Below are 55,305 nucleotides of genomic sequence, written 5' to 3'. Positions count from 1 at the left end.
CGCTGGCGGCGCTGACCGGCCCGGCCGGCCGCGAGGATCAGCGGAGCGAGCCGCACGGCGGCGCCGGGCAGCGCGTCGAGCAGCCGGACCTGAGCGCCGCGCCAGCGGGGGACGCTGACCACCGGGCGGGGCCGCCGGGCCAGCCGCGCGGCCCGCCGGGCCACCCGCTCGGGGGTCAGCAGCGTCCCGGTGAAGGAGGCCGCGGCGCCCGGGTCGTCGAGCCTGTCGTGCAGCATCGGCGTCCAGATCCCGTCCGGGCACAGGCACGACACGTGTACGCGCCGGTGCCCGGCCAGCCGCAGGTCGGCGAGGGTGCCGATGCTGAAGGCGACCAGGGCGTGCTTGCTGGCCGCGTAGACGGTCTCGCCGGGCGCGGCCACCAGGCCCGCCAGGGAGACGACGTTGACCACGTGCCCGTGCCCCTGGGCCCGCATGACGGCCAGCGCGGCGAGGGTGCCGTTCATCGCGCCGAGGGCGTTGACCTCGACCACCCGGCGGCGGGTCGCCGCGTCGTGCTCCCACGAGGGGCCGGTGACGAGGATCCCGGCGTTGTTCACCCAGAGGCCGAGCCCGCCCCGGCCGGCGGCCTCGGCGGCGACGGCGGAGCAGGCGTCGGAGTCGCGTACGTCCAGCGGGCGGGACCAGCCGCCCAGCGGCGCGGCGGCACGGGCCACCGCCTCGGCGTCGTGGTCGGTGAGAAGCACCGGCCAGCCGTCGGCGTGCAGCGCGGCGGCGATGGCGCGGCCGAGGCCGCCGGCCGCGCCGGTGACCACGGCCGTTCCCGGGGCTGGCTTCGTCATCGGCGCACGCTATCGCCGCCCGGCGACCCGCGCCAGGGCCGCTCGGCCGGGGTGGCGGGTCAGGCGGCGGGAGGCACCGGGGCCTGTGGCCGGTTCTCCCACTTGGTGGAGAGGGCGATGCCGGTCCGGGTGGAGGCGACGCCCGGGGTGCGGTTCAGCCGCACGATGAGCCGCTCCAGCTCGGCGATGGTGCCGACCCGGGCCTTGAGCAGGAACGACTCGACGCCGGCCATGAAGTAGCAGGACTCGATCTCGGGCATCTGCCGGAACGCCTCCAGCACGTCGTCGGTGTCGCCGCCGGAGTCCTCGACGATCCCGATCAGCGCGGTGACGGCGTAGCCGATCGCCTCGGGCTCCACCTCCGCCCGGTAGGCCCGGATCACGCCGCTGGACTCCAGCTTGCCGACCCGCTCGTGCACGGCCGGCGCGGAGAGGCCCACCTGCCGGGCCAGCTCGGCGTAGGACAGGCGGGCGTTGCTGCGCAGCAGCTCCACGAGGCTCAGGTCGATGGCGTCCACGGACTGTGACCCTAGCGGTCCGGGCGTAACGTCGGGCATCCGGCGCGCGTTGAACATGACAGGGTGTAGTCGTCCTAAAACTCGCAGTCAAGGGAGCCGTGCGCAGGTAATATTTCCTAACTTCCCACTCAGTGCGTTTTTCGCGTTTGGCGGACAGGCCAGGTCGCTGGTGCTGTAATTGCCATACGTCCCTCATGACGGCTCTGGGCTCGCACCGGCCGGGGGCAGTGTGTTCAGCCGGGGGCTTCGTCGACGCGAGGAGGGGGCTGTGGACACTGGAGATCGCCTGCTGACACCGGGTGAAGTTGCCGCGCTGTTTCGGGTTGACCCGAAGACTGTGACGCGATGGGCAGCGGCGGGCCGGATAGGCAGCATCCGGACTCCAGGCGGGCATCGCCGGTTTCGGGAATCCGAGGTGCGGGCCCTGCTTGAGGGGGAGGGCATGTTGGACGAGGCGGAAGACGTCGGCAAACCGCGCAACGCGGGGCCGGCCGCCTCGACCGGGCCGGGCCCGGCCAACGCCGGCATGTACTGAATGGTGCGGATCATCGCGCGGGCCGGACGCAGGCTCCGGTCCGCGTCCCGGTGAGCCGGGCCCGGGTCACTCCCGCGCCACGCCCAGCTCACCCGACCAACGACGGAACAGCGTGTGCGGTACGCCGAGGGCGTCCAGCACCTTGCCGGCCACGAAGTCGACGAGCTGCGGGGCGGAGGCCGCCGCCCCCGCGCCGTAGAAGCCGGGACTGGCCGGCAGCACCACCGCCCCGGCGTCGTGCAGCGCGATCAGGTGCTCCAGGTGGCTGCGGGTCACCGGTGTCTCCCGGGGCACCACCACCACCGGCCGGCGCTCCTTGAGGTTGACCTCGGCGGCCCGCTGCAACAGGTCCTTGGAGAGCCCGATCGCGATGCCGGCGCAGGCCGCCGTGCTCGCCGGGACCACCACCATCCCGCGTACCCGGTAGGAGCCGCTGCTCGGGCCGGCGGCCAGGTCGCCGGCCGGCCAGTGCCGCACGTCGGCTCCCGCGAGGTCGCGGCCCAGCCAGGCGGCGAGGTCCTCGGCCCAGTGACCGTCCCGGAACGGGCGGCCGGTCTCGTCCAGGACGGTCAGCCGGGCGGCCCGGGAGACGATCAGGTCCACCGCCTCCCCGGCGTCGAGCAGCGCCCGCACGACGGCCGCCGCGTACGGCGTGCCGGACGCCCCGGAGACTCCGACCACCCATGGTTCGCGCATGCCCTCCAGCCTGCCTGGTCGCCCCCTCCCGGCGTCGGGCACCCCGCCCGGAGCGTCCGTGATGTCCGCCTCAGGCGCCGGTTGTCCCCCGAAGGGCGCGATGTCGGGCCGGGAGCGCGCCCAGCCCGGCGGCCTGCCATGCTGCCGGTGGCGATTCGCACGAAAGCGATTCGCACCCGGGAGGAATCGGTGATGACCGGCGAGGTCCTGCGGTCGCTACGGTCCGAGTGCCCCATCCCGCCCCGGCTCTCGCCGTACGCCGACCGGGTGCAGGAGTGGCTCGTCGGCGACCTGCTGCCCGGCCTCGGCCTGGCGGCCGACGACGCGTCGTCGCAACGGCTGGCGCATGCCGGCGTCGCCCGGTACGCCGGCCGGCTCTACCCCGGTGCCGCCGAGGCCGACCTGCGGGTGTTGACCGCCCTGTTCACCTGGTTCTTCCTGGTCGACGACGCGTGCGACGGGCCGGGCCGGCTCGGCCCCGACCAGATCCGGGCGTTGCGCGCCGGCGCGCTGACCCTGCTGCACACCGGGCCCCGACTCCGGCACGCCGGCCTGACCGGGCCGCTGCGGCGGCTGCTGGTGCACGGGTGGCGGGAGCCGCGCCGGCGGATGCCGGCCCGCTGGCGGACGCGCTTCGCCCGGGCCGTCGCCGACCACCTCGACGGCACGTGGCGGGAGGCGGCGAACAAGGCGGCCGGCCGCCGCCCCGGCGTCGCTGACTACGTCGCGCTGCGGCGCGCCACCTCCGCCGCCTACGTGTCGTATCCGCTGGTGGAGTTCGTCACCGGCCGCCCGCTGCCCGACCCGGTCCACCACCACCCGCTGCTGCGTGAGATCGCCGACACCGGCAACGACCTGCTCTCCTGGTACAACGACCTCGCCTCGCTGGAGCGCGACGCGGCCACCTCCGGCGGGCACAACCTGGTCCTCGCGACGGCGGCCGAGCAGCGGGTACCGGTGGAGACCGCGATCGTCCTGACGGTCGAGCGCTGGCGGGCGTCGATGCGGCGCTTCGTCGAGCTGCGCGCGGCGGTGCCGTCGTTCGGCCCGGCGCTGGACCGGGCGGTCGCCGACCACCTCGACGGGGTGGCGAACGCCGTCCGGGCCACCGTCGACTGGACCTTGGAGAGCACCCGCTACGGCGGCGGGGAGGGCCGTCTCGTCAACGCCGCCGGTGGCGGAAGGGCCCCTTCCTGAGCACCGGGCACGGCGTCGTGAGGGCTGGACCTGTCGGCACGGCCGGGCCCGGACGCAGGCGACGACGGCCCCGGTCAGGCGCGCAGGCCGAGGCGGATCACCAGGTCGAGCAGGGCGAAGACGAACAGCGCGATGCCGACGAAGCCGTTGGCCGTGAAGAAGGCCCGGTTGACCTTGCTCAGGTCGGTCGGGCTGACCACCAGGTGCTGGTAGCCGAAGGCGAGCGCCGTCAGCGCCAACCCGATCCACCAGAGCCAACCGAAGCCGATCAGCGCCCCGAACCAGACGAACAGCGCGAACGTCGCCACGTGCGCCACGGTCGAGGCGTGCAGCGCGAACCGCAGCCCGTAGCGGGCCGGCACGCTGTGCACGCCGATGCGTCGGTCCACCTCGGCGTCCTGGCAGGCGTAGATCAGGTCGAACCCGCCGATCCAGAGGCCGACGGCCACGCCGAGCAGCCAGGCCGGCCAGGAGCCGTCCAGGGTGCCGGTGACGCCCAGCCAGGCGCCGACCGGCCCGACGGCCTGGGCGACGGCCAGGATGGCGTGCGGCCAGTTGGTGAACCGCTTGCCGTACGGGTAGACGACCAGCGGCACCACGGCGAGCGGCGCGAGCACCAGGCAGAGCGGGTTGAGCAGGGCGGCGGCGGCGAGGAAGACCACGAGCGCGACGGCCGCGCCGGTCCAGGCCGTCCGCACGCTGACCGCCCCGGTGACCAGTTCCCGGGAGGCGGTACGCGGGTTCCGCGCGTCGATCCGGCGGTCCAGGATCCGGTTGGCGGCCATCGCGAACGTCCGCGCGCCGACCATCGCCACGGTGATCAGCAGCAGGTCCAGCCACCGGACCCGCCCCCCGGCGACCTGCATGGCGGTGAGCGCCGACAGGTACGCGAACGGCAACGCGAACACGGAGTGCTCGATCGCCACCAGCTTGAGGAAGGACTTGACCCGGCCCGGTCGCTCCACCGGTTCGACGGCGGTGGCCATCAGATGCCGTACTCCTTCCAGCGCTTGTCGACCAGCGAGACGACCTCGGGCGCCATCCTCATCTCCTCCGGCCAGCCCCGGGTGTAGCCCTCCTCGGGCAGCTTGCGGGTCGCGTCGACGCCCGCCTTGCCGCCCCAGAACTGCTGGTAGGAGGCGTGGTCCAGGTGGTCGACCGGCCCCTCGGTGAGCAGCAGGTCGCGGGCGTAGTCGACGTTGCCGAAGGCGCGGAAGGCGACCTCGTTGTAGTCGTGCACGTCGCAGTCCTCGTCGACGATCACGATCAGCTTGGTCAGCGACATCATGTGCGCGCCCCAGATCGCGTTCATCACCTTCTGCGCGTGCTTCGGGTAGCGCTTGCGGATCGACACGATCGCGCAGTTGTGGAAGACCCCGGCGGCGGGCAGGTCGTAGTCGACGATGTCCGGGATCAGGAAGCGCAGCAGCGGCGCGAAGATCCGCTCGGTGGCCTTGCCGAGGCCGTGGTCCTCCTGCGGCGGCTGCGACGTGACGATCGAGTGGTAGACCGGGTCGCGCTGCATGGTCATGCACTCGATGTGCATCACCGGGAAGGGCTCCACCGGCGTGTAGAAGCCGGTGTGGTCGCCGAACGGGCCCTCCGGGAGCCGCTCACCCGGCTCGATGTAGCCCTCCAGGACGATCTGCGCGTGCGCCGGCACCTGCAACGGGACCGTCAGGCAGTCCACCATCTCGACGCGCTCGCCGCGCAGGTACCCGGCGAACAGGTACTCGTCGATGTCGGCGGGGAGCGGCGCGCTGGCCGCGTAGGCGACCGCGGGGTCGGTGCCGATGGCGATCGCCACCGGCAGCCGCTGCCCGAGCCGCTCGGCGACGGCGTGGTGCGCCGTGGAGTTCTTGTGGATCTGCCAGTGCATGCCGATGCTGTTCCGCGAGTGCTGCTGCAAGCGGTAGAGCCCCAGGTTTCGCTTGCCGGTCTCCGGGTGCTTCGTGTGGGTCAGCCCGAAGTTGTGGAAGATCCCGCCGTCGCCCGGCCAGACCTGCAGGCCCGGCAGCCGGTCCAGGTCGACGTCGTCGCCGCGGTAGACCACCTGCTGGCAGGGGGCGGTCCTGACCTTCTTCGGCGGCATCGACTTGAGCTGCATGACCTTGCCGAGGCCGTCCATCATCCCGGAGAGGCCCATCGGCAGCTCCGGCTTGAGCATGTTGCCGATCCGCTCGCCTACCTCGTCCAGCGACTCGACGCCGAGCGCCATGGCCATCCGCTTCTCGGTGCCGAAGAGGTTGATCGCCACCGGCATCTCGCCCCGGGTCGGCCGCTCGAAGAGCAGCGCCGGGCCGCCCGCGCGGACCGTCCGGGTGACGATCTCGCTGATCTCCAGAGTGGGGTCGACCGGGGCGCTCACCCGCCGCAGTTCGCCCGCGCGCTCCAGCGCCGCGAGGAAGTCCTTGAGATCGGTGTACGGGAAGCCACGAGCCGCCATGCCTGCCAGTCTCCCGCACCGGCTCCTCGGCCGCCCCAGCCGGGTCCGGTGATGTCGACCGCCCCGTGTGCGTTCCCCCACTCCACCGCCCCACGAACCGGGTTCGTCGGTGCCGTGCGGCAGCATGTCAGGTCGGTGGCAGGAGCGTGAAGGGAAGTCGGATGCCGCGTCGCACGTCCGCAGCGTTGAACGTCGTCGAGCGGGGTGCCGGGACCCCGGTGCTGGCGCTGCACGGCTGGACGCCCGACCATCGGCTGATGCTCGGCTGCCTCGAACCGGTGTTCGCCGGCCGCGCCGGCTACCGGCGGCTCTACCCGGACCTGCCCGGTATGGGTGGGTCGCCGTGTCCGCCGGAGATCGCCAGCTCCGACGACGTGCTCGACACCGTCCAGGACCTCGTCGACGACCTGCTCGCCGACGAGCCGTTCCTGCTCGTCGGCGAGTCCTACGGCGGCTACCTCGCCCGCGCTCTGGCCCGGTCCCGCCCCGGGCAGGTGCTGGGCCTGGCGCTGGTCTGTCCCGTCGGCACCGCCGTGGAGAACGCGGAGCGCACGGTGCCGCAGCGGCAGGTGCTGCGTCCCGACCCCGACCTGCTCGCCTCGACCGATGCCCGGACCGCCGCCGCGTTCGCCGACATCTCCGTCGTGCAGACCCCGGAGACCCTGCGCCGGTTCCGCGACGAGATCCTGACCGGCCTCGATCTCGCGGACACTGCGGCGATGGCGCGGATCCGGCAGCGGTGGACCCTCGGCGAGGATCCCGAGGGCGGCGCGCCGTTCGACCGGCCGACGCTGATCCTCACCGGGCGGCAGGACCACGCCACCGGCTACCTCGACCAGTTCGCGCTGCTGCCGCACTACCCGCGGGCCACGTTCGCGGTGCTCGACGTCGCCGGCCACAACCTCCAGATCGAGCAGCCCGGCCTGTTCGACGCACTCGTGGGCGAGTGGCTCGACCGGGTCGCCGCGGAACGCTGACCGCCGGCCGTCAGCCGGCCGGCTCCCAGGCGTACGCGGCCACGGGCGGGTCGAGCGGGGCGCCGGTGAGCCGGTTGGCGAAGGTGGAGATGGTGTACGTGCCGACGCCGAGCACGACGTCCAGGGCGTGCCGGGGCTGGTAGCCGGCCGCCAGGAAGGCGGCGGTCCCGTCCTCGGGCACCGCGCCCCGGTGGTCGAGCACGGCGAGGGTGAAGCGCCGCAGCGCCTCCAGCCGGTCGTCGGGCAGGGGCGTGCCGGCGCGCAGCGCGTCGATCAGGTCGGGCATGGCGCCGTGCCGGGTCAGGGTGGCGGTGTGCATGGCGACGCAGAGGTGGCACTCGTTGCGGGTGGCGACCGTCATGACGACGACCTCCCGCTCGACCGGGTCGAGGGCGCACTTCTCGAAGATGCCGTTGACGGTGAGGAATCCGGTGAGCAGTTCCGGGGACCCGGCCATCAGGCCGACCGCGGCGGGCAGGTGCCCGAGCCTGCGGCGTACCCCCTCGATGGTCGGCCGCGCGGCGGCGGGGGCGGTGTCGACGGTGTGCGCGGTGAACGGGGGCACGGGAAACCTGCTCTCGGCGTCGGTCGGCGCGGCCCGATCGGCGACGCGCCGCACGTGACGTAGGATCGTCAACGTGGTTGTCGAAATCGTAAACCAGGTTGTCGAACGTGGCAACGGCTGAACCCGACCGGCCCGGCTTCCTGCTGCCCCTGCTGCTGCTGGCCGGCTTCCGTACGCTCATCGACGACCTGCACGCGGAGCTGGCCCGGCAGGGGCACCCGGAGCTGCGGCCGCTGCACGGCTTCGTCCTCCAGGCCGTCGGCGGCGAGGGCACCACCGCCACCGAGCTGGGCCAGCGACTCGGCGTCTCCAAGCAGGCGGCCGGCAAGACGGTGGACCGGCTGGTCGCCCTCGGCTACCTGGAGCGCGCCGACGACCCGCGCGACGCCCGGCGCAAGCTGGTCCGGACGACCCCGCGCGGCGTGGACGGCCTGCGCCGCTCGGCGGCCGTCTTCGACCAGCTCCGGCAGCGGTGGAGCGACACCCTCGGCCCCGACCGGGTCGCCGCCCTGGAGGACGACCTGCGGGCGGTCACCCCGGCCAACCCGTTCCGCCTCGACGTGCCCGGCTGGTTCGGCGGCTGACGCGGCCCCGTCCCGTTCCGTCAGGCGCGGCGGCGGGGAATCAGTCGAGGCCGCCGTAGGAGTGCAGGCCCTCGAAGAAGATGTTCACGCCGAACAGGTTCATCAGCATGGTGAGGAAGCCGACGACGGCGAGCCAGGTCGCCACGTTCCGCTTCACGCTCGGGGTGGCCCTGGCGTGCAGGTAGCCCGCGTAGATCACCCAGGAGATGAACGACCAGGTCTCCTTCGGGTCCCAGCCCCACGGCCGCCCCCAGGCCGCCTCGGCCCAGATCGCCCCGGCGATCACCGCGAAGGTGAAGACCGGGAACGCGAAGGCGTGCAGCACGAAGGTCAGCCGCTCCAGCGCCGCCGCCGCCGGCAGCCGCTTCGCCAGCGTGTACGGGAAGCTCCGCCGGCCCTGCTCGTAGCCGGCGCGCATCAGGAACGCCACCGCCGGCACCGCGCCCAGCAGGAAGATGCCGGAGGCGAAGACGATGGTCGAGACGTGGATGACGAACCAGTACGAGTTGAGCGCCGGCACCAGCGGCACGATCGGGGTGTAGAGCACCAGCTCGGCGGTCGCCACCAGCAGCACCATCACCAGCGACAGGAACAGCCCGAGGCGGCGCAGCTGCGGCCGCTTCCAGAGCACCACCAGCCAGGCGGCGGCACCGATCCAGGAGCCCGTGAGCACGAACTCGTACATGTTGCCCCAGGGCATCCGGTCGGCGGCGAGACCGCGCGTGACCAGCGCCCCGAGGTGCAGCAGCGCCCCGAGCGCGGTGGCCGCGACGGCGACCAGGCCCGCCAGCCGAGCACGCCCGGCCGTACGCTCCGCCGCCGACGGCCCGGTCTCGACGGGTACGACCGGGGTGCCGCCCCCCGCCGCGCCGACGCCTGCGCCGACCAGCTCCCGGGCCGCCGCTGCGGGCACCCGGGCGCGGGCGTTGCCGAGCGCGTACTCGACGGCGTGGCTGATCATCGCGACCAGGTACACCAGGATCGCGAACGACACCAGCTGGTCGGAGAGTGCGGACATCACTCGGCTCCTTCTCGCGCTCCGGCCCGGTCGCCGCCCTCGCGGTCGACGCCGGCCTCCTCGTCCGACCGCCCGTCGCCGCCGATCGCGGCCACGAGCTGCGCGAACTCGTCGGCGAACCCGGGATGGTCGGTGCGCGGCAGGCCACCGGCCTCGACCAAACTACTACCGCTCGTCGGAGATCCACTCGTGGGGTCGGCGGCACCGGCCGGCAGCACCCGGAAGAAGACCCGGCGACGCCGCCCGAACAGCGAGCCCATCAGCCCGACCAGCAGGACGGCGGCGCTGACCAGCAGCAGCGTCGAGCCGGGGTCGTAGCGGACCGACAGGGTGATGTACGGCTCGGTGCCCAGGAACTCGACGGTGGTGCCGTCGTCCAGCTTCCAGGTCTCGCCCTTGCGGAGCAGCTTCGTGCCGACCTCCTTGACCTTGCCGGCGCGCACCTGCCGCTGGTCCAGCTCGTAGACCGAGCCGGGGATGCCGGCGTCCATGCCGAGGTTGCCCCGGTACGCGACGAGGTTCAGCGCGGGGTTCCGCTCGGTGGGGTACTCGGAGCGGGCGAACGGCGCGGCGGCCGGCGCGGTCGGCAGGTAGAGGCCGGAGAAGGCCATCTGGAGGTTCGGGTCCCGCTCACCCGTCGCGGGGTCGACGTTGATGTCCGGGAAGGCCGCCAGGCCCTCGCTGGTCAGCCCGACGTCGCCGGTGGTCAGGAACGGAAAGTTGCTGGTCTGACTCTTGCCGAACCGGTCGGTGTAGCGGATCACCGGGGCGTAGCCGTGGCCGAGCAGGTAGACGTTCGCGCCGTCGAGGCGCAGCGGGGCGTTGACCGAGAAGTTGGCCTGCCGCCGCTCGCCGTCGGCCTCGTCGACGGTCACCCTGGCGTCGAAGAACTCCGGCTGGCCGGACTCCAGGAACCGGGCCTCGAAGTCGTCGAGCCGGATGCAGAAGCCCGGCAGGTCGGCGCTGTCGACGCGGGGGCCGAGCTTGCTCTCGGCGTACTGCTGGCGGGTGTTGCAGAACGCGTTGTCCTCGCCGGCCACCAGCAGCTTGTTGCCGCTCCAGCCGTACCAGGAGCCGAGCGCGACGCCGACCAGGACGACCACCAACGAGCTGTGGAAGAGCAGGTTGCCGGTCTCCTTTAGGTAGCCCTTCTCGGCGGAGACCTCGTCGCCGCGCACCACCACCCGCCAGCGCCGCCGGCGCAGCGCCGCCGCGACCGCCGCCGCGCCACCCTCCGGGGCGGGCAGCACGGCGTGCTGCGGCAGCCGGTCCAGCCGCTTCGGCGCGGCCGGGGGCTTCGACCGCAGCGCCCGCGCGTGGTCGCGCAGCCGGGGCGTGATGCAGCCGATCAGCGAGGTGAAGAGCAGCAGGTAGATCGCGGAGAACCAGACCGAGCCGAACGCCTCGAAGGCGCCGATCCGGTCCAGCACCGGGGCCAGCTCGGGGTGCGCGGTGAAGTAGTCCCGCACGTCCTCCGGGTTGACCCCGCGCTGCGGCAGCACCGAGCCGGGGATGGCGGCCACCGCGAGCAGGAAGAGCAGCACCAGGGCCGTACGCATGCTGGTGAGCTGCCGCCACGAGTTGCGCAGCAGGGCCAGCAGGCGGTTGGGCCGGCGCCGGGGAGCCTCGGCCGGCGGTGCCGGCCGCTCGTCGACGGCGGTCATCAGATGCTCACCTCGCCCACCCCGACGGTGGTCTGCAACCAGATCACGAAGTTCGTCCAGCCGCCGGTGACCAGCGCGAGGCCGATCAGGATCAGCAGCGCGCCGCCCAGCCGGGTGACCCAGCGGCTGTTGCGCCGGACGGCGCGGAACACCCCGAGCAGGCGCTCGAAGCCCAGCCCGAAGACGACGAACGGCAGCCCCAGCCCGAGGCAGTACGCCACGGCGAGCACCACGGCCCGGTCGGTCTGCCCGCCGACGGCGGCCATGCCGATCACCGCGCCGAGGGTCGGGCCGACGCAGGGCACCCAGCTGAGCGCGAAGACCGCGCCGAAGACCGGCGCGCCGAGCAGCCCGGCGGCGGGCAGCCGCTGGATCCGGAACTCCCGCTGCAACCCGGGGAGCAGCCCCGCGTAGCTCAGCCCGAGCACCACGATCAGCGCGCCGATGACGATCTCCAGCGTCCGCTCGTACTCGAAGAAGACCCTGCCGACGCCGGCGAAGAGGATCGCGGTGGCGGTGAAGACGACGGTGAAGCCGGCGATGAACAGCAGCGTGCCGGCGAGCACCCGGCCCTTGACCGCGGCCCTCGCCGCCTCGGTGCGCTCCCGCACCGCCACCCCGCCACCGGCGCCGTCGGCGCTGTCGTTCCTCACGCTCGGCCGGCGGGTCTCGAGGTCCGCGCCGGCGAGGCCGGTGACGTACGACAGGTAGCCCGGCACCAGCGGGAGCACGCACGGCGAGAGGAAGCTGACGAGTCCCGCGAGCGCCGCCGCGCCGATGGCGAGCAGCAGCGGACCCGACTGGGCCAGTTCCCGGAACGTCTCGCCCATCAGCGGGAACCGTTGGGAGCCGGCCGCTCGGCCGCGATCCGCTCGACGATGGGCTGGAGGCCCTCCTGCTTCACCGCCGCCCGGATCACCGCGGCGATCCGGCCGTCCCGGTCCAGCACAACGGTGGCCGGGATCGTGTTCGGCGGGATGTCCAGGGCGAGCGCCAGCCGGCTCGGCGGGTCGAAGAGACTCGGGTAGGTGACCTTGAAGCTCTCCTCGAAGGCGAGCGCCTTGTCCCGCTGGTCCTGGATGTTGATGCCCAGGAAGGTCACCCCGGATGCCTTCGTGGCCTGGTACGTGTTCTCCAGGTCGTCCGCCTCGGCCCGGCACGGCGCGCACCACGAGCCCCAGAAGTTGACCACCACGACCTGGCCGCGGTCCTTCGCCACGTCGTGGCTGCCGCCGGTGAGCAGCTCACCGGCGAGCTTCGGAGCGGCCGAACGCTGGTCGGGGGCGCACTCGATGATGCCGTCGGAGTTGTCGCACGCCTTCTCCCCGTCCCGCGACGAGCAGCCGGCCAGCGCCACCGTCGCGACGGCGGCGAGCAGACCCGCGGTCCACCTCCGGGCGTTCATCAGGCCCCCTTGGCCGTCCTGGCTGTCGGTGACATCGCGATCAGGTGGGCGGCCGGCTCGGAGTAGCCGATGCCGACCACCTTGGCGCCGTCGAAGTGGAAGGAGGTGAGGCTGGCCAGCCCGCACTGGCGCTTGCGCGGGTCGTGCCAGAGCCGCTTGCGCTCGACGTACCGGCGCAGCGTCCAGATCGGCAGCTGGTGCGAGACCAGCACGGCCTCGCGCCCCTCGGCGGCCACCCGGGCGGCGTGCACGGCGGCGAACATCCGCTCCGCGATCGCACGGTAGGCCTCGCCCCAGGACGGGGTGACCGGGTCCCGCAGCACCCACCAGTTGCGGGGGTCACGGAACGAGCCGTCGCCGGGAGAGACCTTCTTGCCCTCGAACCAGTTGGCGCTCTCGATGAGCCGCTCGTCCACGCCGACCGGCAGCCCGAACTGCGCGGCGATCGGCTCAGCCGTCTGCTGGGCACGTTCCAGCGGGCTGGCCACCACGTGCACGACCTCCCGCTCGGCCAGCCCCTGCGCGGCGGCCTTGGCCATCTGCACGCCGAGCTCGGAGAGCCGGAAGCCCGGCAGCCGGCCGTAGAGGATGCCCTCCGGGTTGTACACCTCGCCGTGCCGCAGCACGTGGACCACCGTCTTGCTCACCGCTACGCCCCCTTCGTTCGCGACTGCGGGGCTCGCAGACCCGGCTCACTCCTCGCGCTCACCGCTACCCCCCGTGACCCGCCGCCGCCGCAGCGTTGGCCGCCACCGGCAGCGCGGCGGCGATCTGCTCCAGAGCGGCGTCGTCCAGCGCCGCAGACACGAACCACGCCTCGAAGGCGCTCGGCGGCAGGTAGACGCCGCCGGCGAGCATCGCGTGGAAGAACGCCTTGAACGCCGGCACCTGCTGGGTGCGCGCGCTGTCGTAGTCGACCACGTCGGCGTCGGTGAAGAAGATCGAGAACATGTTTCCCGCGTACGACAGCCGGTGCGGGACCCCGGCGGCGGCGAGCGCGTCGGCGGCGAGCCTGCCCACGACGGCGGCCGTGTCGTCGAGCCTGCGGTAGAGCGCGTCGTCGGCCAGCCGCAGCGTGGCCAGGCCGGCGGCGCAGGCCAGCGGGTTACCGGAGAGGGTGCCGGCCTGGTAGACCGGGCCGGCGGGGGCCAGTCGTTCCATGATCTCCGCGCGCCCGCCGAACGCCGCGGCCGGCAGCCCACCCCCCATGACCTTGCCGTACGTCCACAGGTCGGCTTCGGAGGGGTCGAGGCCGTGCCACCCGGCGCGGGAGACCCGGAACCCGGTCATCACCTCGTCGACGATGAGCAGCGCGCCGTGCGCGTGCGCGATCCGGGCAAGCTGCTGGTTGAAGCCGTCGCGCGGGGCGACCACGCCCATGTTGCCGGCGGCGGCCTCGGTGATGATCGCGGCGATGTCCTGGCCCTCGGCGGCGAACGCCTGCTCCACCGCGGCAAGGTCGTTGTACGGCAGCACGATCGTGTCACCCGCCGCCGCGCCGGTCACCCCCGGCGAATCGGGCAGGCCGAGGGTCGCCACCCCCGAGCCGGCGGCGGCCAGCAGGCCGTCGGAGTGCCCGTGGTAGCAGCCGGAGAACTTCACGATCCGGGGGCGGCCGGTGAAGCCGCGGGCCAGCCGGATCGCCGACATGGTGGCCTCGGTGCCGGAGTTGACCAGCCGGACCTGCTCGACCGGGGTGCGGTCGACGATCTCGGCGGCCAGCTCGACCTCGCCCGGAGTGGGGGTGCCGAAGCTGGTGCCCCGGGTCGCGGCCGACCTGATCGCGTCCACGACCTCCGGGTGCGCGTGGCCGAGGATCAGCGGGCCCCAGGAGGAGACCAGGTCGACGTAGCGCCGGTCGTCGGCGTCGTAGAGCCAGGGCCCCTCCCCCCGGACCATGAAGCGCGGCGTGCCGCCGACGGCACGGAACGCGCGCACGGGGGAGTTCACCCCGCCGGGCACGATGGCCTTGGCGCGGTCGAACAGGGCCTCGGAGGCCGGTGCTTCGGCCGGGTAGCGGCCGGATCCGGCGGGAAACATATCGGTCACGATGCCGCCATTGTGTCAGCGCCGGGCGGCGAATCGGCAGGCACCCCGCACCGGGGTTACCAGGCTCACCCGGCCCGGCCTCCCACCGCCCCTCCCGGGTGGCGCCGTTCCCACCCCTCCGGGGTGCTGGGGAGGAGGGCGTTTCCGGTCTCGGGAGCAGGGCCGGCGCGCTCGACGGGCTCGGTCGTCACCGCTCGACAGGCCGGGTGGTCCGGATCGCGCTAGGCTGACCCGGTGGATCGCGCCGAACTGTCCATCACGCTACACCGGACGGGCGACGAAGCTGTGCTTCGCCTGGCCGGTGAGATCGACATGCTCACGGCCGCCCAGCTGTCGACCGTCGTCAACGAGGTCCTCGCCGATCCACCACCGCGCATCGTGCTAGACCTCGGCGGGGTCACCTTCTGCGACTCGCAGGGCCTCGGCACCCTCGTCGTACTCAGCCGCAAGGCCAGCCACGCGCAGAGCCTGCTGATCCTGACCAACGTCGGCGACTTCCTGCTCCGCGTCCTGGACATCACCGGCCTGCGCAGCGCCCTGATGATCCGCAACGACCAGACCACAGGCTGACCCACCCACCCCCGGCCTCCCCGGCCCCCGGCCGCGCCGGCCCCCGCCCGCCGGCCCTCGGCCCCCGGCCCCCGGTTCCCGGTTCCCAGCGAGTCGATCATGAGGTTGGCCGGGACAATCCGGCCATTTCGCACCGCTAACCTCATGATCGACGAGGGCTGAGGGCGGGGCCGGGCGCCGGGGCGGGCAGGATGGGTCAGGGGGTGTTGCCCCAGCGGGCCTGTTCGAGGAGCTGCACCGCGCGGTCGAGGGAGTCCGGATCGTCCAGGCGCAGCATGGCGGTGGCCTCGTCGACCGCGTCCGTCAGCACCCGCAGCTGCGCGTCCCGCTCCCGCACCAGATCCGACTGGGCCGCGAGCTGCCGGGTCTTCACCCACAGCTCGACGAAGACCGACACCTTGGCCCGCAGCACCCACGGATCGAACGGCTTGGTCAGGTAGTCGACCGCGCCGACCGCGTAACCGCGCAGCGCGAGCTGGGCGTCCCGGTCGGCGGCGGTGAGGAAGATGATCGGCACGTGCCGCGTACGCTCACGCCGCTTGATGTGGCTGGCCGTCTCGAAGCCGTCCATGTCCGGCATCTGGGCGTCCAGCAGGATCACCGCGAAGTCGTCGACCAGCAACTGCTTCAGGGCCGCCTCGCCGCTCTCGACGGCGACGGACTGGACCGGCAGGCCCTGGAGGATCGCCTCCAGTGCCATCAGGTTCTCCCGGCGGTCGTCCACCAGCAGCGCCTTCGCCATCTGGGTCACGAACTCTCCTCGGTTCGGCTGCCGCTGATCCAGGACGACATGAGTTCGATCAACTCGTCCAGGTCGACGGGCTTGGTGATGTAGTCACTTCCTCCGGCCGCCAGCGCCGACTCACGGTCGCCGGGCATGGCCTTCGCGGTCAGGAAGACGATCGGCAGGTCGGCGAACCGGTGGTTGCGCCTGATCTGTCGGGTCGTCTCGTACCCGTCCTGATCGGGCATCATCGCATCCATCAGGACGATGTCCACCTCCGGATGCTCGGCCAGCAGGCGAACGCCGTCCGCCCCGTTGTCCGAGTACAACACGGTCAGGCCGTGCAGTTCCAACGCGCTGGTCAGCGCGAAGACGTTCCGGACGTCGTCGTCGACGATCAGCACGGTGGCACCCTCCAGCCGCCGGGTGGCCGGCGTGGAGGCCGGCTCGGGCAGCTCCGGCGGCGGCATGAGCAGCGAGGACGGCAGTCCGGCCCGCGCCGGTGACGGCGGCAGCGGCGCGACCACCGCGTCCGGGGCGAGCACGTCCGGCACGAAGAGGGTGAACGTCGAGCCCTGGCCGGGCACCGACGCCACCACGATGCTGCCGCCGAGCAGCCGGGCCAGGTCCCGGCTGATCGACAGCCCCAGCCCCGTACCGCCGTAGCGACGGCTGGTGGTGCCGTCGGCCTGCTGGAACGCCTCGAAGATCAGCGACAGCTTGTCGTCGGAGATGCCGATGCCGGTGTCGACCACGGTGAACGCGATGACCTGCCGCGCGTTGGTCAGGGCCGGCACGTCGAAGACGGCGTTGTCGGGCGCCAGCCCGATCCGCAGCGTCACCGCCCCGTTGTCGGTGAACTTGACCGCGTTGGAGAGCAGGTTGCGCAGGATCTGCTGGAGTCGCTGGGCGTCGGTGACCAGCGCCTCCGGCAGGTCCCTGCCGACCCGCACCTGGAAGTCCAGGCCCTTCTCCTCGGCCTGCGGCGCGAACGCCTGCTCCACGTAGCCGCGGATCTCGTCGAACCGGACCGGCGTGGGCTCGACGTCCATCCGCCCCGCCTCGATCTTGGACAGGTCCAGGATGTCGTCGATCAGCGACAGCAGGTCGGAGCCGGCGCCGTGGATCGTCCGGGCGAACTCGATCTGCTTCGGCGTGAGGTTCCGCTCCGAGTTCTCGGCCAGCAGCCGGGCCAGCAGCAGCAGCGAGTTCAACGGCGTACGCAGCTCGTGGCTCATGTTGGCGAGGAACTCCGACTTGTACGCCGACGCCCTCGTGAGCTGCTGGGCCTTCTCCTCCAGGCCGAGCCGGGCCAACTCGATCTCCCGGTTCTTCGTCTCGATGTTGCCCTTCTGCTCCGAGAGCAGCTGCGCCTTGTCCTCCAGTTCGGCGTTGGTGCGCTGGAGCTCCGCCGACTGCTCCTGCAACTCGTGGGCGAGCCGCTGGGACTGCGCGAGCAGTTCCTCCGTACGCCGGTTGGCCTGGATGGTGTTGACGGCGATGCCGGTGGTGAGCACGAGCCGCTCCAGGAACGACAGGTGCAGCTCGGAGAAGGCCGCCACGCTGGCGAACTCGATGACCCCGAGCAGCTCGCCCTCGAAGAGCACGGGCAGCACGACCAGGTCGGCCGGCGGGGTCTCGGCGAGCCCGGAGCGGAGCATCAGCTTGCCGTCCGGCGCCCCGCCCATCCGGATCGTGCGGCGGGACAGGGCGGCCTGGCCGACCAGCCCCTCGCCGGGGCCGAAGGTGACCTCGTGCCCCCGGGCGACGTAGCCGTACGAGGCGGTCAACCGCAGCCGCATCACGCCCTCGGACGTGTCCGCCAGGAAGAACGCGCCGAGCTGCGCGTCGACCAGCGGGGTCACCTCCATCATGATCATGCGGCAGACCTCGCCCAGGTCGCGCTGTCCCTGGAGCAGGCCGCCGATCCGGGCCAGGTTCGAGTCGAGCCAGCCCTGCTCGGCGTTCTTCTTGGTCGTCTCCCGGAGGGTGACGATCATCTGGTTGATGTTGTCCTTCAGCTCGGCGACCTCGCCCTGCGCCTTGACCGCGATCCGCTGGGTCAGGTCGCCCCGGGTCACCGAGGTGGAGACCTGCGCGATGGCGCGCAGCTGGGTGGTGAGGGTCGAGGCGAGCTGGTTGACGTTCTCGGTGAGGTCCCGCCACGTGCCCGAGACGCCCTTGACCTGGGCCTGGCCGCCGAGCTTGCCCTCCGTGCCCACCTCGCGGGCCACCCGGGTCACCTCGTCGGCGAACGACGACAGCTGGTCCACCATCGTGTTGACGGTGGACTTGAGCTCCAGGATCTCGCCCTGGGCGTCGACCGTGATCTTCTGGGAGAGGTCGCCCTTCGCCACGGCCGTGGTGACCGAGGCGATGTTGCGCACCTGCGACGTCAGGTTCGACGCCATCGAGTTCACGTTGTCGGTCAGGTCCCGCCACGTACCGGAAACGCCCTTGACCTGGGCCTGACCGCCCAGCTTGCCCTCCGTGCCCACCTCGCGGGCCACCCGGGTCACCTCGTCGGCGAACGACGACAACTGGTCCACCATCGTGTTCACCGTCGACTTCAGCTCCAGGATCTCGCCCCGGGCGTCCACGGTGATCTTCTGCGACAGGTCGCCCTTCGCCACGGCGGTGGAGACCTGGGCGATGTTGCGGACCTGCGCGGTGAGGTTCGACGCCATCGAGTTCACGTTGTCGGTCAGGTCCCGCCAGGTGCCGGCGACGCCCCGCACCTGGGCCTGGCCGCCGAGCTTGCCCTCCGTGCCCACCTCGCGCGCGACGCGGGTCACCTCGTCGGCGAACGACGACAACTGGTCCACCATCGTGTTCACCGTCGACTTCAACTCCAGGATCTCGCCCCGGGCATCCACGGTGATCTTCTGCGACAGGTCGCCCTTCGCCACGGCCGTGGTGACCGAGGCGATGTTGCGCACCTGCGACGTCAGGTTCGACGCCATCGAGTTCACGTTGTCGGTCAGGTCCCGCCACGTGCCCGAGACGCCCTTGACCTGGGCCTGACCGCCCAGCTTGCCCTCCGTGCCCACCTCGCGCGCGACGCGGGTCACCTCGTCGGCGAACGACGACAGCTGGTCCACCATCGTGTTGACGGTGTTCTTCAGCTCCAGGATCTCGCCCTGGGCGTCGACCGTGATCTTCTGCGACAGGTCGCCCTTCGCCACGGCGGTGGAGACCTGGGAGATGTTGCGCACCTGGCTGGTCAGGTTGCCGGCGAGCTGGTTGACGTTCTCGGTCAGGTCGCGCCAGGTGCCGGAGACGCCGCGCACCTGGGCCTGGCCGCCGAGCTTGCCCTCGATGCCCACCTCGCGGGCCACCCGGGTCACCTCGTCGGCGAACGACGACAGCTGGTCCACCATCGTGTTGACGGTGTCCTTGAGTTCCAGGATCTCGCCCTGCGCCGCCACGGTGATCTTCTGCGACAGGTCACCCCGGGCCACCGCCGTGGAGACCTGGGCGATGTTGCGCACCTGGGCGGTCAGGTTGGACGCCATCGAGTTGACGCTGTCGGTCAGGTCCTTCCAGGTGCCGGCCACGTTCGGCACGTCGGCCTGCCCGCCGAGCTTGCCCTCGGTGCCCACCTCGCGGGCCACCCGGGTGACCTGCTCGGCGAAGAGCCGCAGGGTGTCGGTGAGGTAGTTCATCGTGTCGGCCAGCTCGGCGACCTCGCCGCGCGCGCCGACCGTGATCTTCTGCGACAGGTCGCCCTTGGCCACCGCCGTCGCCACCTGGGAGATCGACCGCACCTGGCCGGTCAGGTTCGACGCCATGGTGTTCACGGAGTCGGTGAGGTCCTTCCAGGTGCCGGCGACGCCGCGCACGTCGGCCTGGCCGCCCAGCTTGCCCTCGGTGCCCACCTCGCGGGCGACCCGGGTGACCTCGTTCGAGAAGGACGAGAGCTGGTCGACCATCGTGTTGACCGTGCGGCCGATCCGCAGGTACTCGCCGCGCAGCGGCCGACCGTCGATCTCCAGGGCCATGTGCTGGGAGAGGTCGCCGTCGGCCACCGCGACGATGACCCGGGCGATCTCGGTGGTCGGCCGGCCCAGGTCGTCGATCAGCGAGTTGACCGCCCGCTGCCCCTCCGCCCAGGAGCCGTCCAGGCCCTCGTCGTCCAGGCGCTCGGTGAGCCGGCCGTCCCGGCCGACGATCCGGCTGATCCGCCGCAGGTCGAGGTACTGCCGCTCCTGGAGCGACACGACCTCGTTGAAGGCGTCCGCGACCTCACCGGCCCGGCCCGCCCGGCGGGGCAGCCGGACCTTCAGGTCGCCCCGGCCGACCCGCCGCAGTGCCTCGGTCAGCTCGCCGAGGAGCGCCTCGTGGTCGGGCGCGGACGGGTCCGCGGTCGCCGACTGTCTCGTGGTCATCATTCCTCGCTCAGCTCGGGGCCACCGGCTCCTGCCGACGCCGGCCATCCCCTCATTGTGCCCTCGACCTCCCCCACGCCAAGCCCACGCGCCCACCCCACCCCGCCCCGAACCCCGCCGGACCCCACCGCCCCCACCTCACACCGGGCGATTGATCATGCAGTTGTGGCGCCCCGCAAAACGGGTCAATCAGCAGGAGATACGCACCACAACTGCATGATCGACGGGGGTAGGGGGTGGGGAGTGGCTTGGCACCCGCACGGGTGGCGGTGGAGGATACGGGGGTGTCAGCGGAGACGGGGCCCGCGACGACCGGGGGCCGAGACGAGCACGTCCGGCGCGTCCGGCTCCCCGCAGACCGGCGTACGCCCGCCGCGGCGCGGGCCCTCGTGCGGTCCGTCCTCACCGAGGCCCGCCTGGACGAACTGGCCAACGAGGCCATGCTGCTCACCACCGAGCTCTCCACCAACGCGGTGGAGCACGCCCGCACCGAGCTGGACATCGAGGTGGTCGCCGACCCGGTCGGGATCACCGTCACCGTGTCCGACTTCGCTGCCGGCCCGGTGGAGGAGCTGATCGTCGGGGTCCGCAACGACGCCACCAACATCGACGAGGTCTCCGAACGCGGCCGGGGGCTGTTGCTGGTCGACCACTTCGCCAGCCGCTGGGGCACCACCTACCTGCCCACGGGCAAGGGGGTGTGGTTCCGGCTGGACCTGCCTGGCCCGGCCACGGGCGACCGGGGAGCGGGGATGCCCGGCGCGGCGACCGCCGGGGGTGGCGCGCCGACGACCCCGGAGAGCTCCGCACCGAGCGCCGGGGCCATGAGCGAGCTGATGCAGACCACCCCCGACCCGTACGCCGAGGATCCGCTGCCCGACTTCGCGACCAGCCTGCTCACCCGCGTGGCGGAGATGGTCGGCGCGGCGGGCGGAGTGGTGCGGCTGGACCGGGGGGACGGACAGGGCACCCAGGTGCTGGCCCGCTACGGCCGCCAGCCCCGGCCCGGCAACGAGCTGCTCCGCGTGCCGCTGGCCGTGCACCGGCCGTACGCCGGCGAACTGGAGCTGGACGCGGCCCCGTCGGCGTACGCGCGACCGCTGGCCGTGCTGATGGCCGAGCGGCTCTCGCTGCACCTGGAGAACGACCGGCTGCGCCGGGCGGACGTCCGCCGGCAGGCCTGGCTGACCTTCCTCGCCGAGGCCAGCGAGTTGCTCGCGCAGTCGCTGGACGTCGAGCTGACCATGGCGCTCGTCCCCCAGCTCGTGGTGCCCCGGCTCGGGCAGTGGTGCGCGGTGCACACGACCGACGAGTGGGGCCGGCTCCGCCTCGCGGCGGCCAGCCACGCGGACGAGTCGGTGCTGCCCCAGCTGCACCAGGTGCTCGAGGAGACCGGCCCGGACTCGGTCCAGGCCCGGCTGCGCGAGGCGTCCCGCAACGGCACCCAGATGCCGCTCGGCGCGCCGATGGAGGGCTTCGCCGTCCCGCTGATCGCGCGGGGGCAGCGGCTGGGCACGCTGGCCGTCGGTCGGCACCAGCGGCACCGGCACGACCCGGACGAGGTCGCCGTGCTGGAGGACGTCGCCCGGCGGTCGGCGCTGGCGATCGAGAACGCCCGGATCCACGCCGAGCGCCGGCGCGTCGCGCACACGCTCCAGCAGTCGCTGCTGCCGCCGGTGCTGCCCGTGGTCGAGGGCATCGGCTTCGCCGCCGAGTACGTCCCGACCGGCGGCGACGTCGACGTCGGCGGCGACTTCTACGACGTGGTGCCCCTGCCGGACGGCCGCTGGCTGGTGGTGATCGGCGACGTCTCGGGCAAGGGGGTGCAGGCGGCGACGGTCACCGGCCTGGTCCGCGACGTCATCCGGGTGCTGGTGGGCGACGGCAAGCCGCTGCCGGAGGCGCTGGCCCGGGTCAACGAGACGCTGTTCGAGCGGGGCGGTGGGCGCTACTGCACGCTGGCCCTGGCGGCGGTCGGCCCCGGCGACGGCAACCAGCTCGACGTCTCCCTGCACCTCGCCGGTCACGACCGGCCGGTGCTGCTGCCCGCCGGCGGCGGGGCGCGTTTCGTCGGCACCGGCGGCACCGCGCTCGGGCTGCTCGACTCGATCGCCTCCCCGACGGCGGTGGTGCCGCTCGATCCGGGCGACGCGCTGGTCTTCTACACCGACGGGGTCACCGAGCGGCGGCGCGGCCGGGAGCTGTTCGGCACCGACCGGCTGCGCGACGCCGCCGCCCCGCTGGCCGGTTACTCGGCCGACGTGATCGCGGCCCGGCTCCGGTCGACGGCGATCGGCTTCTCGACCGAGGCGCCCCGCGACGACATCGCCATCCTGGTGCTGCGCAACGACGCCACCTGAGCGCGGGTGGCAGGGCCGACACGGCCCGAGCGTCCGGCTGCGGAGAGGGCCGGCACGGCGCGGCCGGTCGACCTTCCGAATCGGCCGGTGCCGACCGGACGACTTCGCCCGGTCGGCCCCATGCACCGCCCAAGAGGCCGCCGCTGCTGTGCGGCGTCGCCGAAGCGCGCCGGCGAGCTGCCCGGAGGGTCAGAGGCCGCCGGGGAGGCGGCCCGGGGCGAGGCGGCGGTGCGGGTCGAGGTGCTCCTTGGCCGCGCGCAACCGGGCGAGCCCGGCCAGCTCGCCCCACAGGTCGACGGCCCGCCGGACGGCCGCCGGCGCGGAGACCACCACGCACCGGCCCTGCCGGGCGAGGAGCACCCCGCGGACGGCGGCCAGGATGGCCGCCACCCGGTCGGGGGACATGGCGCCGGGCAGGGCCGCGTGCACCACGCCGAGGCCGGCGGAGCCGCGCACCGGGACGGGACCACCGGCGGCGTCCCGCAGCGCGTAGACCGCGGCGTGCAGGTCGGCGATGGGCACCTCGATCCGCAGCGCCGTGTCGCCCGGGCCGAACGGGTAGCGCCGCCACCACTCGGGCGCGGCGTGGCTGGCGACCGCGCCGTCGCCGAGGAGCGCGACGAGCCGGTCCGCGCGCTCGGCGACGTCGGCCGGGCCGCCCTCCAGCAGCACCACCAGCCGCCCGGCGCCGGCCGGGCCGCCGCGGACGCGCCCCGCCATGGACGGGTGCGCGGCCATCGCGGCGGCCCGGCTGCCCTGGCGCGGCCGGGGTCCCGCGCCGGCCGGCAGGTCCAGCTCGACCGCCGCCGGGTCGAGGCGCGCGGCGAGCACGGTGCGGATCAGGTCGTGCACCTCCAACGGCGTCCACACCGGCCGGCTCACCCAGATCCGGCCGGCCGGGACGGCCTGCACCCGCAGGGTCGCGGAGACCAGCACGCCGAGCGCCCCCTGCGAACCGCAGAGCAGCCGGGTCAGTTCCAGCCCGGCGACTCCGCCCCCGGCCTCCACGAGCTCGCCGTCGGCGTCGAGGTAGCGCACCCGGACGAGCTGGTCGCAGGGGCTGCCGTGGCGGTGCCGCAGCGGCCCGGCCTCGCCGGCGGCGAGCACACCGCCGAGGGTGGCGCCGGGCGAGGGGGCGTCGAGCGCCAGGCGCTGCCCGGTGCGGTCCAGAGTGGCCTGCACCGCGCGCAGCGGGGTGCCCGCCCCGACCTCCGTGGTGGGCGCGCCGACCGGCTCGTGCCCGATCCCGGCGAGCCGGCCGGTGTCGAGCATGATGTCGACCCGGTCGGGGGCGGCGCCCCAGTCGATCTTCGTGCCGGCGCCGCGTGGCACCACCGTCAGGTCGTGTCGGGCGGCGAGCCGCAGCACCTCGGCCGCGGCGTGCGCACCGCCCGGGACGGCCACCCAGCGGGCCGGGCGGCCGGCCACCTCGTCGGCGGGGCCGGCGAAGCGGGCGAACGGCGGGCCGCAGATCTCGGTCAACCGCCGGGTGATGTCGAGGGCTCCGGGCCGGTCGGTGGAACTCGCTGCAGCCGCCATGCCGGCCATCGTACACATGTTCGAAAGATGTGGCGGCGGGTCGCCGACGAGGCCGCGCGGCGGGCGGCGCGCGGCCGGTAACGTGGCGCCGTGACCACCGAGACCCCCGTGCCCACGGCGAAGCGGGTGCCCAGCGAGCGCACCCACCACGGCGACACCGTCGTCGACGAGTACGCCTGGCTCACCGGCAAGGACGACCCGGAGACGATCGCCTACCTGACCGCCGAGAACGCCTACACCGAGGCCCGGACGGCGCACCTCGAAGGGCTGCGCGCCGACCTGTTCGAGGAGATCCGCCGGCGCACCCAGGAGACCGACCTGTCGGTGCCCGGCCGCAAGGGCGGCTACTGGTACTACACCCGCACGGTCGAGGGCCAGCAGTACGGCGTGCAGTGCCGCCGGGCGGTCCGCGACGGCGAGACCGAGCCGCCGGTCAGCGCGGACGGCGCGCCGCTCGACGGCGAGGAGGTGCTGCTCGACGGCAACCTGCTCGCCGAGGGCCACGACTTCTTCGCACTCGGCGCGTTCGACGTCAGCCCGGACGGGCGGTGGCTGGCCTACTCCACGGACTTCTCCGGCGACGAGCGGTTCACGCTGCGGGTCAAGGACCTCGCCACCGGCGAGCTGCTGCCCGACGAGGTGCCCGACACGTTCTACGGCACCGCCTGGTCCACCGACGCCTCCGTGCTGTTCTACGTGACGGTCGACGAGACGTGGCGCCCCAACCGGGTGTGGCGGCACACGCTGGGCACCCCGTCCAGCGAGGACGTGGTGGTCTACCAGGAGGACGACGAGCGGTTCTGGGTCGGCGTGGAGCTGAGCCGCTCGGAGCGGTTCGTCCTCATCGACGTCCACAGCAAGATCACCAGCGAGGTGCTGGTGATCCCGGCCGGCAACCCGACCGGCGCGCCGGCGTCCGTGGCGCCCCGGCGGCAGGGCGTGGAGTACACGGTCGAGCACCACGGGCACCGCTTCCTCATCCTGCACAACGACGGCGCGGAGGACTTCGCGCTGGCGTACACCTCGGCGGACGCGCCCGGCGACTGGGTGCCGCTCATCGAGCACTCGCCCGGGACCCGGCTGGAGGCGGTCGACGCCTTCGCCGACCACCTGGTCGTCTCGCTGCGCACCAACGGGCTGACCGGGCTGCGGGTGCTGCCCGTCGGCGGCGGCGACGCGTACGACATCGACTTCCCGGAGCCGATCTACAGCGTCGGCCTGCACGACAACCCGGAGTACCGCACCGGGCAGATCCGGCTCCGCTACGCCTCGCTGGTCACCCCCGACTCGGTCTACGACTACGACCTGGTGACCCGGCAGATGGTGCTGCGCCGGCAGAAGCCGGTGAAGCCCGGGCCGGACGGTCGGGCGTACGACCCCGCCGACTACGAGCAGCACCGCGACTGGGCGCTCGCCGACGACGGGACCCGGGTGCCGATCTCGCTGGTCTGCCGGGCCGGCACGCCGAAGGACGGCTCCGCCCCCTGCGTGATCTACGGCTACGGCTCGTACGAGGCGAGCATGGACCCGTGGTTCTCCATCGCCCGGCTCTCGCTGCTGGACCGGGGCGTCATCTTCGCCGTGGCGCACATCCGGGGCGGGGGCGAGCTGGGCCGCAGCTGGTACGACCAGGGCAAGCTGCTGGCGAAGAAGAACACCTTCACGGACTTCGTCGCCTGCGCCCGGCACCTCGTCAAGGCGGGCTGGACGACGAGCGACCGGCTGGTCGCCCGGGGCGCCTCGGCCGGCGGCCTGCTGATGGGCGCGGTCGCCAACATCGCCCCGGACGCGTTCGCCGGGATCGTCGCGCAGGTGCCCTTCGTGGACGCGCTCACCTCGATCCTCGACCCGTCGCTGCCGCTGACCGTCACCGAGTGGGAGGAGTGGGGCAACCCGCTGGCCGACCCGGAGGTCTACGCGTACATGAAGTCCTACACGCCGTACGAGAACGTGCGGGCGGTGGACTACCCGGCCATCCTCGCGGTGACCAGCCTCAACGACACCCGGGTGCTCTACCACGAGCCGGCGAAGTGGATCGCCCGGCTGCGGGCGGTCGCCCCGCAGGGCGACTACCTGCTGAAGACCGAGATGGGCGCCGGCCACGGCGGCCCGAGCGGCCGTTACGACTCCTGGCGCGAGGAGGCGTTCGTCAACGCCTGGATCCTCGACCGCCTCGGCCGCGCCTGAGCGGCGGCGGGCAGGGCCCTCCCGACGAGGGCCCTGCCCGCCGCCCTCAGCCCAGCACGCCCGCCAGCACCGCCGGGTCGACGTTGCCGCCGGTGACCACGGCGACCGTACGACCGGGCGGCAGCTCGGCGGCGCGGAACAGCCGGGCGGCCACGGCCACCGCGCCGCTCGGCTCCACGACCAGGCGGGCGTCGCGGACCAGCCGGCCCATCGCGGCGCGGATCTCCTCCTCGGTCACCGTGACGATGCGGTCGAGCCGGGCCCGCAGGTGGGCGAGGGTCAGCTCGGACGGCGGCAGGCGCAGCCCGTCGGCCATCGTGCGGTAGGTGCGCTCCTCGCCCCACACCACCACCGAGCCGGCCGCCAGCGAGTCCCGGGCGTCGGCGGCGAGCTCCGGCTCGACCCCGATCACCGTCGCCGCCGGCCGCAACGCCATGACCGCGGTCGCGACGCCGGAGGAGAGCCCGCCGCCGCCCACGGGCACCAGCACCACGTCGACGTCGGGCAGGTCCTCGACGATCTCCAGCCCGACCGTGCCCTGCCCGGCGACGATCCGCCGGTCGTCGAAGGGCGGCACCAGCACCGCCCCCGTCGTCGCGGCGATCCGCTCCGCCTCCGGGCCGCGTCGCGGGGGCGGCACCAGCAGCACCTCGACGCCCAGCGCCCGGATCCGGTCCACCTTCGCCGCCGGGGCGCCCTCGGGCACCACGATCCGGCACGGCACGCCCGCCGCCTGGGCCGCGTACGCCAGCGCCAAGCCGTGGTTGCCCGACGAGTGGGTGACCACGCCGCGCGCCCGCTCCTCGGGCGTCAGGCGGGCGACCGCGTGGGTCGCGCCGCGCAGCTTGAAGGACCCCACCGGTTGCAGGCTCTCCGGCTTGAGCCACAGCTGCGCGTCCCATCCGGTACGCAGCAGCGGGGTACGCAGCACGGTGCCCGCGATGTCGGCGGCGGCGCTGCGGACGTCGGTGATCGAGACCAGCTCCATCACCCAATCCTGCCCGATCGGGGGGGGGACGCCGACGGTCCCGCGTCGCTGCGGTCGGGACGGCGGGGACGGCACCTAGACTGCCGGAGTGACCGGGGCCGGTGGGGTGGACGACGACGGGCCGGCCGAGGACGTACCGGCGGCGGGGTGGCGGGCGGCGGCGCGCGACCGGCGCGTCTGGGCGATCCTCGCGGTGGTCGCGTTCCTGCTGGTGTGCTGCTGTTCCGCCGCCGCCGGGACGCTGCTCGCGCTCTCCGCCGGCCTGTTCACCGCCGGCTGACGTCGCCGGGCGTCAGAAGTGCGCCCGTCCCTGTGCCCCGACCAGCGCGGCCGCCTCGCCGGTACGCACCATCCGCTGCCAGCGCAGCCGGTTGCCCACCAGCGCGGTGACCACCGACTGCACCACCACCAGGTACATCACCTGCCGGTAGAGCAGTTGCTGGAACGGCATGCTCCACAGTGGACCGAGCCGCTCACGGTCCAGCCGCAGCGCGTACGCGGCGGTGAACGCCTGGAGGAGCAGCAGCCCCGCCCAGGCCAGCACCAGCGTCGACCAGGGCAGGAAGAGCAGGCCGTAGACGGCGTAGACGTCCACCGCGGGGGCGGTCAGCGGCAGCACGATCTGGAACACCGTCAGGTACGGCAGCCCGCGCCGGCCGAGCTTGCCGCCGGCGCCCGACTCGCGCAGCGCGTGGCGGTGCTTCCACATCGCCTGCATGGTGCCGTAGCACCAGCGGTAGCGCTGCCGCCAGAGTTGCCGCAGCGACGAGGGCGCCTCGGTCCAGGCGATCGCCGCCTCCTCGTAGACCACCCGCCAGCCGGCCCGCAGCACCTTCATCGTGAGGTCGGTGTCCTCGGCGAGGGTGTCCGCGGGGACCCCGCCGACGGCGAGCAGCACCTCGCGGCGGAACGCGCCGATCGCGCCGGGGATGGTCGGCATGCACTCCAGCACGTCGTACATCCGGCGGTCGAGGTTGAAGCCGATCACGTACTCCAGGTGCTGCCAGCGGCCGAGCAGCCGACGCCGGTTGGCGACCTTGGTGTTGCCGGAGATCGCACCCACCGTCGGGTCGGCGAAGCCCTGCACCAGCCGGTGCACGGTGTCCGGTTGGAAGACCGTGTCCCCGTCGACCAGCACCAGCAGGTTGGCGCGGGCGGCGCGGATCCCGGTGTTCAGCGCCGCCGGCTTGCCGGCGTTGGCCTGCCGGATGACCCGCACCCCGCGCAGGCCGAGCCGCTCGACGATCCCGGCGGTGTCGTCGCTGGACCCGTCGTCGACCACGATCACCTCCAGCGCCGGGTAGTCGCTGGCCATCAGCGACCGGACCGTCGCGGCGATGTTCGCGGCCTCGTTGTAGGCCGGCACGATCACCGACACCGGGGCGGTGATCCGCGGCGGCGTCCGCCGCGCCCTGCGGACCCGCCGCACGTGCGACTGCGCGCAGCACACCTGCACGAGCAGCCGGGCCACGCCCAGCACCAGCGCGACCGCGAGCAGCAGGTCCATCGCCCCGGCGAGCCAGCCGGCGCCGGCCTGGGTCCACCGCAGGGCGTGGCCGCTGAGCCGGCTCCCGCCGCTCGCCGGCACCATCGAGGCCGGCGCGTCGATGCCCTCGGAGACGGTGGTGAACCGGTATCCCTGCCGGACCAGCCCGGGCAGCAGCCGGTCCAGGGCGGCGACCGTCTGGGCCCGGTCGCCTCCGCCGTCGTGCATCAGCACCACGGCGCCGCGACCCCGCTCGGGGCTGGCGGCCTTGACGATGGCCGGCACGCCCGGCCGCTGCCAGTCCCTGGTGTCCCGGTCGGCGAGCACCGCGACGTGTCCGCTGCCGGCGGCGGCGCGCAGCGCCGCGTACTCCGGACCGGTCAGCGCGGACGGGTGGGAGGAGAACGGCGGCCGCAGCAGGGTGACCTCGCGGCCCGTCGCCGCGGCGACCGCCTTGCGGGTCAGCGAGAGTTCCAGGTCCCGCCGCCAGCCCTGCGCGGCGGCGAGGTCGGTGTGGGTGAAGCTGTGGGAGCCGATCTCGTGGCCCTCGGCGAGGATCCGCCGGACCAGTTCGGGGTGCTCGTTGACGCGGGCGCCGACCACGAAGAAGGTGGCGCGCGCGTCGTGCCGGCGCAGCGCGTCGAGCACCTGCGGCGTCCATCGTGGGTCCGGCCCGTCGTCGAAGGTCAGCGCGATCGTCCGGTCGGGCATGGAGCGGCTGACCGGCCGGTCCCGGTCCAGCCGCAGCACCGGCCCGCCCGCGACGACGTCCCTGGGCACGGCCACGGCCGCGCCGGGTGGCGGAGCCCCCGCCCTGCCGGAGCCGCCGGCCAGCCCGGTCACCACGCCGTTGACGGTGAGCGCGGCGAGCAACAGCACCAGCCCGAGCAGCAGCAGGACCCAGTGCGCGCGCGGGTCACGCCGCGCGACGTGACGGGCCACCCGCTAGCTCGGCTTTCCCGGGGACCTGCTGGGCTTCGCACCGCGCCGCTCGTCGCCCTGTCCCGGTCGGTCGGACTGGTCGGGCCGGGCGGGACCGGTGGTGGCCGGGACGGAGCCGTACCTGGATCCGGCGGACCGGGTGGCCGTCGGTGTCGGGGCCGAGGTGCTGGTCACCGTCGACGGACGCACACCGGTCGGGGCCGGACGACCGGCCCCGTCGCGGCCGTCGATCCCGGCTTCGAGCGGCGCCCGACGGTCGTCCGACCAGCCGGGCAGCGGCACCGACGTGTCCATGAACAGGCCGGCGGCGATCAGGCCGAGGCTCGTGAGCAGACCGAGGCCCATCGCGGTGCCGGCGATGACGGTCAGCCGGCGCCGACGCCCGGTCCGATCGACGAAAACCGGCGGTGACCCGCCGGACTGGTGGTGCATCTGATGGTCTCCTGCTGCTCAGCCACCTGGCACAGCCCCGGGCGTGGATGCGCCCGGCCCGGCCCGGTTGCGGGCCTCCGTCGCCTACAGCGCCGCCGACGGCATCCGCGTTACGCCGGATCAGGTCGCCCGCAGCTCCTCCACGGCCGTGCCCGCGCGCAGGAAGAGCAGGCCGACGCCGACCGTCACCAGCACCCCCGCCAGGGCGCCGGCCCCAAGCAGGGCCAGCTGTTCCAGCGGTACGTCGGGCGGCACGGTCACCTCCGTGGTCTCCACGACCCGGAGATACCGCCCGCGGGTGGCGGGGTCGGCGCAGAGCTGCTCGGAGGCGTCGCAGACCTCGTCGTAGTTCGTGGTGGTCGGCGCGCGGAAGAGCCCCCGGGCCAGCAGCAGGCCCACGGCGAGCGCGACGGCCACCGCCGGCACGGCCGGGGCCAGCGACTGCCAGGCGATGGACCGGCCGAGCGTGGGCCGGGGCACCCCGGTCGCCACCAGGGCCGCGTACGCGCGCCGCCGGGCGGTGATCCCCTCCACCACCGCGACGACCAGCCCACCGGCGGCGACCAGCATCGCCACCGCCACCGCCAGGTCCACCAGGTCCATGGTCCGCAGGTAGAAGTCGCCGCCCACCATTCCGGACCCGGTCCGCCGGCTGAGCTCGGCCGACGCCACGAAGTGCTCCCGCAGCCCCGCCGCGCCCGCACCGAGGAGCACCGCCGCCAGCAGGGCGGCGAAGGTGCGGCTGCCCGCCCACGGGTCGGCCATCAGCCGGCGGGCGGCGAGCAGCGCGGCCGGCCCCCGGGCGTAGCGGTGCAGCACCCGCCCGGCCGTCCAGGAGATCCAGCCGGTGCCGACGACCACCCCGACCATCGCGGCCAGCCCGCCGCCGACGAGCAGCGCCGGCACCAGCCACGACGGTCCGTCGGCCCCGCGCCGGACGTACCAGCTGGTGACCGGTTCGACGGCGAGGAAGGCGGCCAGCCCCGCGCCGATGAGGACGCCCGCCCAGGGTCGGGGGCCGCGCTCCCGGCGGCGCGTACGCAGCACGCCGAACGGGGTCGTGCTCACCCGACGCAGCATCAGCGCGGTGGCCAGCGCCGCCACGACCGGCAGCCCCGCCAGCACCGCCACCAGCTCGCCCGCCGGGGGCAGCACGTCGGTGGGGAGGACGAGCCGGCCCCGGGCGTCGGGCCGGTCGAACAGCTCGCGGCCGGCGAAGTGGACCGACGCGCCGGCCAGCGTGCCGAGCAGGCTCGCCAGGCCGGTCTCCAGCACGGCGATCCGGGTCACCTGGCCCGGGGTGGCGCCGGCTAGCCGGAACGCGGCCAGCCGGCGGTCCCGCGCCGGGGCGCCGAGCCGGGCGCACTGCCCGGCCAACGCCAGCACGGGAATCATGAGCAGCAGCAGGGCGAACGCCGTGCCGCCGCGCAACCCTGGCTCGACGAGCAGCTGGTTGGCGTACTGCTGGGACCAGCGGCTGCCGTTGCCGTCGGTGGCGGGCGGGGTGGGGATGGCCAGCACGGTGAGCGCGGCCAGGGCGGCGAGGGTGGCGAGGGCGGCGCTGAGCGCGGTCAGCGCCACCCGGACGGTGTCGGTGCGGGTGCCGGCCAGGGCGAGGCGTACCAGCGTCGACGGTCTCACCGGCGGCCGCCGGGCAGCGGGATGTCGAGGCCGAGCCCGGTGTGGTCGACCGTGCCGTCGCGGAGGATGACCTCGCGGTCGGCGTACGCGGCGATCTGCGGCTCGTGGGTGACCAGGACGACCGTGGTCCGCTGCTCGCGGGCGAGCCGGACCAGCTGGGTGAGCACCTGCTCGCCGGTGAGCGTGTCCAGCGCCCCGGTGGGCTCGTCGGCGAAGAGCACCCGGGGCTCGGTGACCAGGGCCCGCGCCGTGGCGCAGCGCTGCTGCTGCCCGCCGGACATCTCGCCCGGCCGGACGTCGGCCAGCTCGGCCACGCCGAGCCGGTCCATCCAGGACAGGGCGGCCGTCCGCGCCTCGCGCCGCCGGACGCCGGCGAGGAGCAGCGGAAGGGCGACGTTCTCGGCGGCGGTCAGCTCGGCGACGAGCTGGCCGAACTGGAAGAGCACGCCGAACTCGCTGCGCCGCAGCCTGGACCGTGCCGCCTCGGACCAGGTGTCGATCCGGTGCCCGTTCCAGCTCACCTCGCCGGCGTCCGGGCGCAGGATGCCGGCGAGGCAGTGCAGCAGGGTGGACTTGCCGCAGCCGCTCGGGCCGGTGATGGCGACGATCTCCCCCTCGGCGACATCGAGGGTGACGCCGCGCAGCGCGGGTGTCCGCCCGTAGGCCTTGACCACGCCGCGAGCCTGAAGTTGCGTCACGAGTGCACCTCCCGGTGCCAGTCGGCGACCCGGCCCAGGGTGGTCTGCAACCACCGCAGGTCGGCGTCGAGATGGGCGATGGCGAAGTCGGCCGCGACGATGTCGTCGAGGCTGGCCGAGGGCGCCGTCTTCACCGCGGTCAGCTCGCGCAGCCGCTCGGTGTGGGCCTGCCGCTGGGCGACGAGGTAGGCCCGGGCCCGGTCCGCGTCGGCCACCAGCAGCGCCACGACCACCTTGGCGAAGAGCGTGCTGGCGACGTACGGCATCGGCGGCTCGACCTCGGCGAGCCACCGCTCCAGCGCGGCCCGGCCGTCACCGGTCAGCGCGTACGCGGTGCGGTCGGGACCACCCTCGCGGTCCTGCCCGGCCGGTGCCACCAGGCCGTCCCGCTGCAACCGGCCGAGGGTCGAGTAGACCTGCCCGAACGCCAGCGGCCTGGCACGGGGCAGGCGCTCGTCGTGGGCGCGCTTCAGCTCGTAGCCGTGCCGGTTGCCGGCGGCGAGCAGCCCGAGCAGCACGTGCGGTGTGGACACCCGGGTCACTATTCGCCGGGTGAATAGTCGATGTCAAGGAGGCCCGCGCGGCGGGATGCCGCGCGGGCCTGTGGAAAGGAAGGGGGAGGTCGACCGATCAGGCGCCCGCCGACCAGCCCGGGTCCCGGCCGGTCAGGGCGAGCAGGCGGTCCATCTCCGGGGCGTCCGACGACGACGTCCCCACCGGCTCCGCGAAGACGCCCTGCTCCCGGGCCGCCGGCCCCATCTGCTCGCACAGGGCGTACAGCGGGGGCAGCACCTCGGGCGCGGGGCGGTACGGCTGCCCGGTGGCGACGGCCAGGTCCCAGGCGTGCACCGTCAGGTCCAGCAGCACCATGGTGCCGACCGTCTCCTGTGGCAGCCCCATGCCGGGTGAGACGCCGTCCAGCGCGGCCGGATCCGACCACGCCTCGACCAGTTTCGCGGCCTCCGCCTCGAACCGGTCCCGCCAGCCCTCGGCCAGGTGGTCGGGCTTCTCCGTCCACTCCGGCTGCCGCTTGCCCGCGAGGGCCTGGAAGTTGACCACCACGTCGTAGAGGTGGTTGAGCAGGTCGCGCACCGCGTACTCGCTGCACGGGGTCGGCAGGTCCAGTTGGTCGTCCGAGACCCCCCGCACCGCCGCGACGGCACGGGGCGCCGCGGCTGACAGGAGGTTGCTGATCTCTGTGGCCATGGGGATCAGCGTACGAGAACGGACACCCGGGCGGGAACCGGCAGCGAGCGGGCGATCACGCGCTGGTGAAGGGGTTCCGCGACCACGCGGGGTCAGTTGCGGCGCAGGGCGACCACGGCGACGTCGTCGTGGATCTCCGGCGGGGCCAGCTCGACGAGGAGCCGTTCGCAGAACCGGTCCAGGTCGTCGTCGACCCGGCTGGCGACCACGGCCAGCGCTGCCAGCCCGTCGTCGATCGTGGTGTCCCGCCGCTCGATCAGGCCGTCGGTGTAGAACACCAGCGTCGCCCCGACCGGCAGCACGAACTCCAGATCGGGCGGCCGTTGCGCGCGGACCCCGAGCAGCGGGGCCGAGTGCTGCACGAACTCCACCTTGCCGTCCAGGCTGAGCGCCGGCGGCAGGTGACCGGCGCTGGCCAGCCGCACCCGGCCGCTGGGCGGGTGCAGCAGCAGCACGCAGATCGTGGCCAGCTCGTTGGGGAGCAGGGTGCGCATGAGGTTGTTGACCCGGTCCAGGATCTCGCCCGGCTGGTGCCCCTCCACCGCGTACGCCCGCACCGCGTGCCGCAGCTCGGCCATCACCGTCGCGGCGTGCAGCGAGTGGCCGGCCACGTCGCCGATCGCCAGCAGCAGGTGGCCGTCGAGCATCACCAGCTCGTAGAAGTCGCCGCCCACCTCGGTCTGCGCGCTCGCCGGCTCGTAGCGGACGGCCAGGTCGAGCCCGTTGACCTGCGGTATCCGGCGCGGCAGCAGGCTGCGCTGGAGGGTCACCGCGATCCGGTGCTCCTCGTCGAAGGAGCGCTGCCCCTCCACCGCCGCCGCCACCGCCTGGGCGAGCTGCCGCAGCACCGGGGTGCGGGCGGTCTGCGTGGCGGTGGGCACGACGACGTAGAGCGGCGCGCGGTCCTCGCGCAGCCGGGCGGCGGCCACCGTGACCGTGTCGTCCGCCGGCCAGTCGACCAGGCCCCAGGCGGCCGGCTCGTCCACCCGGACCGTCGTCCCGGTCGGCACCCCGGTGTCGTCGACGATCCACGGCACGATGCTGGCCGCGCCGCCGGGGCCGGCCGCGACCCCGGCGAGGCAGTCGCCGTCGAACGTCTCGGCGACCACGGCGGCCGGGCTCCGGAAGATCTGCGCGGCGCCGGTCGCCGCCGCCTCCAGCAGCCGCGCGAAGTTCGGGGCGGAGTGCACCGCCACGGTGGTGTCGGCGAGCCCGAGCAGCCGCTCGGCGAGCAGTTCCGCGCGTTGCCGGGCCCGGTAGTAGCGCAGCACCGCGTGGGAGGTGGCGACCAACTCCTCCGGCTCGATCGGCTCGGCCAGGTACGCGTCCGCGCCCCGGGTCAGCCCCTGCGCCCGGTCCGCCACGTCCACCGCGTGCGCGGACACGTGGATCACCGGCATCGCCGGCTGCGCCGACTTGATCCGTTCACAGACCTCGAACCCGTTCAGGTCGGGCAGCCGCACGTCGAGCACCACGAGGTCGATCGGGTCCACCCCGACCCGGGCCAGCGCCTCGGTGCCGGTCTCGGCTTCCAGCACGGTGAAGCCCGCCCGGGAGAGCCAGCTGACCAGGAGGTAGCGCTTGGTGGGGCTGTCGTCGACCACCAGCACCGTCACCGGGCCACCCTCCACGGTCACGCTCCTCCCGTGGGCAGGGTGACCGTGAACGTGCTGCCCCGGCCCGGCTCGCTGGACACCACCAGGGTGCCGCCGAGCAGGGTCACCAACCGCCGCGCGTACGGCAGGCCGAGACCGGTGCCGCCGACCCGGGTCGCGCCGGGCACCTGGTAGAACTCCTCGAAGATGCGCTCGTGCAGCTCCGGGGGGATGCCCGCGCCGGTGTCGGAGACGGTGAGCGACCACTGGTCGTCCCGCCGCTCCGCCCGCAGCCGGACCTCGCCGCGCTCGGTGAACTTGAGCCCGTTGTGCAGCAGGTTGCGCAGGACCTGGGCGAGCAGCACCTCGTCGGTACGCAGCGTCGCCGGGACGGGCGGCTCCTCCACCACGAGCTCCACGTCGGGCCGGGTGGCCAGGGCCCGCAGCGTGCCGCGCAACTGGCCGAAGACCGGCCGCAGGTCGACCTCGGCCCAGTCGGGCTCGATCCGGCCCGACTCGGCCTTGGCCAGGTCGAGCAGCTCGTTGACCAGCGTGAGGAGGTCACCCGCCGAGGAGCGGATCAGCCCGACCTGGCGGGCCTGCTCGGCGGTGAGCGGGTCGGAGGCGGAGTCGCCGAGCAGCCGGCCCAGCCCCATGATCGCGGTGACCGGCGCCCGCAGCTCGTGGCTGACGTTCGCCAGGAACCGGCTCTTCGACTCGCTCGCCGCGCGCAGCTGGGCGGACTTCTCGTCCAGCTCGGCGTAGAGGGCCACCACGCCGCGGTTGGTCTCCTCCAGCTCCTCGGTGAGCTGGTTGTAGAGCGCCATCACGCCCCGGTTGGTCTCGGCCAGTTCCTCGTTCAGGACGGCCAGCTCGTCGCGCTGGCTGCGTACCTCGTCGAGGGCGGCGATCAACTGCGCGTTCTGGGCGGCCAACTCGTCCAGGGCGCTGCCCGGGGCGTTCCGGTCGAGCTCGGACCGCAGCTCGGCGAGACGCTCGGGGGTCAGCACCTCTGCGGTGACCGGGACACGTCGGGACATCCTCACGACCGTAACCCCCTGCCGCGTCACCACGCCCAACTTGTCCACCAAACGCGCCACGGCGCCGGACTGCGGCTCGTACCGCCCGTCGGGCAGAGGACGCACCGGTACGAGTTCCACCCGGAGGTGCCGCCTGCCGTCAGCGGCGTCGTCGACGAGGACGAATGCCACCTCCGCCCCGCCGACCGCGTGCAGCAGGTCCCGGGCGACCTCGCTGAGCGCCGTGGCGATGCGTACCTGGTCCTGGTGCTCCAGCCCCACCGCGGCGGCGACCTCGCGGCCCCGCTGCCGCACGACGAAGATGTCGTGTTCGACCCGCAGCGCCATCGTCAGCAGCGGAGCGCCCGTGGGTCCGGTCACGACCATGCCCGGGCAACCAGGACGCAGGCGTCGTCGCGACGCGTGCCGGCGTCCCGCAGCACCGTCGCGGCCACCACCAGGGGCGACCGGTCGACGAGACCGGGGTAGTCGGCGATCTGCCAGCGGTCGACCACCCCGTCACTGTGCATGACCAGCAGGGCGTCGGCGTCGAAGGGGTAGTCGTACTCCCGGACCGAGGGACGCTGGTGCCCGGCGATGCCGGGCAGCGAGACCAGGCCCCGCCGCTTGCCGTCCGCGCCGATGACGGCGGCGGAGATGTTGCCCAGCCCCGAGTAGCGCAGCACCCCGGCCGACGGGTCCGGCTCGGCCACGGCCAGCGCCGCGCCCCGGGTGTGCGACATCGAGCGGTGCAGGTGCGCCACGACCGCCGACGGCGTCCCCGCCGGCGCCTTGCGGAACGCGTCGAGCGCGGCGTCGGTGGCGGCGGAGGCGAGCGGCCCGTGCCCCAGGCCGTCGCAGACCAGCACCTGGCGCCGGCCCTCGACGATCCGCCACGCGTACCCGTCACCGCTGACCGACTCCCCCGCCAGCGGCCGGCTGAGCGCGCCGACCCAGGGCCGCTCGTGCCCGCCGTCGCGGTCCGGCCAGACCTGTACGGCGAGGACGGTGCCGCGCTCCGGCCGGGAGTAGCCGTCGAACCAGCTGGCCTGCCGGACGATGGCGCCGAGGCCGATGCCGAGCGTCCCGGCGGTGGAGTGCCCGTCCTGGGAGGAGGCGGTGAGGTCGGCCATCCCCGGCCCGGTGTCGAGGGCGATCAGCTCCACGCCGGCCTCCCCGTCGCGCCGCACCGGCCGCAGCAGCAGGACACCGTCGTCGGCGTGCTTGACCAGGTTGCTGGTCAGCTCGGCGGCGACGATGGCCAGGTCGGCCGTGCGGGCGGCGGTCAGGTCGAGCTGGGCGCCGAGCCGTTCGGCGGCCCGGCGCACCGCGCTGGCCGCGCCGCCGCTCTCGACCCGGAACCAGACTCCGCGGTCGGAGACCGCATCGTCGTTCATCGGGACCATTTGGTGACCGTGATCCGGGTTCCCTCACCCGCGGCGGTCTGGATGTCGAACTCGTCGACCAGCCGACGGGCGCCGCTGAGCCCGAGGCCGAGCCCGCCGCCGGTGGTGTAGCCGTCGGTCAGCGCCAGGTCGAGGTCGGCGATGCCCGGGCCGGAGTCGGCGAAGACGATCCGCACGCCCCGTCGCCGGCCGTTGTCGACCGTGGTCACCTCGACCATGCCGCCTCCGCCGTACACCAGGGTGTTGCGGGCCAGCTCGCTCGCCGCGGTGACGACCTTGGTCTGGTCGACCAGCGAGAGCTTGACCGCCACCGACACCGTACGCACCAACTGCCGGACGCGGACCACGTCCTCGTCGCTGCGGATCGCCTGTGCCTGCGGTTGGCCCAGGTCGACTCCGGCGGTCATGACAACGCCGTCGTCTCGGTGTCCGGTTCGTCGTCGAACCCGAGGTCGCGCTCGTCGGCGTGGGCCGCCGCGATCAGCTCCATGCCCCGCTCGACGTTGAGCGCCGTCCGGATCCCGTTGAGCGACAGGCCCAGCTCGACCAGGGTGATGGCGACGGCGGGACGCATCCCGACCACGACCGTCTCCGCGTCGAGCACCTTGGAGATCGAGGCGATGGTCGACAGCATCCGCCCGACGAAGGAGTCGACGATGTCCAGGGCGGTGATGTCGATGATCACGCCGTGGCAGCCGGTGGCGACGATCCGCTCCGCGAGGTCCTCCTGGAGCTGGACCGCCGTCTGGTCGGACATGTCGACCTGGATGGAGACCAGCAGGATGTCGCCGATCTTGAGGATCGGCACCCGCTCCATCAGGCCTCCCGGCGCTGGCGGCGGCCGGTCTCGACCCCGGTGAGCCGGAGCACGTGCCGCAGCGCGTCGGCGAGGCTGGCCTTGGTGGCGATGTCGCCGAACTCGATGCCCAGGGCGACGATGGTCTGCGCGATCTGCGGCCGGATGCCGGAGATGATGCAGTCGGCGCCCATCAGCCGGGCGGCCACCACGGTCTTGAGGATGTGCTGGGCGACCTGGGTGTCCACCGCCGGCACGCCGGTGATGTCGATGATCGCGTAGGGCGAGCCGGTGTCGACCAGGGTCTGGAGCAGCCGCTCCATCACCACCTGGGCCCGGGCCGAGTCGAGGGTGCCGACCAGCGGCACGGCGACGACGCCCTCCCAGAGCTTCACCACCGGGGTGGAGAGCTCCAGCAGCTGCTCCGCCTGGTCGGCGATGAGGCTCTCGCGGGTGCGTACGAAGCTCTCGAAGGTGAACAGACCCATCTGGTCGATCAGCCCGGAGAAGGCGACGTAGTCGCGGAGCGTGTGGGGGCCGCCCTCGGCCTCCATCAGCTCCAGCAGCACCTCCTTGAGCGAGAACACGCTGACCGCGGTCTCGGAGGCGGAGAAGCCCTGCCGGGCGCGTCCCCGGGACAGCTCGGAGAGCACGGCGCGCAGCTCCGTCGCCTGCTCGGAGTCGAGGTCGACGGCACCCTGCTGACCGGCAGTGATCATGCTAGAGTGCAGCTCCTGCATCTGCCGGCGCAGCTCGCCCTGACTGAGTCGCCCACGCAGCGACCCGGCGGCGATCTCCGTCCAGCGCTGCATGATCCGCTCGGCGTGACCGGTCAGCAGACCGGCCAGCCGGCTGCTTTCCTCGACGCTCAGCGCCATGGTGAACCCCCTTCGACCTCGACGGCGGACTCTATCACCGGAGGCCAGAGCGCTAGTTGTCGCAGGGCAAACGAATGAGGGCGGCCACCGGATACCGGCTCCCGTTCTGCGTACCACCCCGATCGTGGGATACCGTTTCCCCGATAACAGGAGGTCTGGCGAATGTCCTTGACGGTGCACACGGAACAGCGCGGCGACGTGGTCGTCGTATCGGTCGCGGGCGAGCTGGACATGGCGACCGCACCGCAGCTTCAGGACCAGATCACCGACCTGCTCGACAAGGGCCGCAGCCGGCTCGTCTTCGACCTGGCGAACGTCTCGTTCTGCGACTCCACGGGGCTGTCGGTGTTCGTCCGGGCCAAGAACAGCTGCGACGAGGCGGGCGGCGTGGTACGGCTGGCCGCCCCGCAGCGGGGCGTGCTCCGCATCCTCGAGGTGAGCGGTCTCGTCGAGGTGCTGCACACCTACCCGACGGTCGACCAGGCCGTGGCCGGCGATCCCACGCCGGCCACCTCCTGACGGTCCCTCCTCACGCCTCGTCCTCGATGTGTCGGGGACGGGCGATCACCATGCCCGCGCAGGTCTGCACGGCGAGGGCCGCCAACAGGAAACCGATCGGGGCGGTCCACCCGCCGGTCGTTCCGTAGAGGATGCCGACCAGCAGCGGCCCCAGCGCGGCGATGAGATAGCCGACGCTCTGGCTGAACGCGGAGAGCGCCACCGTCCCCTCGGCGGTCCGCGCGCGCAGCCCGATGGTCGCCAGGATCATCGGGAAGGCGCTCTGCCCGATCGCGAGCAGCACCACCCAGAGCAGCGCCCCGTCGTGCGGCGCGACGGCCATCCCGACGTAGGCGAGGGCCATCGCGGCGGAGAGCGTGAGCACCAGCGGGTGCAGGGTACGCAGCCGCCCGGCCAGGGTCGGCATCAGCAGCGCGATCGGCACGCCCAGCGCCGTCACCCCGGCGAGCAGCAGACCGGCGTCCTGCGGCCGGTAGCCCGCGTCGCGGAAGAGCTGGGCCAGCCAGCCCATGATCGCGTAGGCGCCCAGCGACTGCGTCCCGAAGTAGACCGCCATCGCCCAGCCGAGCCGGGTCCGCCCGGGCCGGATCCGCCGGGGACGGGGCGCCACCGCCGTCGGGGTCGCCGCCCGTCGGGCCGCGCGCGCCCGCAGCGCCAGCGGCACCCACGGGAGTACGGCCACCAGGGCCAGCCCGGCCCAGACGGCGAGCCCGGCCCGCCAGGTGCCGAAGAGGTGCGCCACCGGCACCGCCGCCGCGGCGGCCACGGTCGCGCCCACCGTCAACGTCATCGAGTACGCCCCGGTGACCAGTCCGATGCGGTGCGGGAAGTACTGCTTGACCAGGAGCGGGAGCAGGACGTTCGCCACCGCGATCCCGGCCAGCGCGAGGGCGCTGCCGGCGATGAAGACCAGCGCGGAGTCCGTACCGACCCGGACGAGCTGCCCGGCGGCGAGGATCAGCATCGCCACCACCAGCACCCGGGCCGGGGAGTTCCGGCGGACCAGCCGGGGAGTGAGTGACCCGAAGACGGCGAAGGCGACCGCGGGCAGGGTGGTCACGACCCCGGCCAGCGCCCCGGAGAGGGCCAGGCCGCCGCGCACCTCGTCGAGCAGGGCGCCGAGGCTGGTGATCGCGGCCCGCAGGTTGAGCGCCACGAGCAGCATGCCGACGAGCACGAGCAGGCCACCGGCGACCGGTCCGGCCGGCTTGGGGGTGGCGCCGACGGGACCGGCGGCAGGAGCCGTCGCATCCGCCGGTGCGGGCACGTCGTCCGGCCCGGCGATCGCCTCCCGCACGGAACGCGGTGAGGTTCCGGCGTCGACGGCAGCGGTGGTTGGCGGGGTCATGCGTCCGAACCTACAATCATGGGATGAATTCCGGGCAGGTGTTGTAACCAGTGCCACCGTCGGTTGATTCCGCCGCCGCGCCGCCCCGGGGGCACCGGGTGCGGCAGACCATCGCGCAGCTCAGGGAGCGGATCCTCGGGGGCGAGTGGCCGATCGGCGGGCGGATCCCCACCGAGCCGCAACTCGTCGCGGCGCTCGGCGTCGGGCGCAACACGGTCCGCGAGGCGGTGCGGGCGCTGGTGCACGCCGGGGTGCTGGAGTGCCGGCAGGGCTCCGGGACGTACGTGGTGTCGACCGACGAGCTGGCCCCGGTGGTGGCCCGCCGGCTCACCGCCGACCGGATGGCCGAGGTGGTCGAGGTCCGCCGCGCCTTCGAGGTGGAGGCCGCCCGGCTCGCCGCGCTGCGGCGTACGACCGAGGACCTGGCGGCCCTGGACGACGCGCTCGCCGCCCGCGAGGCGGCCTGGCGCGGCGGCCGGGTCGACGAGTTCGTGGAGGCCGACGCGGCGCTGCACACCGCCGTGGTCGCGGCGGCGCACAACGGCATGCTCGCCGAGCTGTACGCCTCGGTCGGCGCGGCGCTGCGCAGCACGGTCGCCCAGTCGATGGGCGACGCGCTGGAGCCGGAGCGCTACGTCGACCACTCCCGGCTGGTCGAGGCGATCCGGGCCGGCGATGCGGACCGGGCGGCGATCGAGGCCAGCGCTTTTCTGGAGCCCGCGCCCGGGGCATAGGTTGTGCCGGACGGAAGACCGGACACCTCGGGAGAGTACGGATGCTCAAGGGCTTCAAAGACTTCATCATGCGCGGAAACGTCGTCGACCTGGCGGTCGGTGTCGTCATCGGTGCCGCGTTCACGGGCGTGGTCACCCAGCTCACCAAGTCGTTCCTGGAACCACTGGTCCGGGTGCTCATCGCGCTGCTCACCGGCAGCAAGAACGGCCTCACCGGGTCCACGCCGACCTTCCGCGAGATCCCGTTCGACTGGGTGGCCTTCGTCAACGCGCTGATCACGTTCCTGCTCACCGCGGCGGCGCTCTACTTCCTCGTGGTGTTCCCGATGAACAAGCTGGCCGAGCGGCGCAAGCGGGGCGAGGAGCCGCCGCCGAAGGCCCCGAGCGAGGAGGTCCGGCTGCTCACCGAGATCCGCGACGCCCTGGTCGCCGCCGGGCACACCACCCCCGGACAGCGGCGCGGCGCGCTCGACGACGTGCTCGGCCGCCGGGAGGAACCGCCCACCGGGCGCTGAACCCGGCGCACGCACATCGGCCCCTGCGGGAATCCCGCAGGGGCCACACATTTTCGTACGCCTGTTCGATAGAGTCCCGCCATGGAGCAGCGGAAGCACTGGTGGAACGGGAAATGGGGCCGGCTGGCCCGGCGCGACGTCTTCCTCCGGGTGGACGGCGACCGGTGGCACGTCGAGCAGCGCGCCGGCGGCTCCGAGGGCGTCTCCCGGTTCTACGAGCACGACACCGCCGACGAGGCCGAGGAGACGGTCCGGGCGCTGCTCCAGGGCACCGACACCTGGCGCGAGCTCTCCCCCCGCCCCCCGACCGCCTGGTCCCCGGAGGCGTGATCGGGGGCCGTCGAGATCTTGGACAGTTGCCGCTCGGGCCGAACGGCAACTGTCCAAGATCTCGACGATGGTTTAGCCGGAGCGGGGGCCGGGAACCGCCGCAGGATGGAGCAGCAGGGCACCGAGCGACAGGCGACAGTTTCCCGGATCACCACGGGCATGCGGGTGGTCGACGTCGACGGCACCGAGGTCGGCACCGTCGATCTGGTCCAGCGGGGCGACCCGAACGCCGTGACCGTGCAGGCGCCGACCGCCGACCCGGGCAGCAGCCTGGACGAGCTGATCGAGTCGACGGCGGTCGAGGAGCCGGACGTGCCGGCCGACCTGGCGGCCCGGCTGCTGCACAGCGGCTACCTGAAGGTCTCCACCGACCTGGTCCGCACCGGCGCGGTCTACGTGCTCGCCGAGCAGATCGCCACCGTCACCGACGACCAGGTACGCCTCGACGTCCCGGCCCGGGACCTGCCGCCCGAGGAGTGAGCGAGGGGTCGGTGGCGCTACGGTCACCGGCGCTGATCTGGCATCCCGCCGAACTCCGGCCTGACGCAACCCGACGGACGTCCGGACCCGTCGAGCTTGCGGAGGAGGGAGCCCCGATGGCGGATGCCGAGCGTGAGTTCGTGGAGTACGTCTCCGCGCGACTGCCGAGACTGCACCGGACCGCGTTCCTGATGTGCGGCGACGCCCACTTGGCCGACGACGTGGTGCAGCAGACGATCACGGCGCTGTACGTGAACTGGCGCCGGGTCAGCCACGCCGACAACGTCGACGCGTACGTGCACCGGATGCTGGTCCACAAGCTCGTCGACGAGAAGCGGTTGAGCTGGGCGAAGGTCCGGCTGCTGGGATGGATGCCGGAGCCGGAGCGCCCGCCGGTCATGCCGCACGACGACGACCTGGCCGAGCGGGACAACCTGCTCGCCGCGCTCGCCCGCCTTCCTCGCGGCCAGCGCACCGTGCTGGTCCTGCGGTTCCTGTGCGACCTGTCGCTGGCCGACACGGCCGCCGCGATGGGCTGCTCCGAAGGCAACGTGAAATCGCAGACGGCGCGGGCGCTGGTGACGGTCCGCCAGGTGCTCGACGTCCCCGAGATGTCCGGGAGGAATTCGAGATGACCGCGTTGGACGACCAGCGGATGGCCGCACTGCTGCAAGCGGCGCCGGTTCCCGAGCCGCGGGTTGACGTGGGCCGCGCGGTCCGGGACGGCCGGCGTCGCCGCCAGCGCCGCCGCGTCGGCGGGGTCGCCGCAGTGGCGGTGCTGGCCGGGCTCGGCGTCGTGGGCGCCGTCCAGCTCGGCGGGGCCGCCACCCGCCCGGCTCCGGCCACGCCGGCCCTCGCGGCGTCGCCGGCCGGGACCGTGTCGGCCGCCCCGGTCTCGCCGGTCACCTGCGAGGCGTCGTGGTTGCCGCAGCCGATCGACGGTCCGGTCGCGGTGGCGAACGGCGTCGACCCCACCGGGCGGTACATCGTCGGCGAGATCGGCACCGGGCAGGAGGACGGGCGGGTCGTGCTGTGGACCGACGGCCGGGCAGCCGTCCTGCCGGCCGGCGCGCGGCACGCGGCCGCGGTCAACGCCGGCGGCGTCGTGGTCGGCACCAACGGCGACGGCACCGGGTGGGTCCACCGGGACGGGAAGCTGCGCTTCCTGGCCACCCCACCCGGCTACCACGCGGTCCTCGTGCACGCGGTCAACGGCCGGGGCGACATCGTCGGCACCGCCAGGGGGGCCGGCGACTCACACCACGCCGTGCGGTGGTCGGCGGACCGCCCGCAGGAGTACCGGCTGATCGGCCGGTCGGGATCCGCGGCGACCGGGATCACCGAGGACGGCACGGTCGTCGGCGCGATGGGCCAACTGCCCTACCGATGGACGCCGCAGGGCGTCGGGGCGGCGCTGGCGGTGCCCGACGGCTACCCGCGTGCAACGGTCGACTCGGCGCACGGCGAATGGGCGATCGGCGTGGTTCCCGGCGCCAAGCAGGGCGGTGCCGTGCAGATGCTGCCGGTACGTTGGAATCTCACGACGGGGGCGGTGAGCCTCCTGCCGTTCCCGGGGACGAGCGGCATCGCCGGCAACGGCGACCTGCTGGTCGACGGCAGTGAGCCGCAGGTCGTCGCCCCGGACGGCACGTCCCGCCGGTTGCCGGGCCGGCCCGATGTCCGGGCGACCGAGGCGGGCACGTACACGGCCAACGGGATCAGCGACGACGGTCTGACCGTGGTCGGTGCCGTCTACGAGAACCAGGTGCACCGGCCGCTGGTGTGGCACTGCCGCCGCTGAAGGTCGCGCGCCGGTCCGTGCCGCTGACGTCGGGCACCCGGAGGGGTAGATCCGCCGAATCGGCCGCACCCGGTTCGGCCGGAGCCGGCCCAGCCGCATCGGGTCCTGGCGATGCGGTCGCGGGTCCGGGCGCCGGCTCCGGCGCGGTTGGCCCGCCGGAGCGGTGCCGGAAGAGCAGGAGCATCACCCCGCCGGCAACGAGGCCCCAGAACGCGCCGCCCACGCCGATGAGGCTCACTCCGGAGGCGGTGACCACGAAGGTGACCACCGCGGCCTCCCGGGCCGCGGGCTCCGCCAGCGCCGAGGTGAGCGCGGTGGCCAGCGCGCCGAGCAGCGCCAGCCCGGCGACCGCCTCGATCAGCACCGGCGGGGCGAGCGCGACCAGCGCGGTGGCCGCCCCGGCGCCCAGCCCCAGCAGGGCCAGCCCGATCCCGGCGGTGACCGAGGCGATCCAGCGACGGTCCGGGTCCGGGTGGGCGTCCGGGCCGGCGGCCAGCGCGGCGGTGATCGCGGCGAGGTTGACCGCGTGCCCACCGGCGGGCGCGGCGACCACGGTGGTCAGCCCCGTGGCGCGCAGCGCGGCGCCGAAGGGCGGCCGGTAGCCGTAGCCGACCAGCACCGCCATCCCGGGGACGTTCTGCGCGGCCATGGTGACCAGGAAGAGCGGCAGCGCGAGGCCGATCAGGGCGGAGACGTTCCAGGCCGGGGCGGTCAGCTCGACCGCGGGCAGCAGCCGCGCGCCGCCGAGCCCGGAGACCGGGGTGGTCAGCGCGATCGCCGCCACCGCGACGACCAGCGCGCCCGGCACCGCCCACCGCCGGGCGAACCGGTGCAGCAGCAGCCAGGCCAGCACCACGGGGACGGCCAGCCGGGGCACCTCGACCAGCGCGCGGACGGGGGCGGTGCAGAGCGGCAGCAGGACCCCGGCGAGCATCGCGCCCGCGATCGGCCGGGGGATCGCCGCGACGGCCCGCCCGAGCGCGGGGAACAGCCCGGCGGCCACGATCAGCACGCCCGAGACGAGGAACGCCCCGACGGCGACGGGCCACCCGCCGGGCACCGCGCCGGTGGCGACCAGCAGCGCCGCGCCCGGGGTGGACCAGGCGACGCTCATCGGGATCCGGTGCCGCAGGCCCAGCCAGACGGCGGAGAGCCCGGCGGCCACGCACACCGCCAGCAGCCCCGACGCGGCCTGCGCGTCCGACGCGCCGACGGCCCGCAGGCCGGCGAGCACCACCGTGAACGAACTGGCGAACCCGACCAGCGCGGTCACCACGCCCGCCAGCACCGGTTGCGACCGTCCCGCCATCCCACTCCCCCGACCGTTCCGTTTACGGAACAAGAACCTGTAGCACCATAGCGGGGTGCCGCAGACGTCACCAGTCCACCGATCGGCCCCCGATCCGGGGGCCGAGGCCGTCGGTCGCCGGGTACGCGCCCTGCGCGAGGAGCGCGGGTTGTCGCTGTCCGCCCTCGCCCGGCTCGCCGGGGTGGGCAAGGCGACCCTCTCCGGTCTGGAGAACGGCACCCGCAACCCGACCCTGGAGACGCTCTACGCGATCACCGCGCAGCTCGGCGTACCGCTGACGGCCGTGCTCTCCGGTCCGACCTCCGGGCCGACCGTCCGCGGCGCTGCGGTCAGCGCCATCCTGCTGGAGGTCTTCGAGGACACCGACGCCACCTACGAGCTGTACCGGATGCTGGTCGCGCCCGGCCCGGAGCAGCTCTCCCCGGCGCACCAGCGGGGCGTCACCGAGCACGTCACCGTCTTCTCGGGCGTGCTGCGCGCCGGGCCGGTCGACGCGCCGCTGACCGCCGGCGCCGGCGGGCACCTGCGCTGGACGTCGGACGTGCCGCACGTGTACGCCGCCGTCGGCGACGAGGAGGTCGCCGCCAGCCTCCTGCTCCGCTACCCCCGCCCCTGAGCACCCGCCGGCGACGCGGGCCGCACCGGCCCGGTCCCGTCGGCTCAGCCGTCGACCGGGGTCGGCACCGGCAGTCGCCGCTGCACCGCCCAGATCGCCGCCTCGGTACGCGACGCCGACCCGGTCTTGCGCAGCAGATTGGACACGTGCACGGTGACCGTCCGCACCGAGATGCCGAGGGCACGGGCGGCCTGCTTGTTGGACATCCCGGCGACCAGGCAGCCCAGCACCTCGATCTCCCGCCCGGTCAGCTCGGCGTCGACCGGGTCGGCGGGTCGGTGCGACGCCGCCCTCGGCGGGCGCGGGGCGGGCGGCGGCCGGAGCAGCGCCTCGGGCCCCCGGCCGGCGTGCGTGGCGAGCAGCTCGGTCAGCGCGTACGGGTTGCCGCCGGTGCGCTGCCAGACGGCGCGCACCAGCCGGCCGGACGGGCGCGGGTCCGCGTACACCTGGGTCAGCACCTCGGCGACCTCGGCCGGGAGCAGCGGTCCGAGGTGTTGGCGGACGGCGCCCCGGACGCCGCAGAGCCGGGCCAGGGCGCGGATCGCGAGGTCCGGCGCGACGGCGTCCTCGGCGGGCCGGCTCGCCACCACCAGCAGCGCCGGCAGGTCGGCGGCGGTCGCCAGCTCGCCGACCAGGTTCAGGCTGGCCGGGTCGAGGGCGTGCAGGTCCTCCACCACCAGTACGGCCGGGCCGGCGCCGACCAGCAGCCGGACGACCCGCACCGCGAGCCGCAGCAGGGTGCCCGGCGCGTAGCGCTCGCGCGGCGCGGTCGGCTGCTGGGCGAGCCAGGCCAGCGCGTCCGGCGGCAGGTCGAGCCGGCTCGTGTCCCGGCCCGTGAGAACGGCGGCCAACCAGTCGTACGGGGCGGGGCTGTGCACCCGGGCGGCGCCGGAGAGCACCACCGCCGGCCGGGGGGCGAACGCGTCCAGGGCGGCCGCAACCAGCAGGGACTTCCCCACCCCGGCCTCACCGGTGATCACCGCGACGGCCGGCGCGGAGCGCCGGGAGGTGACCACGGTGGACCACGCCCGGTCGAGCTCGGCAAGCTCACCGGCGCGCCCGACCATGGACACCGGCATCATTCCCCAACCCTACGCAGTAGTGCGTAGAGACGGCGGGAGGGTGTTCTTGGCAAGCTTGACCCCATGACGCTGATCCTCCGCTCGGCCATCCTCAACGACATCGGCCTGGTCCGCACCAACAACGAGGACTCCGCCCTCGCCGGTGACCGCCTCGTCGCGGTCGCGGACGGCATGGGCGGCCTGCCCGCGGGCGAGGTGGCGAGCGAGATCGTCATCCGCATCCTGGACGAGCTGAGCCCGCCGACCACCCCCGACGAGGCGGCCACGGCGCTGCGGGCCGTGGTGAGCACCGCGAACCGACGCATCCACGCCGCCATCACCGTCGACCCGGCACGCGACGGCATGGGTACGACGCTGACCGCCGCCCTGCTCGCCGGGGACGCGCTGGTGCTGGCCCAGGTGGGTGACTCCCGCTGCTACCTGCTACGCGACGGGGAGCTGACCCAGCTCACCCGGGACGACACCTTCGTGCAGGCGCTGGTCGACCAGGGGGCGCTCTCGCCCGAGCAGGCGCGCCACCACCCGCAGCGGTCCCTGGTGACCCGGGCGGTGCAGGGCTCGGACACGCCCCCGGCGATCGGGGTGCTCACGGTGGTCGCCGGCGACCGGCTGCTGCTGTGCAGCGACGGGCTCTCCGACTACGTCGAGGACGGCACGATCGCCGCCGCGCTGAGCACGTACGGCGACCGCCACCAGTGCGGCGAGCAGCTGGTCAAGCTCGCCCACCAGGCCGGCGCGCCGGACAACGTGACCGTCGTGGTCTCGGACGTCGTCGCCGGCTGAGCCCGTCCCGGCCCCTGGGGCGGGCAACCGCCGCCGGCTAGGTAGTTGTGCCATCTAGGTGGCGCCGCTATGTTCCTCGGGTGGATTCCGACCGGCGCGGGCAGTGGCTGCGCGGGGTGCTCGACCTCTGCGTCCTGGCCCTGCTGCGCGAGGGCGAGTCCTACGGCTACCAGCTCGCCCAGGCGCTGGAGGCCGCCGGCATCGGGCCGATCCAGGGCGGCACGCTCTATCCGGTGCTGCTGCGCCTGCAACGCACCGGTCTGGTCACCGCCGAGTGGCGGGAGGGCGCCTCCGGGCCGGCCCGCAAGTACTACCGGCTCACCGACAGCGGGCGGGCGACCCTGCGCCAGGGCGGCAGCGCCTGGCTCGCGTTCGTCGCCCCGGTGACCGGCCTCGTCACGAAGGGGGTCGACGGATGAACGCCGACGGGTGGCTGCGGGCGTTCGCGGCCGAGTTGGACCGGCGCCGGGTCCGGGCGGACGCCGCCCGGCACGTGGTCGCCGAGGCCGCCACGCACCTGCGCGACGGCGGGGGCGACCCCTGGGCCGTCTTCGGCCGGCCGCAGGACTACGCCGCCGCGATCGTCGAGACCATCGGCACCTCGCCCGGCCCGCGCCCCGGACCGGTCCGGCTGCACGCGCGGGGCATCACCAAGCGGTACGGGCGACGCACCGTCCTGCGCGACGCGTCGCTGACCGTCCGGGCCGGACAGATCGCCGCCGTGATCGGGGCGAACGGCAGCGGCAAGAGCACCTTCCTGCGCGTCTGCGCCGGGCTGGTCTCCCCCGACGCCGGGGACGTGACCGTCTCCGGCCGGGTCGGCTACTGCCCCCAGCAGGGCGGCACCGCCGACTTCCTGCTGCCCGACGAGCACTTCGTGCTGATCGGCGCCGGCCGGGGCGTGGCCCGGGGACCGGCCCGCCGCGCCGGCCGGGCGGCGGCCCGCCACCTCGGCTGGGAGGCCGACGGCGACGTCCTCGCCCGCAACCTCTCCGGCGGCACCCGGCAGAAGCTGAACCTGACCATGTCCACCCTCAGCGAGCCGGACGTGCTGCTGCTCGACGAGCCATACCAGGGCTTCGACCAGGGCACGTACGTCAACTTCTGGGACCAGCTCACCCGGCTGCGCGACGAGGGACGGGCGATCGTCGTGGTGACCCACCTGCTCAACCAGCTCGACCGGGTCGACCTGGTGCTCGACCTGACCCCGGCCACCCAGGGAGGGCGTGCGTGAACCGCCTCGTCACCGTCGCCGAGATGACCCTGCGGGAGCTGCTGCGCCGTCGGGGCGTGCTCCTGCTGCTGCTGTTGATGCCGCTGGCGTTCTGGCTGATCCGGCGGGACTCCCACGTCGGGCAGTCGGTGCGTTCGCTGCTGCTCGGCATCAGCTGGGCCGTCAGCACCGCCGCCCTCTTCGCCACCGGCGCGGCCCGCGAGCTGGAGCCCCGGCTGCGGCTGGCCGGCTACCGCCCGCACGATCTCTACCTCGGCCGGCTGCTCGGCCTGTGGGCGGCCGGGCTCGTCCTGTCCGTACCGTTCTTCGTGCTCACCGTCGTCGACGCGCCCGAGCTGCGGCACGGCGGGGTGGCGGTGGCGATGCTCTGCTGCGTGGGGGTCGCCGCGCCGTTCGGGATGCTGATCGGCGCGCTGCTGCCCCGCGAGCTGGAGGGGACGCTGCTGCTGCTCACCGTGGTGGCGGTGCAGATGCTGATCGACCCGGCCGGCACCGGCGCGAAGCTGACCCCGTTCTGGTCCAGCCGGGAGATCGCCACCTGGGCGGTGGACCACACCGACTCCGGCTACCTGACCAGGGGTTCGCTGCACGGGCTGGCCGTCACCGCGCTGCTGATCGGCACCGTGGCGGCCGTGTTCAGCGTCCGGCTGCGCCGCCGCCGGCACCTGCGGCACCTGCCGATCGGCTGACCGCGCGCCGGGTCGGTCACCGGCGATTGCAGTTGCGGCGACCGCCGGGCCGGGATGGGATGGGCGGATGACCGTCCGCCGGGTGAACGCCGAGGAAAGACTGTCCACCAGCTTCGCGCTCGGCGCGTACGCGTTCGAGGCGTCGCCGCGCAGCGCGGCCCGGGCGGAGGAGTTCCGCGGCTACCTGCCCTACAACGAGGGCAACCGGACACTGGTGGTCGAGGAGGGCGGCGTCGCGCTGGCCGCCGCCTCGGCGATCCCGATGCGGCAGAACCTGCGCGGCGAGGTGCTGCCGATGGCCGGCGTCGCCGGGGTCGCCACCCACCCGCTGGCCCGCCGGCGCGGACACGTACGCACCCTGCTGCACCGGCTCCTCGACGAGATGCGCGACGAGGGGCACCAGCTGAGCGCGCTCTACCCGTTCCGGCCGTCGTTCTACGCCCGGTTCGGCTACGTGGGGCTGCCGAAGCCGCGTACCGTCACGTTCTCGCCGGCCGACCTGGGGGAGCTGCTCGGCGCCGACCTGCCCGGCGAGGTGGGCTGGGAGCGGATCGGCGAGGGCTACCAGGCCTGGCGCGCGTTCACCGAGAAGTGCCTGAACGAGCGGCACGGCTTCGCGATCTTCCCCGGTTACCGGGACGTGGGGTTGCGCGACCGCGACGAGCACTGGCTGTTGACGGCCCGTACGGGCGGCACGGTCACCGGCGCGGTGCTCTACCGGATCGACGACCACGGCGGCACGCTCGCGGCCGGCGACCTGCTCGCGGCCGATCCGGTCGCCCGGGCGCTGCTGTTGCAGTTCTTCGGCCGGCACGTCGACCAGGTGGAGCGGGTGACCGTCCAGGTGCCCGTCGACGAGGTGCCGGAGCTGTGGCTGACAGACCTGGCCGTGCACGTCGAGGCACGGGTGGCGCGACCGAGTTACGCCGCGCCGATGGCCCGGCTGCTGTCGATCGACGCGCTGGCAGGGCTGCCCGTCGGGGCAGGCCGGGTGCGGGTGGAGCTGACCGGCGACCGGTGGCTGGCCGGGTCGTACCTGCTGGACGGCACGACCGGCGCGCTGGAGCTGGTCACCGGGGCCGCCGCCACCGCCGGCTCGCCGCCGACCTGCACGCTGACCGCCGCTGGCATCTCCGCCCTGGCGTACGGGGTGCTGGACCCGGTGGAGGTGGGCCTGCGCGGGCTGGGCGACGTGTCGACGGACGCGGCGGCGGAGCTGCGCCGCCTCTTCCCCCGCCAGCCCCCGTACGTCTTCGCCGACTTCTGACCCGCTTCCCCGCCCCCCTCCCGCTCCCGCCCCCGATCGCCTCGTCGATCAAGAGGTTTGCGTCCTCCGGGGCGTCGTTCCGGTGCGCAAACCTCTTGGTCGACACGGACGGTGGCGGGCCGGAGCGGCGGCGGGTCAGTAGGGGTTGCCGTGGCCGGCGGGGCGGCCGCGCAGCAGGGCGGCGGGGCGGCCCGGGAGGTGGCCGGCCGCCGACATCGGCGGGCTGGGGGTGTGCGCGCCGTCGGCCATGCCGGCGAAGAGTTCCTTGAGCGCGCTGAGCGCGTCGTGGCGCGGGTGCCAGCCCAGCTCCGTCTCGGCGCGCTCGCTCGACATCAGCGGCGCGTGCAGCGCCAGCTCCACCCAGCCGGCATCGATCGGTTGCAGCCGCGCCCGCCAGGTCAGCGCGGCGGCGACGCGCAGCACCGGGGCGGCGACGGGCACGGTCCAGCCGTGGAAGTGCCGGGCCACCAGCTCCGGGGTCAGCACCGGGTCCGTGGCGACGTTGAACGCGCCGCGCGCGTCGCCCAGGACCGCCCGGGCGTACGCGTCGGCGACGTCGTCGGTGTGCACCGCCTGCATCCGCAGCCGCCGGTTCGTCGGCACCAGCGGGATCCGGCCGAAGCGCAGCAGCCGGACGGGCGCGAACGGGCCGAGGAAGTAGCGGGTGATCTCGGTGGCCGCCGCCCGCTGGAAGTTGAGGCCGGGCCGCAGCCGCACCACCCGCAGCCCCGGGTGCTCCCGCTCCGTCCGGTCGAGCAGCGCCTCCACCTCGGCCTTGTCCCGGCTGTACGACGAGCCGGGCACCCCGGTCGCCGGCCAGCGCTCGGAGACCGGGTGGTCCTTCGGTCCGGGCGCGTAGACGCCGACCGACGACGCGTACACCAGGGCGGGCACGCCGGCGCGGACCACGGCGTCGATCACGGCCGCGCTGCCGCCGACGTTGGTCCGGTGCAGCACCCGCTGGTCGTGGCTGGGCTGGATCTGCCACGCCAGGTGCACGACCGCGTCGGCCCCGGCGAAGACCTCGGCGAGCTGGTCGGCCGCGCCGGGCAGGCCGACGTCGCAGGAGTGCCACTCCACCTGGTCGTACGGTTCGCCGCACTCCGGCCCGGGCAGCCGGCGGGCCACCCCGGCGAGGTCCAGTCCGCGTTCCCGCCGCAGCCGGCGCAACAGGGCGGTGCCCGCGTTGCCGGTCGCCCCCACCACCACGATCCGCATGTCCGCCCCGTACCCGGTCAGCCACGGGTCAATCGCGCTACGCGGCGGCGGTCGGGCCCGGCTGTCGTCGCCCGCGGATCCGCGCTGCCGCTCGCCGTCGTCAGGGCCGGGGCGAGTGCCGGGCCCAGCTCTTCTGCCCGCCCCGGCGGCGACCCTGCGAGGCGGCCAGGCAGCGCGGGCAGATCCGGCCGACCGGGTCCGCCTCGGTGAGCACGTCCGTCGACGTGTACTCGAACCGCACGTGCGGGAAGCGGCGCAGCCGGGTCCGGCTGAGCGGAAGCCCGCAGACGGTCTGGTTCTGCCCGGGCAGCCAGGCGTGCACCTCGCCGGCTGGCTCCCGTACGCCGTCGGGGCCCGTCTCCTCGCTGGAGGCCGCCACGGCCGGGGTGCTGCTCATCCTCATACGGGCACGATTCCCCCACGCCGACCCACCCATGCCTGCCGCCTCGGCGGCGGCGACGACACGGCCGGCCCGGGCCGGCGGTGCGGCGTTCAGCCGCGTCGGACCGGCAGTGCGACGGCGGCCTCCCGCATCGAGCCGGCAGTGCGGCGGTGGCCTTCCGCGCCGTGCGGCGGCGGCCTCCCGGGCCAGGCTGCGGTGCGGCGGCGGTCAGCCGTGCCGGGTCAGCAGGGCGGCGACCAGGCAGGCGAACGCGGCCACCGAGGAGAGCGTGCGGACGAGGTTCCCGCGCACCCAGGCCGCCTCGAACCAGGCCCGCACCTCGGCCAGGTCGGCGATCCGGTCCACCGGGCCGGCGGCCTCCAACCGCTCGTTGAGCGGCACGTTGAGCCGCACGGTGACCCCGACGGTGACCAGGTGGCAGGCCAGCGCGGCGACGGTCCAGAACAGGACCGGGCCGCCCCGGGTCAGGTGCGCGGCGGCGGCCACGGCGAGCAGCGGCAGCGCGCCGAGGAAGGCGCCCAGGAACCAGCCGTTGAGGATCTTCCGGTTGACCGACTGCATCGTGCCGACCAGCGTCCGGTCGTCGGTCGCGGCCAGACCCGGCATGACCGCGCAGGTGAACGCGAAGAACAGCCCCGCCACCAGCCCGGTGGTCAGGGTCGCCCCGGCCAGGGCGGCGGTACGGATCGTCTCGGTCATCGGTGGTCCTCCCCCGTCGTCGTCCCACCAGCCAACCGCGCGCTTCCCCTCCCGCCCATGGCCGAACCGCTCGCCCCCATAAGCCCCCGTCCACCCGCGACCGCGCCGGCGCACGAGCGGAGCCGCGGAGGTGAAGGCCCGTGGCCCTCGCCGACCGGTGGCCCAGCGGCCGCCAACGTGCTGGAAGGGGGCCGCCGACGGACGCCCGCCCGGGGGCGGCCCCCGCGAGACCGCCCCCGGCCAACGCTCCACGAGCGGCCCGCGCTGGTGACACTCTGCTGTGCGGGCGACTACTCTCGGAAGCCATGGAACGCGTCCGGGCCGGGCTGGCCGAGCCCTCGCCCGACGGGTGGCGCCGCGGGTAGTCGATCTTCAAATTGGGAGGTCCTGAATGGCCGACGTGCCGAGCCCGCTCGCCGCCTTCATCGTGGGCGAGATCCGCAGAGCCCGGGGCGGTGCCGGCATGACGCAGGAGACCTTCGGCCGGGGCGCGGGATTCAGCGCGTCGCACGTCAGCGCCGTCGAGGGCGGCACCCGGGCGCTGACGATGGACTTCATCAAGGGAGCCGACCGGGCGCTCAGGACCGGCGGGCTCTTCGAACGGCTCGTCGCCAGCGTCGGCGCCCCGTCCTGGTTCCTGCCCTGGCTCGACGCCGAGCGCGCCGCCACCCAGCTCCGCTACTTCGAGCCGAACCTGATCCCGGGCCTACTGCAGACGGAGAACTACGCCCGCACCGTGCTGCGCTCCGTCGACGTCCTCACCAGCGACGAGGTGGAACAGCGCGTCTCGGCCCGGATGGAGCGCCAGAAGATCCTGACGGAGGACCGACCCCCGCAGTTCGTCGCCGTACTCGACGAAGCAGCCCTACGCCGCTCCGGCGACGACATCGGCGGCGTCATGGCGCAACAGATCGCCCATCTGATCGCCCGCGCCGAACTGCCGCACGTACACGTGCACGTCATCCCGGC

The 55,305-nt window shown here is 74.0% G+C and carries 56 protein-coding genes (2 of these 56 only partly in view); 22 read left to right on the top strand and 34 right to left on the bottom strand.

Annotated features, from left to right (window positions below; genetic code table 11):
* Both AB0G08_RS15930 and AB0G08_RS15925 read right to left on the bottom strand, forming a co-directional pair.
* Positions 1–800, bottom strand: the 5' portion of a protein-coding gene (locus tag AB0G08_RS15930; RefSeq protein WP_358087827.1) for an SDR family oxidoreductase. It extends 28 nt beyond the left edge of the window; only the first 800 of its 828 coding nucleotides appear in the window; the start codon lies at positions 798–800; the stop codon falls past the left edge of the window.
* A 59-nt stretch (positions 801–859) separates the two neighbouring features.
* Positions 860–1,318 (bottom strand): Lrp/AsnC family transcriptional regulator, encoded by a 459-nt coding sequence (locus AB0G08_RS15925; RefSeq protein WP_357871367.1) that lies wholly within the window; start codon positions 1,316–1,318, stop codon positions 860–862.
* 268 nt (positions 1,319–1,586) lie between these two features.
* Here AB0G08_RS15925 and AB0G08_RS15920 point away from each other — a divergent pair, with 268 nt between their 5' ends.
* Positions 1,587–1,853: a BldC family transcriptional regulator gene (locus AB0G08_RS15920; RefSeq protein ID WP_089002465.1), complete on the top strand. Its 267-nt coding sequence runs from the start codon at positions 1,587–1,589 to the stop codon at positions 1,851–1,853.
* Positions 1,854–1,919: 66 nt separating this feature from the next.
* Here the strand turns inward: AB0G08_RS15920 and AB0G08_RS15915 are convergent, their stop codons facing one another.
* The gene (locus AB0G08_RS15915; RefSeq protein WP_358087824.1) at positions 1,920–2,549 is read right to left on the bottom strand and encodes a UbiX family flavin prenyltransferase; all 630 of its coding nucleotides are present in this window, start codon (positions 2,547–2,549) and stop codon (positions 1,920–1,922) included.
* A 192-nt stretch (positions 2,550–2,741) separates the two neighbouring features.
* On the opposite strand from AB0G08_RS15915, the gene AB0G08_RS15910 reads away from it, so the two are divergent.
* Positions 2,742–3,746 carry a terpene synthase gene (locus AB0G08_RS15910; protein WP_358087821.1) on the top strand — a complete coding sequence of 335 codons (1,005 nt, stop codon included), beginning with the start codon at positions 2,742–2,744 and terminating at the stop codon, positions 3,744–3,746.
* A gap of 74 nt (positions 3,747–3,820) precedes the next feature.
* Here AB0G08_RS15910 and mqnP read toward each other — a convergent pair whose 3' ends face one another.
* Positions 3,821–4,732, bottom strand: a complete 912-nt coding sequence (mqnP, locus tag AB0G08_RS15905; RefSeq protein ID WP_358087819.1) for a menaquinone biosynthesis prenyltransferase MqnP — start codon at positions 4,730–4,732, stop codon at positions 3,821–3,823.
* A complete protein-coding gene (locus AB0G08_RS15900) occupies positions 4,732–6,192 on the bottom strand; it encodes a menaquinone biosynthesis decarboxylase (protein WP_358087816.1) in 1,461 nt (486 codons plus the stop codon). Before AB0G08_RS15900 ends, mqnP begins: the two co-directional genes overlap by 1 nt.
* Positions 6,193–6,353: 161 nt before the next feature.
* Between AB0G08_RS15900 and AB0G08_RS15895 the strand changes: the two genes are divergently transcribed.
* Entirely contained in the window at positions 6,354–7,169 is an 816-nt protein-coding gene (locus tag AB0G08_RS15895) for an alpha/beta hydrolase (RefSeq protein ID WP_358087814.1), read from the top strand.
* 10 nt (positions 7,170–7,179) lie between these two features.
* Here AB0G08_RS15895 and AB0G08_RS15890 read toward each other — a convergent pair whose 3' ends face one another.
* Complete coding sequence (locus AB0G08_RS15890) at positions 7,180–7,806, bottom strand: carboxymuconolactone decarboxylase family protein (protein ID WP_358087812.1); 627 nt, start codon at positions 7,804–7,806, stop codon at positions 7,180–7,182.
* A 35-nt stretch (positions 7,807–7,841) separates the two neighbouring features.
* Here AB0G08_RS15890 and AB0G08_RS15885 point away from each other — a divergent pair, with 35 nt between their 5' ends.
* Positions 7,842–8,318: a MarR family transcriptional regulator gene (locus AB0G08_RS15885; protein ID WP_358087809.1), complete on the top strand. Its 477-nt coding sequence runs from the start codon at positions 7,842–7,844 to the stop codon at positions 8,316–8,318.
* Between the two features lie 40 nt (positions 8,319–8,358).
* Here AB0G08_RS15885 and ccsB read toward each other — a convergent pair whose 3' ends face one another.
* The 6 genes from ccsB to hemL all read right to left on the bottom strand — a co-directional run bounded on the left by ccsB (position 8,359) and on the right by hemL (position 14,454).
* Complete coding sequence (gene ccsB / locus AB0G08_RS15880) at positions 8,359–9,336, bottom strand: c-type cytochrome biogenesis protein CcsB (protein ID WP_358087807.1); 978 nt, start codon at positions 9,334–9,336, stop codon at positions 8,359–8,361.
* Positions 9,336–11,000, bottom strand: a complete 1,665-nt coding sequence (locus AB0G08_RS15875; protein ID WP_358087805.1) for a cytochrome c biogenesis protein ResB — start codon at positions 10,998–11,000, stop codon at positions 9,336–9,338. Before AB0G08_RS15875 ends, ccsB begins: the two co-directional genes overlap by 1 nt.
* Positions 11,000–11,830: a cytochrome c biogenesis protein CcdA gene (locus tag AB0G08_RS15870; protein WP_358087802.1), complete on the bottom strand. Its 831-nt coding sequence runs from the start codon at positions 11,828–11,830 to the stop codon at positions 11,000–11,002. Before AB0G08_RS15870 ends, AB0G08_RS15875 begins: the two co-directional genes overlap by 1 nt.
* Positions 11,830–12,405: a TlpA disulfide reductase family protein gene (locus AB0G08_RS15865; RefSeq protein ID WP_358087799.1), complete on the bottom strand. Its 576-nt coding sequence runs from the start codon at positions 12,403–12,405 to the stop codon at positions 11,830–11,832. Before AB0G08_RS15865 ends, AB0G08_RS15870 begins: the two co-directional genes overlap by 1 nt.
* Complete coding sequence (locus AB0G08_RS15860) at positions 12,405–13,052, bottom strand: histidine phosphatase family protein (protein WP_358087796.1); 648 nt, start codon at positions 13,050–13,052, stop codon at positions 12,405–12,407. Before AB0G08_RS15860 ends, AB0G08_RS15865 begins: the two co-directional genes overlap by 1 nt.
* A gap of 64 nt (positions 13,053–13,116) precedes the next feature.
* Positions 13,117–14,454, bottom strand: coding sequence for a glutamate-1-semialdehyde 2,1-aminomutase (gene hemL, locus AB0G08_RS15855; protein WP_358087793.1), 1,338 nt, complete (start codon positions 14,452–14,454; stop codon positions 13,117–13,119).
* A 234-nt stretch (positions 14,455–14,688) separates the two neighbouring features.
* Here hemL and AB0G08_RS15850 point away from each other — a divergent pair, with 234 nt between their 5' ends.
* Positions 14,689–15,024 (top strand): STAS domain-containing protein, encoded by a 336-nt coding sequence (locus tag AB0G08_RS15850; RefSeq protein ID WP_121397135.1) that lies wholly within the window; start codon positions 14,689–14,691, stop codon positions 15,022–15,024.
* 196 nt (positions 15,025–15,220) lie between these two features.
* Here the strand turns inward: AB0G08_RS15850 and AB0G08_RS15845 are convergent, their stop codons facing one another.
* On the bottom strand, positions 15,221–15,775 hold the full coding sequence (locus AB0G08_RS15845; RefSeq protein ID WP_358087790.1) for a response regulator: 555 nt from the start codon (positions 15,773–15,775) through the stop codon (positions 15,221–15,223).
* Positions 15,772–20,139, bottom strand: coding sequence for a HAMP domain-containing protein (locus AB0G08_RS15840; protein ID WP_358087787.1), 4,368 nt, complete (start codon positions 20,137–20,139; stop codon positions 15,772–15,774). The genes AB0G08_RS15845 and AB0G08_RS15840 overlap by 4 nt, the downstream gene beginning before the upstream one ends.
* Before the next feature lie 281 nt (positions 20,140–20,420).
* Here AB0G08_RS15840 and AB0G08_RS15835 point away from each other — a divergent pair, with 281 nt between their 5' ends.
* Complete coding sequence (locus AB0G08_RS15835; RefSeq protein ID WP_358087785.1) at positions 20,421–22,496, top strand: SpoIIE family protein phosphatase; 2,076 nt, start codon at positions 20,421–20,423, stop codon at positions 22,494–22,496.
* A 189-nt stretch (positions 22,497–22,685) separates the two neighbouring features.
* Here AB0G08_RS15835 and AB0G08_RS15830 read toward each other — a convergent pair whose 3' ends face one another.
* Positions 22,686–24,035 carry an FAD-binding oxidoreductase gene (locus AB0G08_RS15830; protein ID WP_358087782.1) on the bottom strand — a complete coding sequence of 450 codons (1,350 nt, stop codon included), beginning with the start codon at positions 24,033–24,035 and terminating at the stop codon, positions 22,686–22,688.
* Between the two features lie 90 nt (positions 24,036–24,125).
* Here AB0G08_RS15830 and AB0G08_RS15825 point away from each other — a divergent pair, with 90 nt between their 5' ends.
* On the top strand, positions 24,126–26,222 hold the full coding sequence (locus AB0G08_RS15825) for a S9 family peptidase (RefSeq protein ID WP_358087779.1): 2,097 nt from the start codon (positions 24,126–24,128) through the stop codon (positions 26,220–26,222).
* A gap of 46 nt (positions 26,223–26,268) precedes the next feature.
* On the opposite strand, the gene AB0G08_RS15820 is transcribed toward AB0G08_RS15825, so the two are convergent.
* Positions 26,269–27,210 (bottom strand): pyridoxal-phosphate dependent enzyme, encoded by a 942-nt coding sequence (locus tag AB0G08_RS15820; RefSeq protein WP_358087776.1) that lies wholly within the window; start codon positions 27,208–27,210, stop codon positions 26,269–26,271.
* An 88-nt stretch (positions 27,211–27,298) separates the two neighbouring features.
* Between AB0G08_RS15820 and AB0G08_RS15815 the strand changes: the two genes are divergently transcribed.
* Positions 27,299–27,490 carry a hypothetical protein gene (locus tag AB0G08_RS15815; protein ID WP_357871311.1) on the top strand — a complete coding sequence of 64 codons (192 nt, stop codon included), beginning with the start codon at positions 27,299–27,301 and terminating at the stop codon, positions 27,488–27,490.
* 12 nt (positions 27,491–27,502) lie between these two features.
* Here AB0G08_RS15815 and AB0G08_RS15810 read toward each other — a convergent pair whose 3' ends face one another.
* From AB0G08_RS15810 to AB0G08_RS15755, 12 genes are all read right to left on the bottom strand, one after another.
* Positions 27,503–29,638, bottom strand: a complete 2,136-nt coding sequence (locus AB0G08_RS15810) for a bifunctional polysaccharide deacetylase/glycosyltransferase family 2 protein (protein WP_358087773.1) — start codon at positions 29,636–29,638, stop codon at positions 27,503–27,505.
* A 3-nt stretch (positions 29,639–29,641) separates the two neighbouring features.
* Positions 29,642–30,070, bottom strand: coding sequence for a hypothetical protein (locus AB0G08_RS15805; protein ID WP_358087770.1), 429 nt, complete (start codon positions 30,068–30,070; stop codon positions 29,642–29,644).
* 120 nt (positions 30,071–30,190) lie between these two features.
* Positions 30,191–31,711, bottom strand: a complete 1,521-nt coding sequence (locus AB0G08_RS15800; RefSeq protein ID WP_358087767.1) for an FtsX-like permease family protein — start codon at positions 31,709–31,711, stop codon at positions 30,191–30,193.
* Entirely contained in the window at positions 31,708–32,409 is a 702-nt protein-coding gene (locus AB0G08_RS15795) for an ABC transporter ATP-binding protein (RefSeq protein ID WP_358087764.1), read from the bottom strand. Before AB0G08_RS15795 ends, AB0G08_RS15800 begins: the two co-directional genes overlap by 4 nt.
* Positions 32,406–32,942, bottom strand: coding sequence for a PadR family transcriptional regulator (locus tag AB0G08_RS15790; RefSeq protein WP_357871297.1), 537 nt, complete (start codon positions 32,940–32,942; stop codon positions 32,406–32,408). Before AB0G08_RS15790 ends, AB0G08_RS15795 begins: the two co-directional genes overlap by 4 nt.
* 97 nt (positions 32,943–33,039) lie before the next feature.
* Positions 33,040–33,615, bottom strand: a complete 576-nt coding sequence (locus tag AB0G08_RS15785; protein ID WP_358087761.1) for a TIGR03086 family metal-binding protein — start codon at positions 33,613–33,615, stop codon at positions 33,040–33,042.
* 92 nt (positions 33,616–33,707) lie between these two features.
* Complete coding sequence (locus AB0G08_RS15780; protein ID WP_358087758.1) at positions 33,708–35,246, bottom strand: SpoIIE family protein phosphatase; 1,539 nt, start codon at positions 35,244–35,246, stop codon at positions 33,708–33,710.
* A 2-nt stretch (positions 35,247–35,248) separates the two neighbouring features.
* Positions 35,249–36,616, bottom strand: coding sequence for a sensor histidine kinase (locus tag AB0G08_RS15775; RefSeq protein WP_358087755.1), 1,368 nt, complete (start codon positions 36,614–36,616; stop codon positions 35,249–35,251).
* Positions 36,607–37,626, bottom strand: a complete 1,020-nt coding sequence (locus AB0G08_RS15770; RefSeq protein ID WP_358087752.1) for a SpoIIE family protein phosphatase — start codon at positions 37,624–37,626, stop codon at positions 36,607–36,609. The genes AB0G08_RS15775 and AB0G08_RS15770 overlap by 10 nt, the downstream gene beginning before the upstream one ends.
* Positions 37,623–38,042, bottom strand: a complete 420-nt coding sequence (locus AB0G08_RS15765; protein ID WP_357871280.1) for an ATP-binding protein — start codon at positions 38,040–38,042, stop codon at positions 37,623–37,625. Before AB0G08_RS15765 ends, AB0G08_RS15770 begins: the two co-directional genes overlap by 4 nt.
* The gene (locus AB0G08_RS15760; protein ID WP_358087749.1) at positions 38,039–38,452 is read right to left on the bottom strand and encodes an STAS domain-containing protein; all 414 of its coding nucleotides are present in this window, start codon (positions 38,450–38,452) and stop codon (positions 38,039–38,041) included. The genes AB0G08_RS15765 and AB0G08_RS15760 overlap by 4 nt, the downstream gene beginning before the upstream one ends.
* Positions 38,452–39,309: an STAS domain-containing protein gene (locus tag AB0G08_RS15755; RefSeq protein ID WP_358087746.1), complete on the bottom strand. Its 858-nt coding sequence runs from the start codon at positions 39,307–39,309 to the stop codon at positions 38,452–38,454. The genes AB0G08_RS15760 and AB0G08_RS15755 overlap by 1 nt, the downstream gene beginning before the upstream one ends.
* A 162-nt stretch (positions 39,310–39,471) precedes the next feature.
* On the opposite strand from AB0G08_RS15755, the gene AB0G08_RS15750 reads away from it, so the two are divergent.
* Positions 39,472–39,828 (top strand): STAS domain-containing protein, encoded by a 357-nt coding sequence (locus AB0G08_RS15750; RefSeq protein ID WP_091624489.1) that lies wholly within the window; start codon positions 39,472–39,474, stop codon positions 39,826–39,828.
* A 10-nt stretch (positions 39,829–39,838) separates the two neighbouring features.
* Here the strand turns inward: AB0G08_RS15750 and AB0G08_RS15745 are convergent, their stop codons facing one another.
* Positions 39,839–41,176 carry an MFS transporter gene (locus AB0G08_RS15745; protein ID WP_358087743.1) on the bottom strand — a complete coding sequence of 446 codons (1,338 nt, stop codon included), beginning with the start codon at positions 41,174–41,176 and terminating at the stop codon, positions 39,839–39,841.
* A gap of 50 nt (positions 41,177–41,226) precedes the next feature.
* Between AB0G08_RS15745 and AB0G08_RS15740 the strand changes: the two genes are divergently transcribed.
* The 6 genes from AB0G08_RS15740 to AB0G08_RS15715 all read left to right on the top strand — a co-directional run bounded on the left by AB0G08_RS15740 (position 41,227) and on the right by AB0G08_RS15715 (position 45,036).
* Positions 41,227–41,910 carry an FCD domain-containing protein gene (locus AB0G08_RS15740; RefSeq protein ID WP_358087740.1) on the top strand — a complete coding sequence of 228 codons (684 nt, stop codon included), beginning with the start codon at positions 41,227–41,229 and terminating at the stop codon, positions 41,908–41,910.
* A 41-nt stretch (positions 41,911–41,951) separates the two neighbouring features.
* Positions 41,952–42,425, top strand: coding sequence for a large conductance mechanosensitive channel protein MscL (gene mscL / locus AB0G08_RS15735; RefSeq protein WP_357871266.1), 474 nt, complete (start codon positions 41,952–41,954; stop codon positions 42,423–42,425).
* Positions 42,426–42,506: 81 nt separating this feature from the next.
* Positions 42,507–42,755 (top strand): hypothetical protein, encoded by a 249-nt coding sequence (locus AB0G08_RS15730; RefSeq protein ID WP_358087737.1) that lies wholly within the window; start codon positions 42,507–42,509, stop codon positions 42,753–42,755.
* A gap of 105 nt (positions 42,756–42,860) precedes the next feature.
* Positions 42,861–43,235, top strand: coding sequence for a hypothetical protein (locus AB0G08_RS15725; RefSeq protein WP_358087734.1), 375 nt, complete (start codon positions 42,861–42,863; stop codon positions 43,233–43,235).
* Positions 43,236–43,351: 116 nt separating this feature from the next.
* On the top strand, positions 43,352–43,870 hold the full coding sequence (locus AB0G08_RS15720) for a SigE family RNA polymerase sigma factor (RefSeq protein ID WP_358087731.1): 519 nt from the start codon (positions 43,352–43,354) through the stop codon (positions 43,868–43,870).
* Positions 43,867–45,036, top strand: a complete 1,170-nt coding sequence (locus tag AB0G08_RS15715) for a hypothetical protein (protein WP_358087728.1) — start codon at positions 43,867–43,869, stop codon at positions 45,034–45,036. Before AB0G08_RS15720 ends, AB0G08_RS15715 begins: the two co-directional genes overlap by 4 nt.
* Here the strand turns inward: AB0G08_RS15715 and AB0G08_RS15710 are convergent.
* Entirely contained in the window at positions 44,954–46,345 is a 1,392-nt protein-coding gene (locus AB0G08_RS15710; protein WP_358087725.1) for a benzoate/H(+) symporter BenE family transporter, read from the bottom strand. The genes AB0G08_RS15715 and AB0G08_RS15710 overlap by 83 nt on opposite strands.
* 148 nt (positions 46,346–46,493) lie before the next feature.
* On the opposite strand from AB0G08_RS15710, the gene AB0G08_RS15705 reads away from it, so the two are divergent.
* Positions 46,494–46,961 carry a helix-turn-helix domain-containing protein gene (locus tag AB0G08_RS15705; RefSeq protein WP_358087722.1) on the top strand — a complete coding sequence of 156 codons (468 nt, stop codon included), beginning with the start codon at positions 46,494–46,496 and terminating at the stop codon, positions 46,959–46,961.
* A 44-nt stretch (positions 46,962–47,005) separates the two neighbouring features.
* Here AB0G08_RS15705 and AB0G08_RS15700 read toward each other — a convergent pair whose 3' ends face one another.
* Positions 47,006–48,043: a LuxR family transcriptional regulator gene (locus tag AB0G08_RS15700; RefSeq protein WP_358087720.1), complete on the bottom strand. Its 1,038-nt coding sequence runs from the start codon at positions 48,041–48,043 to the stop codon at positions 47,006–47,008.
* Positions 48,044–48,106: 63 nt separating this feature from the next.
* Here AB0G08_RS15700 and AB0G08_RS15695 point away from each other — a divergent pair, with 63 nt between their 5' ends.
* The 5 genes from AB0G08_RS15695 to AB0G08_RS15675 all read left to right on the top strand — a co-directional run bounded on the left by AB0G08_RS15695 (position 48,107) and on the right by AB0G08_RS15675 (position 52,016).
* Positions 48,107–48,826: a protein phosphatase 2C domain-containing protein gene (locus AB0G08_RS15695; protein WP_358087718.1), complete on the top strand. Its 720-nt coding sequence runs from the start codon at positions 48,107–48,109 to the stop codon at positions 48,824–48,826.
* 80 nt (positions 48,827–48,906) lie between these two features.
* Positions 48,907–49,245 (top strand): PadR family transcriptional regulator, encoded by a 339-nt coding sequence (locus AB0G08_RS15690; RefSeq protein WP_358087716.1) that lies wholly within the window; start codon positions 48,907–48,909, stop codon positions 49,243–49,245.
* Entirely contained in the window at positions 49,242–50,060 is an 819-nt protein-coding gene (locus AB0G08_RS15685; protein WP_358087714.1) for an ATP-binding cassette domain-containing protein, read from the top strand. Before AB0G08_RS15690 ends, AB0G08_RS15685 begins: the two co-directional genes overlap by 4 nt.
* Positions 50,057–50,749, top strand: a complete 693-nt coding sequence (locus tag AB0G08_RS15680; protein ID WP_358087711.1) for a hypothetical protein — start codon at positions 50,057–50,059, stop codon at positions 50,747–50,749. The genes AB0G08_RS15685 and AB0G08_RS15680 overlap by 4 nt, the downstream gene beginning before the upstream one ends.
* A 67-nt stretch (positions 50,750–50,816) precedes the next feature.
* On the top strand, positions 50,817–52,016 hold the full coding sequence (locus AB0G08_RS15675; protein WP_358087709.1) for a GNAT family N-acetyltransferase: 1,200 nt from the start codon (positions 50,817–50,819) through the stop codon (positions 52,014–52,016).
* 135 nt (positions 52,017–52,151) lie between these two features.
* Here the strand turns inward: AB0G08_RS15675 and AB0G08_RS15670 are convergent, their stop codons facing one another.
* The 3 genes from AB0G08_RS15670 to AB0G08_RS15660 all read right to left on the bottom strand — a co-directional run bounded on the left by AB0G08_RS15670 (position 52,152) and on the right by AB0G08_RS15660 (position 54,336).
* Positions 52,152–53,234, bottom strand: coding sequence for an NAD-dependent epimerase/dehydratase family protein (locus AB0G08_RS15670; RefSeq protein WP_358087707.1), 1,083 nt, complete (start codon positions 53,232–53,234; stop codon positions 52,152–52,154).
* 100 nt (positions 53,235–53,334) lie between these two features.
* Positions 53,335–53,637 (bottom strand): hypothetical protein, encoded by a 303-nt coding sequence (locus AB0G08_RS15665; protein WP_358087704.1) that lies wholly within the window; start codon positions 53,635–53,637, stop codon positions 53,335–53,337.
* Between the two features lie 207 nt (positions 53,638–53,844).
* On the bottom strand, positions 53,845–54,336 hold the full coding sequence (locus AB0G08_RS15660; protein WP_358087701.1) for an anthrone oxygenase family protein: 492 nt from the start codon (positions 54,334–54,336) through the stop codon (positions 53,845–53,847).
* Positions 54,337–54,727: 391 nt separating this feature from the next.
* Between AB0G08_RS15660 and AB0G08_RS15655 the strand changes: the two genes are divergently transcribed.
* Positions 54,728–55,305: the 5' portion of a helix-turn-helix transcriptional regulator gene (locus AB0G08_RS15655; protein ID WP_358087698.1), read on the top strand. It continues 229 nt past the right edge of the window; only the first 578 of its 807 coding nucleotides appear in the window; the start codon lies at positions 54,728–54,730; its stop codon lies off the right edge, out of view.

The sequence above is a fragment of the Micromonospora sp. NPDC023644 genome (genome assembly GCF_040640115.1).
Lineage (GTDB): Bacteria > Actinomycetota > Actinomycetes > Mycobacteriales > Micromonosporaceae > Micromonospora.
This window is presented reverse-complemented; position numbering and strand designations above follow the sequence as displayed.

Coding starts and splice junctions, on each gene's coding strand:
- AB0G08_RS15865 (WP_358087799.1), bottom strand. CDS start 12,405: ATGAACGCCCGGAGGTGGACCGCGGGTCTGCTCGCCGCCGTCGCGACG.
- AB0G08_RS15910 (WP_358087821.1), top strand. CDS start 2,742: ATGACCGGCGAGGTCCTGCGGTCGCTACGGTCCGAGTGCCCCATCCCG.
- AB0G08_RS15765 (WP_357871280.1), bottom strand. CDS start 38,042: ATGACCGCCGGAGTCGACCTGGGCCAACCGCAGGCACAGGCGATCCGC.
- AB0G08_RS15755 (WP_358087746.1), bottom strand. CDS start 39,309: ATGGCGCTGAGCGTCGAGGAAAGCAGCCGGCTGGCCGGTCTGCTGACC.
- AB0G08_RS15770 (WP_358087752.1), bottom strand. CDS start 37,626: ATGAACGACGATGCGGTCTCCGACCGCGGAGTCTGGTTCCGGGTCGAG.
- mqnP (WP_358087819.1), bottom strand. CDS start 4,732: ATGGCCACCGCCGTCGAACCGGTGGAGCGACCGGGCCGGGTCAAGTCC.
- AB0G08_RS15785 (WP_358087761.1), bottom strand. CDS start 33,615: ATGGCCACAGAGATCAGCAACCTCCTGTCAGCCGCGGCGCCCCGTGCC.
- ccsB (WP_358087807.1), bottom strand. CDS start 9,336: ATGTCCGCACTCTCCGACCAGCTGGTGTCGTTCGCGATCCTGGTGTAC.
- AB0G08_RS15895 (WP_358087814.1), top strand. CDS start 6,354: ATGCCGCGTCGCACGTCCGCAGCGTTGAACGTCGTCGAGCGGGGTGCC.
- AB0G08_RS15875 (WP_358087805.1), bottom strand. CDS start 11,000: ATGACCGCCGTCGACGAGCGGCCGGCACCGCCGGCCGAGGCTCCCCGG.
- AB0G08_RS15750 (WP_091624489.1), top strand. CDS start 39,472: ATGTCCTTGACGGTGCACACGGAACAGCGCGGCGACGTGGTCGTCGTA.
- AB0G08_RS15700 (WP_358087720.1), bottom strand. CDS start 48,043: ATGATGCCGGTGTCCATGGTCGGGCGCGCCGGTGAGCTTGCCGAGCTC.
- AB0G08_RS15760 (WP_358087749.1), bottom strand. CDS start 38,452: ATGGAGCGGGTGCCGATCCTCAAGATCGGCGACATCCTGCTGGTCTCC.
- AB0G08_RS15665 (WP_358087704.1), bottom strand. CDS start 53,637: ATGAGGATGAGCAGCACCCCGGCCGTGGCGGCCTCCAGCGAGGAGACG.
- AB0G08_RS15775 (WP_358087755.1), bottom strand. CDS start 36,616: ATGGTCGTGACCGGACCCACGGGCGCTCCGCTGCTGACGATGGCGCTG.
- AB0G08_RS15660 (WP_358087701.1), bottom strand. CDS start 54,336: ATGACCGAGACGATCCGTACCGCCGCCCTGGCCGGGGCGACCCTGACC.
- AB0G08_RS15695 (WP_358087718.1), top strand. CDS start 48,107: ATGACGCTGATCCTCCGCTCGGCCATCCTCAACGACATCGGCCTGGTC.
- mscL (WP_357871266.1), top strand. CDS start 41,952: ATGCTCAAGGGCTTCAAAGACTTCATCATGCGCGGAAACGTCGTCGAC.
- AB0G08_RS15715 (WP_358087728.1), top strand. CDS start 43,867: ATGACCGCGTTGGACGACCAGCGGATGGCCGCACTGCTGCAAGCGGCG.
- AB0G08_RS15915 (WP_358087824.1), bottom strand. CDS start 2,549: ATGCGCGAACCATGGGTGGTCGGAGTCTCCGGGGCGTCCGGCACGCCG.
- AB0G08_RS15900 (WP_358087816.1), bottom strand. CDS start 6,192: ATGGCGGCTCGTGGCTTCCCGTACACCGATCTCAAGGACTTCCTCGCG.
- AB0G08_RS15840 (WP_358087787.1), bottom strand. CDS start 20,139: ATGATGACCACGAGACAGTCGGCGACCGCGGACCCGTCCGCGCCCGAC.
- AB0G08_RS15670 (WP_358087707.1), bottom strand. CDS start 53,234: ATGCGGATCGTGGTGGTGGGGGCGACCGGCAACGCGGGCACCGCCCTG.
- AB0G08_RS15745 (WP_358087743.1), bottom strand. CDS start 41,176: ATGACCCCGCCAACCACCGCTGCCGTCGACGCCGGAACCTCACCGCGT.
- AB0G08_RS15830 (WP_358087782.1), bottom strand. CDS start 24,035: ATGGCGGCTGCAGCGAGTTCCACCGACCGGCCCGGAGCCCTCGACATC.
- AB0G08_RS15725 (WP_358087734.1), top strand. CDS start 42,861: ATGGAGCAGCAGGGCACCGAGCGACAGGCGACAGTTTCCCGGATCACC.
- AB0G08_RS15720 (WP_358087731.1), top strand. CDS start 43,352: ATGGCGGATGCCGAGCGTGAGTTCGTGGAGTACGTCTCCGCGCGACTG.
- AB0G08_RS15870 (WP_358087802.1), bottom strand. CDS start 11,830: ATGGGCGAGACGTTCCGGGAACTGGCCCAGTCGGGTCCGCTGCTGCTC.
- AB0G08_RS15710 (WP_358087725.1), bottom strand. CDS start 46,345: ATGGCGGGACGGTCGCAACCGGTGCTGGCGGGCGTGGTGACCGCGCTG.
- AB0G08_RS15730 (WP_358087737.1), top strand. CDS start 42,507: ATGGAGCAGCGGAAGCACTGGTGGAACGGGAAATGGGGCCGGCTGGCC.
- AB0G08_RS15685 (WP_358087714.1), top strand. CDS start 49,242: ATGAACGCCGACGGGTGGCTGCGGGCGTTCGCGGCCGAGTTGGACCGG.
- AB0G08_RS15820 (WP_358087776.1), bottom strand. CDS start 27,210: ATGGAGCTGGTCTCGATCACCGACGTCCGCAGCGCCGCCGCCGACATC.
- AB0G08_RS15675 (WP_358087709.1), top strand. CDS start 50,817: ATGACCGTCCGCCGGGTGAACGCCGAGGAAAGACTGTCCACCAGCTTC.
- AB0G08_RS15805 (WP_358087770.1), bottom strand. CDS start 30,070: ATGCACCACCAGTCCGGCGGGTCACCGCCGGTTTTCGTCGATCGGACC.